Raw genomic sequence first — 57,671 nt, 5'->3', positions numbered from 1 at the left:
CTCTTTTCTTCGTCACGCCGGGCTCCCCCAAACGCGGCATCAAATCCGTAAAGCTGGAGCGCCTGCTTCAGGGCATCGGTCTTCATAACTTGGGTATAAAGCGCCGATCCGGAGTCGATCGGATTGAGTCCGCGCGCAATGCCCTCCTTGTTGACATGCACGATCAGCTCGAGGCCGAGCCGTTTGGCCGTCGCCTCCCGGAAACTGGTCATCTCGCGGAACTTCCATGTCGTATCGACGTGAAGCAAGGGGAAAGGCAATTTTGCCGGACAGAACCGCAGTATGCAGCAGCACGCTGGAGTCTTTTCCGATCGAGTAAAGCATGACCGGCTTTTTGAACTCGGCAACTACCTCACGCATGATTTCGATCGATTCAGATTCGAGACGGCGCAGATGTTTTGGCAGCATGTAAGTTCTTTGGATGCTGGATTTCGGTTCTTCGCCGCTCTGCGGCGCCGGCCCAGAGGAGTAATGCTGGCGGCGGACGGGCCCGGCGCTGCGCGTGGCTATTCAGAAGGTCGAGCGCGCGTTGGGCAGAAGACCGACACAGCCTGAGACCTGTCGCATTCCGCCGCAATGCTGGGGCATCAGCCTCACACCTATTACGTAGATCAGCTCGTTATAGGCTAAGGGCTAAATCAGCCAGCAGGTTTTGATCGCAAGCATGCAGATCACCTAAGCTATATTGATGATCTGCTCAAGCCGCGCAACCTGACCTCGCAAGATCTCGATAGCCGCATCGCGAGTTCGAATAGCATCCAGCCTTGCAGCTCGATCAGCTTCTGACGCCAACAGTGCCTGTTGCAACTGCGTCCTCGGTGAATTGGCCAGCTGCAAATTCTCCTCAAGCTCGGCAGACGACGGATCTTGCGCCTGCACCACGGAGGAGTCGGACGCGGAGCAAAAGTTCTGCGCAACCTGTCGAGCAATGTGGACTTGCCCACCAGATTGAGATGGCCCGGACGATGCCCCCTTGCCAACTCGCAAATCCCACCAGGTTCGGAATACCTGTCGATAGAGCTCAGTTAGCTGAGGTCCTCTATCGACGACCCCGGCTTGCTGTGCACGGAGCAGTTCCGCCTCATATCCGAGTTCTGTCAAGAGCTCGGTGCCAACCAGATCGGTCACGGTTTGCATCTCTTCAATGCTTAGTTGGGATTGCCATGCATCGACAGAGCTTTGGTCGACCGCGTTTCGTTCCAGGATTTTTCGATCTCCGAAGCGGCTGGATCGAAGATAGTCTACTTGTCCAAAGCCTGCCGATGCGTTCGCCGCCGGATCACAGCCGAGTCCAGTCAGCAGGCGTCGAACCTCTTCGTCCGGATGGGCCACAAGCAGTTCGTATCGCACCAGCTGTGTGTGCGGGCGCGTGCGCTGCGCCGCCAATCTGGGAAGGCCTAGAACCAAATCGGAAAGTGCAGATATCAAGACATCTGGCACGCGGAGCACGAGATCGGCGAGACTGGACACGCTGAGCGAATAGGAGCTTTCCGCCCGAAGCGGGATTCCCCACGTGGATTTCAGTGAAGCCGCGATGGCATAGGGATTGCGCATCAGAAGGATGTGTGGCGCTCGCGGATAGACACGTTCAAGAAATTCAAGCGCTGCCCAATAGCGTGGCGTTTTGTCTATGATGATCCGCTTGCCTGCTGCTGCCAGATACTGACCATATGCTGCGTCGGCGAAAGCGCGATCGGCAATCGTCCGATCGATACGCGCTAGGAATTCGGAGTTTGCGCCCTCAATCAAGGAGGGTCCTGCCGGGTGGCCTTGGTCCACCCTGCCAAAAGCCTCGAGCGCCAGCATCAACCAGGGTTCAGGCGGAGCCGCAATTTCTGGGTGTTGCTGGAGCAGATGCGCCAGGAGCGTCGTCCCCGATCGTGGAAGTCCAAGCAGAAAGCAGACCGCGGGCGGACGGTTAAAAGTACCATTCATAATTCAGACCTCATGCTTCAGCAGCGAATTCATAGCGCTCGTTCGACTGAGCGAACCCAGCCGCGGGGCTGGGGCGCGTACTCATAAAGTTACGACAATACCGGGCGTCAGGTCAGTTGTCCGCGCAGTTCCGGTTCAGGTGATCAAGCGGGATTGCGGCGCAACCATCCTTCATTTTGAGACCGTCCCGCATGTTGAGAGCAAGAAGTGTAATGTTTGTTGCGCCCGCGACGAGCTCGATCGCCTGCACAGCATAGAACGTGGCATCGAATTCTGCCGCCTGAGCCTTGGACGCAAGGAAGAGCGCAGAGGGAATAAGAATCAGGATGCCGTTTCCTGTAACAAATGGCATGCGCTTGAATTTGGCCGCGATCAGTCCGGCCCGGCGCCCCTTTGCCAAGATGACACCTGTACCACCGGTCGCAGCGAGCGCCGGAATCAGCAACAAGAAACCCCACGGTATGGTGCTCTTAACCGCTGCAACTGTGGCATGGAACGCGAACAGCTCACTGAGTACCGTCGATAGCCAAAATGTGCCGATCGTTGCGATAGCCAAGGCGCCAGCGACAGGATGGATCAACTTGATCATGAGTATCTTCACTTCCTAAAAACAGCAGGGCTAGGCAACGCAGATGCCGGGCACGGCAACTTTCTGGAACAGATGAGGGGAAGCTATCGCCGAGGCCGGATAGCTGGCGATTTTTGCTAGAAAGTCAGGATGGGTGAAGGCCGCGCGGAAGTGTGCGGTGGATTCCCAGACGGCGTAGTTCAGATAGGTCGAGCTGTCGCCGAGAGCCCTGTGCAGCTGAGTGGAAATGAAGCCCGGCTGTCGCTTCATGAACGCTGCGTCATCCTGCCAGGTCTTGAGAAAAGCCGCCTCATCGGCCTTGTCGAGAGTGAATGGGTTCACCAGGACGACAGAATTTGCCTCAATAGCGATCTGGCGGTCGATCGGGAAGGAAGGGTCGAGTGGGCGTAGCAGCGACATGAGTGCCTCCATGGCTATTTAATCTGTGATGCCTAATTGGTATTATGACTACGTAACAAATTGACGTCATGATGTCAATATAACGCAATGGTGACAAATGAAAAGAGCCAAGCGAACCCCCGAGGGTGACGCCCTGACCGACCTTGTTCTCGATCTGTTCAGGCTCGACAGCCTACTTCTGACGGCCGGCGACCGTCTAGTCGCTCCGCTTGGCCTAACAAGCGCACGCTGGCAGGTGCTTGGCGCCATTGTGTCCGCCGAACGTCCCCAACCAGTCGCTTGGCTCGCTCGCGACCTCGGCGGCAATCGTCAAAACGTGCAGCGGATTATCAATGATCTGCACAGGGAGGGCCTCGTATCTTTTGAGGTCAACCCGCATCACCGACGGGCGCAGCTCGTCGTGCTCAATGATAATGGACAGCGCGCCTTCGAAGCCGCAATGGAATTGCAGGCTCCCTGGATCAACGATCTTTCAGAAGGGCTGTCGGTCAAGGATATACGGATCGTCCATCGCGTGATCACGGCCTTGCGAGATAAACTTGAGGGCAGCCGTGAGGACAAGTCGGGCTGACATGGCTAAAGCATTGTGCTCGGCCCGTCGCCCGCGATTCATTCCATGCGGACCAATGCTCATAACGACAGGTTTGCCGTCCCGTGACTTCGCCTGAACAACGAACAACCTCGCAACGACTCTGACGTCTGTAAAGCCGGCGTTCTGGAGGTCTTGTCGAATACGACGGCTTCATCCCACGCCGACCTGGCGCACCGAGAGCCTCGACTCTCCATCAGAGCCGAGGTTCGCAAATGAAGCCTATGACCGCCTGCACCTAAGATGCGGATGAACTCTTCTTTTGTAGATCAAGCCACCTTGTCAGCTAGCGTCTTCAGCGCGTGGCCGAGAGGACGCGCAAGCTCCCTGAATACGCGGCCTGGCTGTAACACTTCGCCGATGGTAGCCGTGCGTCCGGATGTCTTCGCGGATTTGCTCGCTCACCGACCGTACGACGCGTTTCTTCCGCCAGTTCCTGTTGAAATGGAGCGGAATGGAATCGCCCCGAGGAACGACGAGAAGGTCGTTCCGTTCGTTCACGTAGATATCGTACATGGATCCTCGCTCCCCGACGAACATAGGCCGATGCTCAAGCGGTTTGGTGACTTTGACGACACAGTCGCGAGAAAGCCACATGAGCCGCTTTGCTCATCGAGAGGGTGACAATCATGCCGCCGCCTCCACGGCAATGCGGCGCCGAGCGTGAACTAACCAAGTCGCCGGGAGAATCCCGCACGCGGACATCGAAAGACGCCTCGGCGTCTTCCTCAAGTTCAATTTCCACGTCGGTCTTCAAATTACTCAGCATGCTGCGGCAATAACCTGCAACGTAGTGAGCGAGAGGAAGGCCTCGGGGTCTACAAGCAGCTTGCCGACCACCCTTTTGACGTCCCCTGGAAAGCGGCCCCAGCACCTCTGGGGGCCAAGGGCCGGTACGGGGGCCGCCATCTCGCCTGACTCAGGGATAAGAGACGGGCAGCCTGAAAATAAAGAGCGGGCCAAACTGGGCAATCAGCATATGTGAATCTCAGCCACGTTTTCCAACGAGAAGCGATCGTAGCAGACCTTGCACCCCGCACCAAAGCGGCGGCTGACTCGCTTCTGAACGTTGGGCCCCTCTGTCGCGAGGTCGGCGCAGCGTCTCGGTTCGAAATCGCTCCGACATCGATCGGGCCGGACTTCGTAAGGCTCGATGTGGGGAATCACCGGTGCCCGTCGGCGGGACGGTCCGGGTCGCCGCGTGGCAGACCGCAAGTCTGATCAAGACTCTTCCGCTTCGCAGAACTCTGCTGAGAGCGCGGTGCCACGAGCCTGCACCACGTTGTTCGCTCATCGGGGAAGCGGACAACGCCAGGCGCCACGTTCTAATGCGGAGTAACCTGCTCCTCAGAACCTGCGGTGCGCTCTGACCGGGCGTCCTGTTGCCTAGCGTCCCCCGCACAAATTCTGGGGGCTCTGGCGAGCGAGCTATACCAATGTGTATTCGGGCCAGCCGCAGGGATAATTGGCATAAAGCGCAGAGGCAATCATTCTGGCGGCATGGCTATGTCCTCTCAAGTTTGCGCCCTTTTCGAGGAGGCACCGGAACGCTCAGCCGGAGTTCGGGCTTCCAGCCTATACTCCAGTCTGATCGATGACCTCAGTCAGTTAAATTTCGCAGACGCGGATGACCGTCGAGCATTCCCTCCGACCCTACATAGCATGCTGACGAGGCATGGACTGTTCGGGCTCACCATACCCGCAGATCGCGGCGGATTGGCTCTTTCCTTGCAAAAGGCCATCGAGCTCATCTCTGCCACTGCATCTTTCGATGTCTCCGCTGCCTCTACCCTCGTCATTCATAACTTCCTAGCCTTGCCCTGCATCGAAGCGGCACCGCATCTCCCCAACCAAGAGCAGGTCATACGGGGTGCAACACGCGGCGATCTTTGCGCTTTCGCTTTGACGGAGCCTGGAGCAGGTTCTGCCCCGAGGCACATAGAAGCTTCGGCTTTCATGCATGAAGATAAGGTTCGCATCTGCGGTCGTAAAATTTGGATTGGCCTCGCTGACTGGGCCCGGTGGATCGTTTGCTTTGCGCGAGCTTCCGGTCATGATGCTAAAGGTCGCCTCGTTGGTGTACTGGTTGATAGGCAGGCTCCCGGCCTTAAAGTCACGCACGAGCATCGCACCCTGGGTTTGCGTGGAATTATACAGAATACTCTCGAGTTCCAGGATGTCGAGGTGCCACGTGCTTACGTGCTTTCTCGCGACCAAGACGGTTGGGGCGCCGCGGCATCCAGTATGAACCGCGGCCGGATAGGTGTGGCTGCGATGGGCCTTGGCGCCCTTGAGCGCGCGATCCAGGTCGCGGCTTCATATGCAAATCATCGTCGCCTAGGTAAGCTGCGCATGATTGAGAACAGCTATATAGAGCAGCTGTTTGGGCAGATGGTACTTCGCCGCGAAGTCGTGAAGGCGATGCTTACGGCATCCTGCCGACTCGTCTCTGGGCAGGGCTCTCCCAATATCCACCTTGCGTCGGCAACGAAGGTACTGTCGTCCGAGTGGTGCGGCCTTGTCGCCGATCAATGCGTCCAACTGTTGGGTGGCCGCGGGTACGACGAGGGGACGCCCTTAGCCAAAATCTATCGTGACACTCGTATTCTCCGCATCTTCGAAGGTCCGACGGAGACGCTTTTATCCCATCTTGGCCGCTGTCTTCTTTCCAGAGCCACACGCGACGAAATAGCCGATCTTTTTGTCTCTCTGGGCGCGGTGTCAGTCCATGCGCACGCCGTTGAGGAGCTCCGCGGCCTCAATGAGACAGACGGTGCCGTGCTAATCTATGCAGGTTGGCTCACCACATTGGGATTAGCGCAAGCTGTCATGACTGCTGGCACTTTCACTGCCTCGGACTGTGCCACAGCGGCGGCTGATCTGGTCAGCACCGAACTAGCTGCTGTGCGTTCTCGCGCGCCGACACGCCTAAGTGTCGAACGCCGCACTCGTGCCAGCCAGACGCTGGACAATTTTCTTCAAGACGTGGCCTGCTCCATCCGTTCCCCTGTTCTCACAGACGATTACCTTAAATTGGTACAATATGTCTAACGTTCAGCCACGAGGTGGAGTGGAGGCGATGTGCCACACAGGCATTGCGGATGCGCCGAGTCTCACCTCGACCATGACCTGACCTTGTCAGCGACAACAAGCCGCTGACCACGCAAAGCTGCCAGTTCATGATGGCGCGACGCGTCAGCCTTGAGCGCACTCCATCACCGACCCGCCGGACGAAGGATCCACGATCGCGCGGCGGGGGACTTTCCGTTGAAAACGATCGGGTGGCTCCCGCAGCATTTTCGCTCTGGACCGTTGCTTGCTCTCGGTGTCCGCATTTGAGACGACATTGAACGGCATACGCTTGCTAAGGCTCGCATCCGCGTAACAATCCCTACTTCACTGAATCGATGCTCAAAACTGACTTGCATTTCATCTTTTCTGCTGATGCCTACGACGAAGCAAGCGTCGTCCCCCTCTCCCCGCTCAGCATGTCTCGCAAGACGAACGCGAATAACCTTCACACCCGCTCGTTACTGAAATGAAGGAAGTTACAGACGTCAAAGTACTTCGCCTCATTCAAGCGGAATCCAAATGCCGATATTCGGCTCGTCAGAACACATGGATCGAAAGCAAACGCCTGGAAGCCGTTCGAGCAATCTAATCGGACGTAGTCATCTGTCCGCACGACAGCCTGAACGTTTATCCCGCAAAGATCATAATATTCTAGCCGCGCCGCGGTCGCTGTCTCGCTGATTGAAAAGAGCGACAACGCGAGATCAAAGGGCGTCTGGCACATTAGCGTGAGAAATTCCATTGGACGATCCATGGTGCCAAGAAAATTGAACGGCAGAATGCAAAGCACTCTTCCGTCGTATCGCCGCATGATCTCAACGACCAGACGCGTCCTTTTAAAGAATTTGTTGGCCTCACAGCGGACAACAGCCCCGTTGTCCTCCTTCAATCTTCGTGCACGAGGTGGATTGATATCGATACCAAGGTAATGACTGTCATCGTTCTTGATACCGATAAGGCGGTAGCCACTGCAACCTACCTCAATAATTAGCCGGTATGTGGTCGAACGCAGGAGCTCAAGACAGAAGGCTCTCTCACGTTCATGGAACTGACGCACCCGAGCGGTGAAGTAGCCCGGACGCATGAGACGTATGCCTTCGTCGCCCAGATAGATCGCTCGATTCACTTGGCGCGATCGGAATGCAGAGGAGTTCACTGGCACCTCATCTGATTCCGCTTGCCCGAAACATAAAGTCTGCGACATCGGCGTCCGATCGCTGTAGTCAGTTCATCGCTCAGCATGTTCGCGGCCAAAGCCACATCTGCGACCGTCTGCTCGGGGCAGATCAGGTCGACCATTGTACCCGGCGCAGTCGAACTCTCGGGCAGATCCGTCACATCGATGCTGATGAGATCCATCGAAACGAAGCCGACGATTGGCGCGCGAGCACCATATATGAAGACATGACCTCGATTGCCGAGGCTGCGGGGGAACCCATCTGCATAACCAATAGAAGCGGTCGCGACACGCATCCGTCTCTTCACTGGGTATGACCTGTGGTATCCGATCGCTTCCCCGACCTTTACCCTGCGACATTGAATGATTCGCGTTCGCAGACGGACGACTTGCGATGGCCTGAAGTCGGGATCACCGGATATGGAAAGGCCGAGAATTCCTCCACCCGACCGTATGAGGTCGAAATGAAATTCACATCCGGCAAATAGTCCCGCGGAGTTCGATAGCGAAAGGATGGCTTTGGGAAACAGATAGGTGAGTTTACGGAACTGATACAACTGTTGCCGACTGATTTCGTCGCGCCACTCCGCGCAGGCGAGTTGGCTCATGAACAGGACGACAGGCAGATCCGACAGTACCCTTTCATTCTCGGCGGCTTTTTGCAGCTCATCTATGGGAAACCCCAGTCGAGACAAGCCCGTGTCGACATGGATACCTGCGGGCAACAGCCGGTTGCGAAGGCGGCAATGCCGAAGCCATGCATCCAGCTGTTCCCTGCTGTTCAGGATCGGCAGCAAATCATGGTGCTCAATAGCCGCCTCCAAACCGGGCATAGCTCCGTGAAGCAGGTAGATCTTCGCAGATAGTGGCAGTACCTTGCGCAAGGCCGCGCCTTCTTCCACATCGGCCACGAAGAAATGCCCGCAGCCAAGCCGCGCAAGAAACGGCGCTATGCGCAGCGCGCCAAGGCCGTAGGCGTCTGCCTTGAGAACTGCGCCGCAAGCGCTTTGGGGCGCCAGCATCCGAAACTTCCGGTAGTTAGATTCTATCGCGCCGAGATCAACAACCATGGTCGATCTCGATGTGTTGGCATAATCGGCATCTGACGGATTATCAGAGAGATTGGAATTGAGACCAATCACATCCGGCATATGCCACCCTCATGTGCCCGTACTGGCGTGTTTATCCGCACAATATAGGGATCGTACCGCCTCTTGCGCACATGCTGGCCCAAAGCGAAACCCATTACCCGAGCCACCGCCGATCACATGCAAACCTGCGATATCTTTCGCAGGACGGGAAAACGGGACACCATCCACCGAATAGCAGTCGCAAAACACACGTGCTGACGCCACCGCTGGCACCTCGGAGGAGAACCACTTGGCCAGAATTGCGTTGGCACGCGCGAGATCATCCGAACTGAGCCGCAGTTCATCGGTGACCGGCTTTACATCCCATTCCTGCGAGGTAAAGCTAAACAGCCAGTATCCTTGCTCGATCATGGGAATGAGGAACGCGTAGTCATCGAACAGCCCGATCATTGGACAGTTCGCCGTGGGCCGTGCGGCCAAATGGAGCGCGACGACCTTCTTAACTCGCAATCCCGATTCGTCCGTTAGGTGCTGACGCAACGGTGACCCAGGTAACCAGGGCCCGATTGCGAGAATGGCCCGCTTCGTCGCGAGTTCGCTGTTATCAGAGGTCTGGAGAAGAATATTGCGCGGCCCCTTCCGTATTCTTGTAATCGATGTACGCTCGCTTATTGAAACCCCTTCGATCTTGAGCCTTTGAGTCAGATCCTGAACAATGGAATCGACTTGACAATACGAACCACGATCTAACACGACGGCCACATCGCCGGGGACCGAGAACTGCGGCAGCGATAATAGCCTCTCGACAAGAACGAAGGATGTTGATGGAGTCAGGTGGCCCACGCTGCTCTGTCGCGCGAGTTCGCCGGGATTGCGCGTCAACCAAAACACATCACAGTCTCGTCCCTTGGGCCATTGTCCGTCGGGATAGATCCCGCGCCAGAATTTCGAACCACAGTCGATGAGGCTCCTTTCCTTCTGGTTACGACAGATGTTGATCTGGATCCCAGGCGCAAACCGGCTCGTACCAGATCCAACGATATCTCGTTCGGCGATGACTATTCTTTTTTCCGGGCGATCGCTCGCTGCGATGAAGGCAGCACTGAGGCCCATAACGCCAGCCCCGATGACTACGAGGTCATAGATATTGTCAGTCATTGACCTTGTTTCCAGGATATGGAGAAGGCGCTCAGAACTTCGCTGCCACTATTCCGCAAATGATGGGTCTGATTTGGTCGCAGAAGCACCAGATCGCCGGCCTTCACGGCCAACTCACCATCGTCGGTCACTACGTGACCGCGCCCGCTCGTGATTCGCCAGATCTCGGTGGAAGGATGAGAATGAGGTGCCGACACCGCAAGTGGATCGAGGCGGAATTCGATGAATTCGACCGGAACGGTGATATCCGGATCATCTATCCCTTTGACGTCCTGTACCAGTACGCCGGGGCTATATACCGTTACGTCCCCCAAAGTCATCAGCTGAGCATTCTTCATGGTGTATCTCCGATCATGCAGCTGGATCGCGGCATGCTACCCATTGTGATCCTCAACGGGCGCTCTCGGGCACCGCACCATTCCACTTGAGAGCCCCTGTTGCAGGTCCGCAATCGTAAGCCACCCGACCAATGATCGAGTTGAGCACCGTTGAGGCCCGCCAAGGAACCAAACTCAGATTTGTGTCGGCGATGCCATGTTGAAATCGTGCGCCATTCTGGACGTATAAGCGGCAGCTTTCGGGGCCATCAAACCGGGCCCTGAACTCCTTGCCGACCACGATCTCCCGAGAGCCACCAGGCGCATTCACAATCGAAAGCCGGTTTGCGACCGGCTCCAGAAAGGGAGGGATCTCGGTACGATAGCCCGTGGCCAGCACAATAATGTCAGCGACGTGTTCTGCGCGAACGCCGGTGGCCTGCTGACGCACCCCCAAGCGAAATGGAGATATGGCACGCAGCTCATCAGCCATTGTGTCGACGCGTATTTCGACCCGAGCGGGATACGAACCTCGACAAACTTCGCGATCGTAAAGTGCGTTGTAGATCGCGCGCAGTGTCGATGGGTTGACGCCATCGCTCGCCAAAGCTTGCTGTTCAAGGGTTTGCCTTCTGGCGGCTTCGCTTTGCTCAAGGAACCATCCCCCATACTGTGGAAAGAACCACTCATTGACGAAGGGACTATCTTCCAAAGCAAATATGCTTGCGCGGCGCGTGACCCAGGCCAGAGCTTCCAGCGCGCCGCATGCACCAGTTAGCAGATGAAGAAATATTTCTGCTCCGCTTTGGCCACCACCTACCACAACAACACGCTTGCTGGAGAACTCGCGGCGCCGCAGGAGGAAGGTACTCGCGTGAAACACCTGATTCTCCGGTGCATTTCTGCTCCAGTCAGGAACAGAGGGCACCCGGCCTACGCCAACCACTGTCGTACGGGTCTGATAATTGCGGCGATTGGTAGCGATACTGAACGCCTCGCCGCGTAGTTCGACTGAAATAACCTGTTCGCCGAATTGAACGTTCGCTAACTTTTCTGCTGCCCATTTCAAATAATCTTCAAATTCATCCCGGCCAACCGAAGCGATTCCTCGAACAATGGCTTGATAAAGCCGTCTTTTCTCGTGCAGGTAGGCGAGAAAACTATATGCACTGGTGGGATCTGCCGGTGTTACCAGGTCCTTTAGGGGGCTGGTTTGCATGAAAGCCCCATCTAGAAGCAAACCTGGATGCCAATTTAGCGTCTCCGATCTTTCCAGGATGTGTAAGGAAATTTCCGGAATCGGGGCCGCGAGCGCTGCCAGGCTCAGATTCGCCGGGCCTGCGCCGATTGCCGTTACCTGATGGCCGCCGCCCTTCTTTGACATCACGCTATCCGCAAGATGAGGCACTTAACGCTCCCGGCTGGTCGAAAACACTTGAATTGCGAGAACGATTCCATTGCCACCGACAAGCATCATCATGCTCTTCAGCAGATCATCGAAGCTGTGGGCGCCCACGATCTGCCCGGCGATATACGGAAATCCGAAAAGGCCAACGAAGTAGGAAAGCGTGAAGACCTGAGACGCAACCGCCAATGATGTCCCGTCTGTACCTGCAATGAGCACAACCATACCGTTCAGAGTCGAATAGCTAAGTCCGTATCCAAGGGCGAACAACGCTGTACCGAGGATGTAGATCTCCGCACTCCTTGCATTCATCAAAAGCAAGAATAGTCCCGCCATGGTGCACACGATGAGAAGCGCAGCGACCCACTCAAGCCGGACCTTTCCGATGACCGGCGCCACCGCGAAGCGCAAGAAAACGGCTGTCAACGTGAAGACTAGAAAGAATGTATCGGCGGATTGCCCCCGCGATGAAGCGTAAAGCGTCTGGAACGTGGACAGACCGGAAAACACGCATGCGCCGATTCCGATCATGACGATCGGATAACGAGTATTCGACTTGAAAGCCTCCCGCACGCCCTCAACCGTGAGTCGAACAGCCGCCATTTTGATCTGGGGAGCCCGCGCCAGTGCCCTGCCGGCCAACTCCAGCAGCATCGCGCCAACGAGACATGCAGCCGCGAATAAAGAGTACGCTGCGATATAGGATCCGAAAAGCTCCACGAGGGTGCGCGCCAGGGGAACAGCAAGTCCGATCCCCAGCATCTGGGATCCGGAAAGCAAGGTGAGATACTTGACACGGGCCGCAGGCCGCACGCGTTCCAGGATTTGAAGCGGCGCCAGCATATAGAAGATTGACCATCCAATGCCGAGCGAGAGCCCGCCGAAATAAGCGAGGAACATAAAAATTGGAGCCGCTGCAAAACAGATCATTGCAATTGCCATCACCACGGCAGCAAGGATGATCGTTCGCATCACCCCACATAGATCGGCGATCCGGCCAGCCACAAGCGAACATAGTATTGTCGCGACCGTACCGGTCGAAATAACTGTCCCTGCTATGGATGCGCTCTGTGGAGCCGAGCGCAGAGCATCTACGAGAAAGAAGCTCGCCCCATAGGACGCGGCCACATTGATGCTACCAAGCATGAATGGAATCGAGACCTCGAGCGGCACTTCATCGGGCAATTTCTCGGCGGCGACAATGTTCGCTGCGGCTCTCATTGGGCAACTTTTCCCGGAAGGCACCGATCAATGTCTGCGGCCGTCAAGCTGCGCCCATCGATTCTTGGTGCGCTTCCGCTTCGTTCGGATGAGGGTCGCGTAGCGTAGGCTGCGATGGGATGTCCTTGATGGCCGAGCCAGTGCCACAGAGCTTCTGTTATCCTGGGCATCAGCGGCCAACCCAGTATGCTGAAGCCCATCAGCCATGTGTAAGCGATCTGATGGTTCGGATTGGAATCAAGACAATCGAGCCATTCGGTCACCGATCTGGACGCGTGCGACACGCGCAGATGATCTAGCGAGAGAGCTGCGCTCTGTTGGTTGTACAGTCGGTTCAGCGTGATCATCATCGCATTATCTACGTGACACGCGGCAGAAGCGGGCATCGCGTTGATGATGTCCGCACAACGATTGATGACCACAGCGCTCTTGTCGAGAATCGCATTATAGCGATCAATCAGTTGCTTCGGGATCAGATCGGTCTCCGCTTCTTCGGGGCAGATTTCCGACAGACACACTCTGAGAATATCGATACATATATCCGGCACTTGAGCGATTTCACCCGCCCAAATCACGTGGCCGCGACTGGTAGAGAACTTCGATCCGTTCAGCCGAATGAAATGATTAAAGAAAATTCGGTCAAATTGACGAAATGACTCCTGACCCAATGCACATCCGGTAACTCCCACGAGCATCGGGATCGTATTGTCGATGCCGGTCGCGCCGATCAAGAAAGTATCGGAATTGCGCGCAAAGGCACTTGGCGTGCCGGATGCCTCCGCATCTTTATGCCCACAATAGAGGGAATGAGCGTAGAGCAACGAGGAGTAGCTAAACAGGATCTGACGTGTGTTGAACTGCTGCGAATTCCAGGCCAATCCATGCAGGCCAGGAACGGTCAACCGCATTTGTTGCCCTTTGCGTGCGATATAGCGCCTCCCTATCTCCACAAAGCCAGGTTCGATAGCCGCATCGTCCCACGCCCGGACGAGTTGTTCGTTTCGTGTGATTGAGAGAAAGGCAGAGATGTTATCTGTCCATTCTACGATCCGTCCTCGCCTCGACACCGGATTTCGCGCTTCATCTGGCTCGAAATGATCTCCACACTGTTCGCAGAAGAAGCTCCCTGCGGATGCTTCGCATACGGGGCAGGTTGCGCCAAACCAGGCTCCAATGCAGAAACGCTCTTCCGTTGGCGTCAGAGCAGAGCCCGCATCGTCGACGGGTAGCCGCGCTGCGCGAAACTCCAGCGATCCTGCTGCAGATAACGCATCCATGAGCGCGTTGCTGACATTGGAAAACCGCCGAAGATTTTTGCCATGGGCTGGATCATCGAAATGATCGAAAACGATCCCTAGTGAGGCGAGATCATGAGCAATCCCGACATGGAAGCCATGAGCCAAGTCCGACGGGTCGATGTTCTCGCGCGCTGCTCGGACTAGAACATGGTTCTCGAAACCGTCGGTCGTCAGACCGGAGCGAACATGATGCCCTGCCCTCTTCAGGTGCCTTTGTACGACGTCCATTCTGAGAAATGGCCCGGCAGCGTGGCCAAGATGTGCTCTGCCATTAGCCGTCAAGTTGACGGGCGAGATATATACGTCGGCGGGATTCGTGTTCGCTACGTTTAGCGGCGTGATGATTGGGCTTCTTCTCATATCTGCACAAATGACATCCAGGAACAGATCCTGAAAACACCCGAATAGACATCCAGATAATTCGCCACGACAACGGGAATACGCGCGCGGCTTGACAGGTTACGGATCCCATCGGATTGCGGATTTCGAGCCCGGGAGTTCAAAGCGTGTCACACACTCTTTGAATACCTCTAGACCCTCTCCTAGCTGGTCGCGTCACGTGTCGATTCACCTCAGCTCGCAACCTTGCCACCCTCTCCACCTCTGCTCAGTCAATCTCGCGGATCGCCCCTGGAGCGATCGAGATGACGCCGTGAAGAAGCAAGCGGCGCGCCAATTCAAAATCGTTGATTTTGCCCATGCCGCGGCCTGCATTTAGGTCGACTACCAACATTTGGTCACGAACCTGACAGGCGGTTCGGCAGGGCCGGCAGGAGTCCGCCACAGGATGTTTTCCCTTCACTCCCTCATGAGCAACGGCGACTCGTGGGAGGGGTAACCGGCCCCGGCCAGGGCGACTGCGAACTCACGATCTACACCGGGCGACCATTCCGGCCATTGCAAGGTTTCAGATGATGCCGCCCAAGCGGACGACCGCGCAGCGATCAAATAGGCCCGCGCGAAAGGGATGCATGCGCTCTCATTGGACGAGATCCGATAGCTTGCTGCGAAACACGGACCTTACCGACCACCCGACTGCGCTTCGGAGCAGGTCGTTTCCGCGCGTCGCCGAGAACCGGCCGGCGAACATGCCGACGTCCACAGGTCGACAAGGCCATTGAAGCCAGCACCAGGAGCTTAACCCTGTTTTTAGAAGGTTGAGACGGCTTCAACCTTGCGCCTCAAGGAGTCGAGTGGTCGCCCCAACTCAACCGAGACCATTCAACAGACACCGTTATTACGCCTTCCCGCGGCGCACAATCCTGGCGTAGGGCGACTCAGCCCCCTTAAGTTTGAGGCAGGCGTCCTCTGTCGTGCGTGAGCTGTCGGTCTTTTCCAAGCAAGCAAGGCAATCTCGCGAACGTACAGCACCTCATGCGCAACCATCGTGACTCTCGGCGCCAAGCTGCTATACCTTCAGGGCACTGCCGGGGCGTGGGCAGCAAATTCGATCTTCGATGGCTTCGGAGTTGGCACCTCAAACCAATGCGGTTTCCGATCTCGATCGTTGCCGTCAGGCAAAACAATTCGCGCGAGGACGTCGGACCGACCTCCGGAGCCCAGATATGTTGCTCACGTCATTCTTTGCGTGACGACCGTGGATATTCGAAGCCTGTTCGGGGGGGTCCTGTATCGGTCGCCGAGGCTTTTGAACAACTCGCCCATCTGGTCTGACCGAACGGTAAATTCTCCATAATTTGGATCAAACAGGGTCGTCATTCCATTCGATGTCGAGGTCGCAATTGTATGCGCGCCACGCGGTTTAAAACGCAGGCTGATCAGATGGACCGATGGATAGTGGGTAACTTCATTCACTATCCGGGCAATTTCGGAGGACGTTCCAAACTCATATCGAGTCTGATTGTTCGCAGGCTCTAATCCCGCCTCACGCAACATTGCGGTTTTTGCCTGAAGGTTGGTAGACTCCACCGCCCTGTCACCTCGCAACAAGGCCTTGAGATCTTCATACCGTTGCTGCCGCACTGCCGCCGAGGCATGGTTTTCAGCGCCCGGTGCCAGCGCGCTCATTCGAGACGATGGACTACTGGCGAGATTGAGGAGCCACTCAGCTGCCAAGCCCACGCAGATGCCATTGACATTGGCGCCAGATAATTCTGCAGTTCTGTATCGGAACAAAGGCTGGCTCGGCTCCGCTGGAGAGGCTGAACTTGAACCGGAAGACAGAGAAGAGGTGGTGAGGTCCGATGAGACCGAGGTGTGAATGTTCGCATCCGAGGTATGAGGCCTGCTGCAGCAGAGCCCCATTTTATCCGACAGCTCTTCGGGAGGCAGGCTGTCTTCCTGCGCGAGATCCGTAAGCACTTGCTCGAAGTTGCTGTTGTCCGCCGACTGACTCAGTTCATCAGCTTGATCGGCGCGCGTGGCTTGGCCAATTACCGGGTTGAACATGGCGTTCCCGTGCCTCCAGCGTATGCTTGCCAGGACCGAGTGGGGCTGGCTGGGCGAGCTCTACCTGCGAATCGTATTGCGGCAAGCTGACGACGAGCTGACGAGCAAGAACAGGTCGAGAAGCCGCCGCATGGCGTCTCTTGGATGGCCACCTTTTCCGCTTACCCAATCCCGGCCGAAATGCCGGCGCCCTGGTCGACGACTTCAAGGATATGGAGTGGTCGGGCACAATCGTCGGAGGATGTAATTTTATCCCGAGCTCGAGTTTGGCGCGGCTCTCCACGCAGATTTGACGCGGAGATGGCCCGATTCTGACGCTGTCGTTCCGTCAATTCGCCAGCACGGATTCGCCGGGCCGGTGCGTTATCATCACCTCCTGCTTCGCTGGGCTGGCAAGCCCGCGATGTCAGGCAAACGGAAGAGCCGACCCCTTCCGTTGCGGTGTGGGCTGACAACAGCGCCGAACCACTGCTTTTGATCGGCCACGCAGACAACTTTAGGCTACCTCATAATGCGGTCGCGCTCATGCGGGCAAACCACATTGCCGCCTCCGATGGGCCGAGCCCAACGACGCCTACAAAGCCCGGTGGCGGCATTGGGATGTCCCGATGAGTTGGCCTCCACAGATGCAGGCAATACCGACTGTTATTTACATATTGCGAATGTGGGGGATGCAGCTGCATCACGCATTCCTCTTCATCCCAGAACAGGTCTTTGACGAAGCACATCTCTTCCCAATTCGGACAACGTCGCGGCGTTGAGACAGCGACATGCTCCCAGCCAGGACGAATTAATCCGCTGATCCTCAGTTCACAGCCGCAAGGTCCCTGTACAACGAACATGCCGCAAGGACCTGATCCTGGAAGGCTGGCAAACTGGCCATATTGTACGCGACCGGCCTCCAGCCTCTCTATTACTTGCGTCCGCACGTTTCCTCCTTTGCTTCGTGGACCGCCTTGAAGTCGATGTAGATGACGTTGTTGTTTTGCAACTCACAACTTGGCGCATGTTCCGTCCTCTTTGGGACGGCGCTCCAATACCATTCTTCAGCGAACCACCTGCTGAGAAAGCCGCAGATGTCCATTACTTGTTCTCCTGTCTTTTTGGACGCTGACGCCCTGCCCAGGCGCTTGCCAGTCCTTGCGGGGCCTTTGTTGCCCGAATGCAAACCGTGCGAGATCCACTCGATAATGACCCGGCGCATAGGTTGAGCATTGCTCCACTCTGGGAAGCTCGGCGGCTATGGGAGCCGACATCTCGATCACCGCACGAGGCCCATGCAGAGCGCCTTGCTCATTGACTGCAGCGTACACCGCTGAACAACGTGCGCATCAGCATACGATGTGGCCTTGAGCTCTCGCGGTTTAGCGCACAATGTTTCGTTGTGCGCGCCGCGTCGATGTTACGCGGAGATGTGCTTGATCCTACGGAGGCGTCGAGGGCCACCACCTCGTCGCCGCCGGATCGACCGTCATGCTTGGCATGCACTCCGAAATGGCCTGACATCTACATTCCATCATCGCTCGCAATACCACAGCATAATTCGCCTATCCTCGCTCAATGCTTCGCAAGGGCGATTGCTGCCTCACCAACTGTCCTGCGATCATTCGCCGCTTTCTGCTCGCCGACTCTGAAACAGGGCCAATGCGTCATCTATGTGACCATGATTGATTCGTCCGGGAGCAAAATCGAAACGGGCTAGCCTCACGCCGCGATGGTTAGGCATAACGTGTCCCTACACCGATAACATCCATGGGTTGATGAGGTCTCGTAAGCTAATGGTCAGAGAAGCTGATTAGTCTATCTTGAGGGACTGCAATCGCGCTGCCATTGGCAGCCCCCTTTGCCGCGTCCCTACAATGCAACTCCCGACCCCTGTTTGCCAAATGTCGCTAGCGAGCTCTTGCCTTCTTTCGATGCCGATGTCGCCTTCCGGACACCAAGGTCGCAACTCCGCCCAAGTGCAGCGAGTTCGTGTCGCCAAACCGAGCGGGTGGCTTGCTTCGCATCAAGGCTGCGCCGGCACTATTCCGCTCGTGGCATGTTGATTGCTGCAGTGAGTCCAGACGTCACTCATCTGGCTATTTCTTTAGTTCCGAGCGATGCACTGCCCGGTGCCCCTCAGCTTTGGTAGCACCTCGTCTAACCGCCCACTGCATGAGAAGGCCATCACGTGGATGCATGCCGGTCGCACCGCAAACAAGAATCCGATAACCCGTGCCATGAAGGAAGACTGTGAGCTTATGAACGATACGATGCATCCGGAGACCAGCCGTTTCCCGCGGACCAGTGCGGCACGTGGTCAATGACTCACTGGCGCGCACCAAAGGACCCGACTGTCAGGCCTTACGACGCCGATTGCCGTTGTTTGCAGGCGCAACGGCGATGGAATCTATGGCCGCTGGCCGCGCTCCTCCTGGGTGCGCTGCTCTGGGCCAGCATTTACTGGATCGTCGCAGCGGTCTTCTTATGAGCCAAAGAAGCTCGCGGAACTGACAAATCACAAGTAAAGCTACGTCGGATGGCACGCGCGTGCACCTCCCGACCTCGGCGATCCGATTGTAGGCCAGGAATATCCCTACCGTCAGTTGGAAGCGGACACTTCTTTCACAGGTCAGCTTTATGCTCCGGCGCGGCTAGCAGGATATGAATTCGCAATTGAGGCAGTAAGACGCCTCCAGCATACCATGCCGAACCAGTTTCGAGGCCACTCAATGTGCCTCGAAGCCGCAAGGCCTATCGTGGACCAAAACGCCAAATCCAGCGCTACTTGCTTGGATGCGCCGATTGCCGAGTGACATTTGCTCCGCGATCGGCGCTGCGGCCGTCCAGCTGAGGCGCGGCTTATCGAGGCCCCGGCAGAGCCCTACAGCTCTCGCTCTGACCATGTTTCGTCCTCACTTCGGCGCGTCTGCCACTCTTGGGCACGCCGTGCCAGCTTATCGTACTCGATCGCAACGTTAAGAAGCCTGTCTCTGGGTTTACCATAAGCGAGTCCTTCCGCCTTTTTTCGCGTTGCTTCCGCGCGGCTTCGCCAGTGGTCGGGCTGGTAGAGTTTACTTTTCGGATTCATGCCGTGAGCATGCAATTTGGACATCAAAGAAATGCGACACCGGCGCTCCGTATAATCACCTAAGGGCTCGCGGCCACCAAAGCGTCATTTGACACCGTAAGAGGATACTCGGTCGATTTGATCCAAGAAGGGACTTGAATCGCACGGAGCGTCAGATTGTACGATCCTGGACAGGTCGGAACCGCCTCCGACAATCCAGACGCTTCCTGCAGGCAATGAGAATAGCGAATGTGTCAAACATCTAAACTCAGCTGGCGAGAGTCGCTTGAGATCTTACGCTTCTGCAGATACGTGCCTGTTCACACGTTATCCGAGGCTACCTCGGCCAGCAGCGGAAGAGATTGGGCCCTTCGATATTTCTACAGAAGGCGCTCTCATCCCAATCGCCGTCTCCACATTAATGTGGAGCGCAGGCCGACTACACTGAACATGACCTGGAGGCGTCTCATCAGGGCTCGTTACGCAGGATCAATTGCGTCATCAGCTATGGCTTGAGCGCACCTGGCTTTTGCTCATCTCTCTGCCTCGATAAGCCCGGCACTAGGCCGCAGGTCATGTTCGATCCCGTATCGCGCCAGCCATGGCAGCAACTATTGGCCGTGAGGTCGGCTGTGCGCAACACCTCAAGACGTGCCACGCCGAATACTTCAGGACATCCAGGCATACAAGAGTCGGCGAAACGAAACTCGCAGGCATTGCACCTGGCGCTACACGTCGACCGGCCGACGGACAGACCATTTTGCGCTTCGCTCAAGACATCGCAGCCCTACCAACCTTAAGGAATGACATGACTCAAGACCAAGGGGCCGGTTTGGCTTCGCTCCTCAAATCCTGCCGCGCCATCGCTCTAGCTGCCACAGTGACTGCTGTAATCCCGTGGCAGGCAAACGCGCGAGATCAAGCTCCGACTCCCGAGGAGAGACAGGCGTGTATGGAGGACGTGTTCCGCCTTTGCAGCAATCACATACCGAGCCACGTCGCTATCCTTGCTTGCCTCAGATCCAAGCACGCCAACCTCAGCCAGCAATGCCGTTACGTGATCTCCTCACGAGATACGGGCAAGAACGGCGGCAACTCGAAGTAGAGGATCGGGTGGCCTGTTCGCCCGCCTCACGTTCCGAGGTAGCCCACCTAGCACGCAGGACGTTCACGCGACGTCGGCTGGAGGCAACGAGCCCGGCCACTCACGACGGTTTGGTCCCTTCATGCATAATTGGATAGGCAAATGCAACAATTGCCCTTCGATACCGTACTGATCGCCAACAGGGGCGAGATAGCCGCCCGCATCGTCAAAACGTTACGTAAACTTGGACTCCGTTCTGCAATTGCCTACCACGAAATAGACGCGAGAACACCCGCCGTCTCCATGGCCGACCTGGCCATTCAGATCAGCGGCAGCACGCCGATCGCAAGTTATCTCGATACTGGGCAAATCATCGCGGCCGCCGAGCAGGCGCGCGCCGGCGCGCTGCATCCCGGTTATGGGCTGCTTTCCGAAAATGCGGAGTTCGCCAGAGCCGTGACAAACGCCGGCGTTGTGTTCATCGGTCCTCTTCCTGACACTATCGAACTGATGGGGGACAAGATCCGCGCACGCAATTTCGTTCACTCCAACGGCTTTCCGGTCGCCCCCTGCGTCATCGAAGAAGATGATCCGGCGACGTTTGCCTCCAGAGCGCGGGCCATGGGAGTTCCTCTGCTCGTGAAGCCATCGGCTGGTGGCGGCGGTAAGGGCATGCGGATTGTACGCGACCTTAATACCTTGGAGGCAGCCATCGAGCAGGCGCGCAGTGAGGCGGGCCGTTACTTTGGAGATGCCCGCCTCTATGCCGAACGATATCTCGAATGCCCGCGACACATCGAAGTACAGGTACTCGGTGACTGCTTAGGGAACCTCGTGCATCTGTTCGAGCGCGAGTGTTCCGTGCAGCGCCGGTTCCAGAAGATTATCGAGGAAGCGCCCTCGCCTGGGCTATCCCAAGAATTGCGGGCTCGAATTTGCGATACGGCGGTTCGCATCGCTCGTGCAGCGAACTACCGGAATGCAGGAACAGTCGAATTCATCTTCAGCGGAGACGATTTCTACTTCCTCGAAATGAATACACGACTTCAGGTCGAGCATCCGGTCACCGAGATGATTACTGGCCTCGATCTGGTGGCGGAACAGATCTATGCGGCAGCGGGCCGCGAACTTGCATTCTCCCAGTCCGATGTCGTTTCGAACGGCCATGCAATCGAGCTCCGGCTGTACGCGGAGGCTCCTGAACGCGGATACGTTCCGACCACCGGAAAAGTACTTCTTCTCGAGTATCCCAATGACGTACGGATCGACAGCGGCATCATGCAAGGCCAGCACATCACGCCGGCGTTTGATCCGATGCTCGCCAAGATCATCGTGCATTCACCAAGTCGCATGGAATCTGCTCTGAAAGCCCATCGTGCAGCTGGCGAATTGGTTTTACTGGGATGCGAGACCAATGCGAACTTGCTCGCCCGGATCGTTTCCGACGAGGCATTTCTCGGCGGTCACTTCCATGTCGGATACCTTGAACAAAACCCGCATCTCGCAGCGGGCAATTTTGCTGCCGGAATGTCTGCGTTCCTAGCATCCGCCGCTCTCCTGACGAGGCCGGTCCGCGACTCGGCAGATGCCGTGCCAGAGCTTCATTCAGCGCTCGGCAATTGGAGAAACTGAAGTGTATCACTCGTTCGAGGTTGACGGCGTAGATCATACATTGTGGCTTTCGGCCAGCCGGCATGGCTACCGCCTTCATTTGCGAGACGAGGTGATTGCCCCCGTCGCATTCACCCAGAGCAGCGACAGCAGCGGTATCCTGACCATTGCCGGGCAGAGCGAACCAGTCAGGTTCGTGATCGACGGGGAGTTCATTCACCTCCATATCCGCGGCAGAACGCGTACTTTGCGCTACATCGATCCGCTACGGACCCACGCGGCTGGGAATAGCGGGACTTGTCCCCTCGTAGCCCGGGCGCCAATGGCCGGGATGGTTGTCGCGATCACAGTTTCGCCTGGTGACTCAGTCTCGGCGGGGACGGCGCTAATGATGATTGAAAGCATGAAGCTGGAAACGATCATACGATCACCCCAGGACGGCATCGTCGAGCGGATTCACGTCAAGGAGAACGAGAGCTTCGAGCACGACGCCGTACTCGTAACGCTGTCTAAAGAGGGGTTCTGAAATGCAGCGGATCGGTTCTGCGGCGGATGTCGATTCGCAGGAGTTTCGTCGCAACGACCTCCACAACAGACAACTGGCTGCCGAATTGAAGGAGCGCCAACGCTTGGCCCGGTTCGACAGACCTGGGAAAGACTTCGAGCGGCTGCGTCGGCAGAACAAGCTATTTGTTCGCAACCGCATCGCAGCCTTGCTGGATCCGGAAACTCCTTTCCTGGAGCTTTCCACGCTAGCCGCCAACAAGGCCTACAACGGTGAGGTTCCGGGCGCCGCGCAAGTGGTCGGCATCGGCATCGTTGCGGGGCGAGAAGTGATTATTCACGCTGACGATTCCAGCGTGAAGAGCGGCGCATGGTATCCACTCTCGGTCAAGAAGATCGTGCGGGCCTTGGACATAGCCATCGAAAACCGCTTGCCGGTAGTTCATCTATGCGACTGCGCCGGCGGTTTCCTGCCTTTGCAGGCGGAGTTCTTTGCTGATCGATACCATGCGGGTCGAATTCTGCGCAATCAGTCGATTCTCTCGAAGATGGGAGTACCGCAGGTCGCCATCGTCATGGGCCACTGCACCGCGGCAGGGGCCTATGTCCCGGCGCTTAGCGAATACAACATTATGGTCGAAGGCACGGGAGCGATTTTTCTTGGCGGCCCTCCGGTCGTGAAGGCTGCCACTGGCGAACAAGTTTCCGCCGAAGAGCTTGGCGGTGCCCTTATGCATACGAGCGTGTCGGGTACCAGTGACTATTTCGCAACTTCTGAGATCCACGCAATCGCGATTGCGCGCAACGTTGTCGCGCGCTTCCACCAACCGGCGAAAACCTGCATCGATCGCGTAGCCCCCGAGCCGCCCGCCTATGATGCATCCGAACTCTACGGCATCATTCCAAAGGACGCGCGAGCGCCGTTCGACATGCGGGACATCATCGCCCGCCTGGTCGATGGCAGTCGATTTGATGAGTACCAGCCGCGTTATGCGACATCACTCGTGTGCGGCTTTGCCCGGCTCTACGGATATCAAGTCGGGATCGTTGCCAATAACGGCGTTTTGTTCGGCGATAGTGCGCTAAAGGGTGCTCATTTCATCCAAATATGCGACAAGAACCGGACGCCCCTGCTCTTCCTGCAGAACGTCACTGGCTTTATGGTTGGTCGCGAATATGAGCGCCGTGGGATCACCAAAGACGGCGCCAAGCTGATCATGGCTGTGTCCGGCGCGTCTGTCCCGAAGTTTACGATCATTTGCAATAACTCTCATGGCGCAGGAACTTACGCCATGTCGGGACGCGCGTTTGATCCTCGATTCGTGTTCAGCTGGCCGAACTCTCAGATTTCCGCGATGGGCGCCGAGCAGGCCGCCGGCGTTCTCACCCACGTCAAGGCGAGACAATTGGCTCGCACCGGAGGGCGCCTCACTGAGCAGGAACTGGCAGGCATTCGCGAACCGGTTCTTGAAGAATATCGCGAACGATCAAGCGCCTATTATGCAACGTCCGAACTCTGGGACGATGGCATTCTTGATCCTGTCGATACCAGGACTGCCCTTGCAATTGCATTGAGTGCCTCACTCAACGCACCGATCGACGCGCCGCAATACGGCGTGTTCCGACTGTAAAGCAGGACCGCACACCGACGGCTCGGCCCTGACGCGAGCCGGACCGACAGCTCTCCATTGCTGTATGATCGCTTCCGGTTTCGCCTAATGCACCCTGATTTGCAGCCGGGATGGTTTGCAGAGGAGATCAGCACTGCTCCGCCCAAAGCACGTGAGAAGCGACTTCAACCGACAGGATAACGGTGCTGGCAAGCCGCACGATTTTCCAAGTTCCGGCCGCTTCGGCTGAATCATCGTGATCAAGAAGCCGCTGCTAAGGCACATGCGCGGCAATAGAGCCCGCCATCTTTGCTGGCCCAGCGACTGCACTGTCCTCATCGGCCGGCGATTTCTTGACGGCGTCCCGACATGGAGCGCTTGCCCCTCACGTAGCGTCAGGTTGTAGCCTTTCCGGAATGACGGTGCCAAACCAACCGATACCTCAAACGTCGACGACGTTCGGCCGTGCGCCAATGGGCCGGACAGCTTCATCATGGCGGCCAGTGCCATGCTGTTCAACAAAGCCCTCCGTTGAAGCGAACCGCTTCGGATCCCGACAAAGAGCGTGTAAAGTCGATGGAAGCGCTTAAATCAATTATCGGTAAAGTTGCCGCCGGCGCCACTCTGACGCGTGACGAAGCTGCGTCAGCATTCGACGGCCTGATGTCGGGTCATGCGACTCCGTCGCAGATCGGCGGCTTGTTAATGGGATTGCGAGTCAGGGGCGAAACGGTCGAAGAAGTCACCGGTGCGGTCTCCGCGGTACGCGAGCGAATGCCGCGGGTCGAGGTGGCATGCGATCCCATCGGTATCGCTAGTACGAGCAATACCGCCACGCACTCGGCCAACCTGATGACGTGCGCCTCTTTTATCGTGGCCGGAACCGACGTTCCTGTTGCCAGGCATGCCAACAGCGATAGATATTCAGGTGCAAGCACTGCAGACCTATTGGCGCATCTCGGTGTCAACGTTGACCTCAAGCCTGAGGCCGTTGCGCGCTGTGTGCAAGAAGCCGGAATCGGCTTCTCATTTGCGTCAGCCCATTATCCGGCGATGCAGCGCGTCGGCCAGATCCGCACCGCACTTGGGACCCACACCATCCTTAACCTCATCGGGCCCCTGTCCAATCCGACCAGGGTCAAGCGGCAGATCGTTGGGATATTCGCTCGCGAATGGGTTCAGCCTCTGGCTTACGTGCTGAAGAACCTCGGCGCCGAATCGGCATGGGTAGTTCATGGCTCTAACGGGCTGGGCGAGGTTACCCTCTCCGGGCCGACCTTTGTTGCCGCGCTTGAGGCCGGCACAGTGCGCACCTTCGAAGTGACGCCGGAACAAGCCGGGCTTGCCCGCTGCGACAAGGAGACGCTCGAGAGCGGCGACACCAAGGCCAATGCCGTCGCCTTGCAAAACGTGCTCGACGGCGTTCCAGGTCGATTTCGCGACGCTGCACTTTTGAATGCGGCGGCGGCATTGATCGTGGCCGGCCGCGTCGAGACACTGCAGGAGGGTGTCGCACTCGCACAACATGCGCTTGACGGTGGCGCCGCAGCCGCTCGACTGAAACGCTTGATTGCAGTCTCCAACGCTTAACAGCCGGGTTGGAAGATGGTTCCGACAGAGTCCCGTTATGACAAGCGGCTATGCGAATGGGCGTCTATTCCTTCGAGATTTCGATGAGTATGTGCTGGCCTGCCTTGCGCCGATCAAAGCAATCGGCGTTAAAGACGTGTGCGAGAGCCATCCCTGTTCATCGGCGAGAGACTGCTCCAGCCCCTGTTGCCGAAGTAGAGACCCGCGGCACGCGCTGCGTTCCAAAGGAGATAGTCAGATGATGTCATCACAGAAGTTGGAAGCACTCGGATCCATCGCAATGATTGAACACATCATTCGAAAGTTTCGTGAATTGATCGATACGGATTGCTCGATCCCGCCCGAACTGCGGGGTTCTCTGCACGCGACGCTCGATGTGCATCTTCTAGATGCAAAAAAGCGCGTTCTCTTACGCGTACATTGAGCGCGCTAACCTGGGCGGCACTCTGGTCGGCAAGCAGAGGACATCAATGTCATGTTCGGTCTCATCATTGCCCTCTGGACACGCGGTTTTCCGAGACTGCGCGCCCAATTGCGGCCGCGAGATGAATCCGAGCCTGCCCAAGCTAACGGAGCATCAGAAGTGGGTATAACTTTAAAGGCAGATCATGACGCACCGGTCATCCCCCGTGGTTGGGACATGCCGTCGATCCAGCCGGCAGATTTCCGTCAGGCTATGCGACATCTGGCAAGCGGTGTCGCCATCGTGACGACCGGAACGGCCGGCGGACGACGTGGACTGACGGTGAGTTCTGTGACGTCCATCTGCATGGAACCGCCGTGCTTGCTCGTTGGCATCAACGCAAAATCTGAAGCGCATGACGCGATACTCGCTAGCGGCAGTTTTGCAATCAATCTTCTCCACAGTGACCAGGAGGACCTTGCCCAGCGCTTTGGCGGTCAGGAGGGAGCGAAAGGTATTGATCGCTTCGGCACGGCTTCCTGGACTCAGGGCGTGGTCGACGTTCCGCTATTGTCGAACGCACTTTGCACGCTCGAATGCGTTTTGTATGACCACAAGATCATTGGCACACATAGGATCTTTATCGGACGAATTGTCGCAGCTCGGGCTGGCCATGGCGATCCATTGATCAACTTCCAGGGCGCGCTTCGAACCTTGTCCCTTGCCAAGTACTGCGCAGAATGCCGCTAGAAGAATGGAATACGCGTTGACCGGACGACCGGTACTGGAGCGATCCTTATCGAACAATCATCCGGGCAACTCGTGGACGATTTTGGTTCTTACGGGCTCACCTCGCGTTGAAAAGCGCGCGTACCTCGCGACTGATCAAACCATCCTACCGCACGCTGGACCGGCATAGCCCCGACGTAAACTACCAGCTTTGGTAGCTCAGTTCTCCTCGGCAGGCGCGTAGCATCAGTGTCGCGGCAGGATCATGGTTTAAAGGCGCACTGCGTCACAATCTTCGTGCTCGATCCTGAAGCGAGCAAGTGGGTCGTACCATGACCTTGCGCGAGTGATGAAAGTCGAGATTCGAGGGGCATCAGACAACTATGTCCAGTTACCCGTTTGAAACCTCCGCGATCCTCGATGGCATCCGTCGCTGGGTCGAGATCGAGTCCCCGACGGAACAGCCGGATCAGCTCAACAAGCTGGCTGACGTCGTCGCGGCCGGCTATCGCGACCTGCCGGCCACCATCGAGCGCATTGCGGGACGTGAGGGTTGCGGCGATCACCTGGTCACGCGCTCGTCCTGGGGACAGGGCGTGCCGGGCATTCTGGTGTTGAGCCATCTCGACACAGTTCATCCGATGGGATTCATAAGACGACTACCGTTCAAGATCAACGGTGACAGCGCGTTCGGCCCCGGCATCTACGACATGAAGGGCGGCGCCTATCTCGCCTATCATGCATTTCGGCAGATCTGCGCCGACGACGCGCGCCCGCCGCTCGGCATCACCCAGCTCTACGTGTCGGACGAGGAGATCGGCAGTCCGACCTCGCGGGCGCTGATCGAGGCCGAGGGCCGCAAGGCAAAATACGTGCTGGTGACCGAACCAGCGCGCGACGGCGGCAAGATCGTCACCGGGCGGAAGGGTGTTGGCCGCTTCGACGTGTTCATCAAGGGCGCGCCGGCGCACGCCGGCACGCGCCCCGAGGACGGCCGCAGCGCGATCCGGGAGCTCGGCAATGTGATCCAGACGCTCGAGGCGATGAACGATCTTTCGCGCGGCATCACCGTCAACGTTGGCGTCGTCCGCGGCGGCACCAAGCCGAACGTAATTGCCGAACAGGCCTATGCGGAAGTCGACCTGCGCGTGCCGACTATGGCTCACGCAGACGAGTTGGTGCCGAGAATTCTCCGAATGACCTCGCGCACCGATGGCGTTCGCCTGAAAGTATCGGGCGGCTTGAACCGTCCTCCCTATGAGAAGAGCAAGGCCGGCGCTACGCTCTACGAACATGCCAGGCAACTTGCCGCTGAGATTGGTTTCGAGCTGCTCGACGCGTTCAGCGGCGGCGGCTCCGACGCCAATTTCACCGCGCCGCATACCGCAACCCTCGATGGCCTCGGCGTAGACGGCAAGGGCGCGCACACGCATTACGAGCAACTCTATATTTCATCGATCGAACCTCGCGCGCGGCTGCTGTATCGCCTCTATCAGACACTGCGATAATCCACGCATCGGTAGGCGAGCGAACTTAAGCGGAGGGTGTCGCGCAATCGGCTCCTGGTGGCGAGCGCTCGATCGCTGGATGTGCGAGCCTTTTCGACAAGGGCCCTGCCAGCCGCAGGACCATTCTCATGGGAGCGCGACTTTCTGACGCAGATCGCGCGCTAGAAGCTCTCCACCCGTCGCGGAGGTCCGTCCCGACATACCCTTTGGCATGTTCACGCGAGGTTGTCAGAAAGGGCTTGAACCGGACGTAACGTTAAGTTGTACGATCTTGCGGTCGGCACGCATCTTCATCCGCCGCCGGGACTGGAAGGATTAACGAATGTCTGAGCTGGTCAGAACAACCCCGCACTGGTTGGTCATGATCTTCATTTCTGACGGCCTTTTGGTCGAAACAGTGACGCAGCGCGTCTTGACCGCAGCCTTACGGCTCGCGGCTAGTTGCAAATGGTTGGGCATTGCAGAACCGCAACACTGTGGCTGCCGCAAGCCGGGCCTGCAGCGAGCAGGTGACGTCGGACGAGATCAATGCAGGGTTCGGTGCAGCGCCACTGCAGGGCGCGGCCTCTTCACGATATTGAACCCGCCCCCCTCTTCTGGCGGGACACAGCCCCAGAAGCAGTCCGCCGAACCGGCTCTTCGCTCCGCTCATGCCGGCCTGTCGGCACATTCTCGTCGCGCAGATGTGCGACAGGCCGTGAGCCTCCAGAGGTTTTCAAAGGGCCCCAGCTGCAAGTGTCACTCGGCGTGACCGGAACGGCACCGAAGAGATTGCTTCGTATCCTGGAGCAGCAAGTTGAAAGAGCCTGACGGCGTCAACAAGGTCTTGTTGATCGACCATATTGAAGGCCAATGCCGGGCCATCATCGGCTTCAAGGATGGAGATACCAGAGCTGCCTATATGTGCGGCGAGCCTGTCTGTCAAAGACCGGGCAAGAAACAGTCGTCATGGTGCGCCTACCACTACCGGCAGATGCACACGACCGCCGCCGAGCCGAACAGAATGAGTAATCAGTCGCCAGCGATTCGCCAGGCAATATCCGTTGATCGCAACCGTGACAATAATCCGTAGCTGCGTTGTCCTGCCGAAGGGTGTGATTGTCGCTTGTGCAACGGGCACCGAACCATCCGGTGGGACTCGCGACCGCGTTGCGAGGCCTGTGCGAACCGTTGCGCGGAGCTGGATCATATGGAGATTTAGTTGGACCTCTGCACACTAGTTGAACGCAACGCAGCGTATGCTCCTGATAAAGCCGCCATCCGTTTCGAGGGGCAGACTCTAAGCTACGCGAGCCTCAATCGCCGGATAGGACGGGCGGCTTGCGCCCTCAAGAGCCAGTTCGGGGTAGAGCGAGGAGACCGGATCGCGATCCTTAGCCTGAACCGACCAGACTATCTCGTGCTGCTGTATGCGTGCGCGCGGCTCGGCGCAATTCTCGTACCTTTAAATTGGCGCCTCGCGCCCGCCGAGCAGCTGTTTATTCTGTCCGACTCAGGAGCAAACGTGTTGCTAGTTGAGCGGTCCTTCGACGCAGTCTTGCCTGTTGTCGCGAGGCAACTGCCTTCTGTTTCTGTTGTCGGGCTAGACTTCGCACCTATCGGCGGAAACAAACTGGACGATCTTCTGGACGCAGACTGTGGTGACGGACGCAATCCAGGTGTGGACCTGTCTTGCCCGCTTTTGATCGTCTACACTTCGGGCACGACAGGACGGCCGAAGGGCGCCGTACTGCGTCAGGAAGCGCTACTCTGGAACGGCGTCATGAGTCAGCACATGCATGACCTCACCTCGGCCGATCACGCCTTGACTGTCCTGCCACTGTTCCACGTCGGTGGACTAAACATCCATACGACGCCCAGTTTGCATCACGGCGCGACGGTTACTATCCACAGCCGCTTTACACCGGAGACCACTCTCGACGCGTTCGAGCGCGATCGACCCACGCTGGCAGTTTTGGTGCCCGCCATGATGCGAGGCCTGACCGAGAATGCCCGATGGGATAGCACCGACCTCTCCGCGCTCAGGGCAATCTGTACCGGATCTACTATGGTGCCCCACGATCTTGTCGAGCTCTTTGTCGCGCGCGGGGTGCCGGTCCTGCAGGTTTACGGTTCGACGGAGACCTGCCCGATCGCTGTGTATACTAAGCTCGGCGGGGGTCTCGTGCCAGAGGGATCGAGCGGCCTCGCAGGTCTGTGTTGCGAAGCTGCGATCATAGATGATGCTGGGCACACGCTGCCGGCCGGTGGCGCAGGCGAGATCGCAGTACGTGGGCCCAACGTCTTCTGCGGATACTGGGAGGATCAAGAGGCAACCCGCAAGGCTCTGAACGGTGGCTGGTATCGCACCGGCGACATTGGTAGTCGCGACGCCGACGGGTATTTTTGGGTGCATGACCGCAAGAAGAACCTGATCATTTCCGGTGGAGAGAACATCTATCCGGCCGAAGTTGAACGTGTGCTTGTTGGTCATCCGGATGTTGCAGATTGCGCCGTCATCGGTCGACCGCATCCGCGTTGGGAAGAAGTACCGGTCGCCTATGTAATCAGGCGACCGGGCGCCCGAATCGAAGCAGAAGCGCTGATGGCGCATGTCCGGTCGCAGCTCGCCCGTTTCAAGGTACCGCACGAGATCATTTTCACGCCAGAGCTGCCGAAAACCGCGTTGGGCAAGGTCCAGCATTTCATGCTGAAGAAGGCTGGCGCGGGATCAAGCTGCAAAGGGAATGGCAATTGAGTTCGGCGGATTGCACGCAAGCTGTACTTCTCAGCGACCCCGCAGGTGACATCGTGACGGCGCAAGATGAGATTTTCCGCCTGGTCATCTACAGGCTGTGCTGCAGCGACTTCGCCATTGTTGACCGTCTCTCGCTCTGATCACATCCCAATGCGCAAAGGTCACTGATGCCGCGGATCATAATCATGAATGCCGGCACGGCGCAAATGTCGGGCTCCGATCTGGTAGCAGCTCAACTTTCGCTTGCCGGCAACTCGGTTTACCGTTCGGCGTGGTTTGCTCAGGAGGGCGATCTGATAGTGTCCCCCCTATCTATCCCGACGGATCTGCTCTCCTACGTTGGCGCGACGCTTAATTTCGACGCCTCCAGTCTTTCATTGCTTGTACCTGGAGGCGGCCGCGAAGCGCCGATCCTCAACGATTACGCACTGCTGTCCAACAGCATGGTTGAGCAAATCAACAGGCATATTCGTCAGAAATCATCCTGGAGCATGTATCCCTGCTACTCCAGCGAAGGCGTGGCGCGGCTGGCGTCCGTGCTGGGTATACAGCAGACTGGCGACGAATTCGCTCTGCAGCGTGGGCCTGATCTATTGAACCGCAAGAGCCACTTCCGTCAACTGTCGACAAGTGTCGCACTTCCGTTGCCCAATGGTTCCATAACGACGAATTCGAACGAACTGTTCCGAGCGGTCAACTCGCTCCGGCACGAAACCGGCAGGGTCATTGTGAAGCTGGACAATGGGGCCGGCGGGGTCGGAAATGTCATTCTGAGCAGCAATGAAGACGGTCCGCTACCCGGGGCGAGAGAGACCCGACAGATTGCCTGGCCGTCGTTCGATCCGGACGCACTTTGGTCTGAGATGACAACTGCGTCATGCAAGACGCTGGTGGTCGAATCGTACCACTTGGCGCGAACTCCGTTCTATCTCGAGTATGAAATCGAGCGTGATGGCTCAATCACTTTCATCAACAGTGGGAATATTCGACTACGCCGGAGCACCGATCGATCTGAACGGGCTCTGATCTGGACAGGACTTGAGCTTCCAAGCGATCTGGGGAATGAGCAATGGTTGACTGCGCAGGCGCATGCCTACCGATTCGTATCCCTTGTCCGCAATCTAGGATATCGCGGACCAATTAACATTGACGCCATTTTCGCGAACGACGGACGGCTGCTATTCAATGAAGCGAACGGCCGCTGGGGTGGCGGCTCAGTGTTGCACAGCATTGCCGTCCGGCTCCTGGGCTTCGACTACTCCGGCTCCTACGTTATTTCATCCGTGAGGAACGTTCGATCGAGTTCGCTCCGGGCTGCACATGAACGTTTCGCCAAGGAGGGTTTTCTATTCGATGGCACACGCAAGCAGGGCGTGATCCCGCTTGCCGTTGACGAGGAGGCTGGCACGGTGGAGTGCCTCGTGATTGCGTACGACCGGCCCGCCGCCGGCGATCTGAAGCAACGGCTCCTCACACTGGTTTGATTGGAATCACAGTAACCACATCTATCCTGCCACTCCATTCATTCGAACTTGCCCCTGCTTCCGGTAGCGTGCTGGAGAACGGTACCTGGAAGGTGATCCGAAATCCGCGTCCGTCTCGCCTGATGCGGATATCCGTTGCCGGCTGCGCTGTTCAACCGAGAGGCTGATCCGGGCGAAAACCGGCGGTCCGATGGAGTCCGTCAGCGCAAGCCGCGATCAGTCCTGAGGCGATCCCGAAGTGCCGGTCGATCGGCGATGAGGCGCTCGAGGTGCAGCGGCTCACGGTCCGGCCGCTCTCCTTGCGCCAATCGTCCGACAGCGCTCGCGTCGCGTGCTCCACGAAGACTCCGCATTCATAACCGTTCTGCTGCTGGGCCATCCGGGCCGCTTGAAAACGGGAGCCGAGACGTGCTGCGAGCTGTTCTGCAACGGCACTGTTGCGAAGCCCGGCAGAGTCATAGTGATAGGACCAGCTCGAGGTGGATCCAGCTGTTGCCGGCCGTGCTACTTGCTCTGCCTCCGGCGCGCGCTCGGGGCTGGCTAACCCGGACCACGCCGGAAGGCCTTCCAACGCCCCCAAAGCTGATCCTGATCGTAAGCCGTCGGCAGAAGCAATGGCCAGCTGACAGGTCCCTGCGGTGGTCCTTGCTGCGAAGCGGCGTCCACAACGTCCCCCGAGGCAGCTTGTGGCGCCGTCCCGTAGCCTTGTCCACTCTGTTCCTGTGAGACGGAAGCATCCGGCTGATTGGCTGGAGGCTGCGCCAACGCTTCGGCTTCTGAAACGCTGATCTGGCTCGACTGCTGCTCGAACGCGCCGTTTTGCGGAGCATTGTCGATCCTCTGCCTCTTCGCCGGTCTGGCGCCCGCCACCTCGTGCACATCATCACCAAGAACGTGCTCGGGTGGAGAGGAAATCGCCCCAATCAGGTGCATTGACCAGCCCGTCTGCGGCAATCGCATTCACGTAGTTCTCGCTCAAGGGGTCCAGGTGCTCACCGGGATCTGGAGCCTCGTGAGGGTGCGGACTCCGCGCGAGCAGCGAGAGGGTGCTGGCTGCAGGCGGTACCGCCGAGAGATGATCGTACTCTTCCGTGGCAACATCCACAGGCGAATTGGCGGCTCCTAGTGGTGCATTGTCCGGCGCAGCTTATCAGATGTGCGCCTTGAGTTCCATGGCGCGAACACCTGCGGCCGATTTGGCCAGATGTGCCAGTGCCGCACTGGTCTTTGCATGACCGCCGGACCTCTTGTAGGCCTCGACATCCTCATCCAGCGACTCGTCGGATAGTCGGGCGGCAATGCTCTGCTTGCGGTTTTGGCGCAAGTAATTGCTGAAACCGATAAGGAAAGATGCATAGTTTCTGGCAGTCGGCCGGGATTCTGCGGCTTTGTAGTCTTTGATCAAGTCCGCATCTTCGGGATAAGGGCTGAGCTCAGCACGGGGCTTCCTCGGCGCAATCCCGGCAGCCGACTGAGAGGCCCGCAGATGAGCCAGTGACGCCGCGATCTGCCGCTCGCCTCCATTCGCCTTAAATGACGCGGCATCTTTATCAAGCGACTCCTCGCCGGTCCGGGCGGCAATCGCCGGTTTGTTATTTGCTAACAGCCACTGGCTCAATTTGCGAATATGACGGGCGATCGCCTGGGCGCTTGCCTCTTCGTACCTGGCTGCGACGAGTGCCTTCTCGAGCGCCGAAACAAGCTGCGCGTCTTCGGGATGGAAGAGGTTCGCGACCGTTTTGGCGCGACTTGCATTGGGCGCAATTCCGTCTGCCGACCGCGAGGCCCGCAGATGTCCCAGTGCCGTGAGAGCGCGCCGTTTGCCACTCTTGTCAAAAGCTGCTGCATCCTCATCCAGCGACTTATCGTAAAGCCTGGCAGCAATGGCCAGCTTTTCGTTTGCAACAAGCCATCGGCTGAATCTTCGGAGAATCCGTACATTGGTTTGGGCGGTGATCTTCTCGAACTTCGCCTTGATGAGTGAGTTCTCAAGCCCGGAAATGAGCGGCGCATCCTCAGCATGCAGAGATGCAGGTTTTCTCGCACCGGTCCGCAAATGCTTTAGCGCGGCACGGATCGCCTTGGAGCCACCGGACTGCCTATAGAGATCCATATCTTCGATGAGCGACTCATCCTTATCCCGCCCATCCTCGTCAAGGCGAGCGATAATGCTCTGCCTGTTGTTTTCGCGCAGGTAGTGACTGAAATCGGTCACAACAATTGCATAGGTCCTGGCAATCTTTGATGAGCCGGCGGCCGCCGCGTCTTCCTTGTACTGCTTGATGAGTGCTGCGTCGCCCAGATAGGCTTGTAGGTCAGGTTTGCCTGCGACCGGCACAACTCCGCCCGCTGCCTGAGAGGTCCGCAGATGAGCCAGTGCCGTACGCACGTTCGTGGCACCGCCCGTTGCTATGAATTCCTCGATCTCTTCATCCAGCATCTCGTGGTCGAGCCGTTCAGCTATTCCCGACCTGTCGTTGGCAAAGAGCCAGCGGTCGAAGCCTAAAAGATAATCGACACTGCTCCTGGCTGTGCTTTCGGCGGCCCCGCCCCTGAGGAGTGCTTCCCTGACCCCGAGAATGAGGGGAATATCCTCAGAATAAAGAAGATCGGCGCTGTGCCCGACCTGGCCTGCTTGCCGCGCCAGGTAAGCCGAGGGGCTCGGTTGATCCATGACGCTCGAGGACGTATCCTGCTCGTGACCTTGCGCAGGCAGCATCTCTGGCCAGCTGACCGTTCGCTGCCACACGCTGTCGGGTGCAACGGCGTCTGCCGACCGCATTTCACCCGTTACGGCCAAGGCTTCCGAATCGGGACGACTACCGCCATCAAGCTCGACCGCGTCATCACCAGCCAGTGTCTTTCGCAAGTCGGCCAGTGCAGCTCGAACCTTGGGGTGATAACCAGGGGTGGCCTCATAGCGCATGAGGTCTTCATCCAGCGACATGTCGTGAAGCCGGGCAGCGATGGCGGGCTTGGCATTGTTACGCAGGTACTTACTGAATCTGCCTAGGGCAGTTCCATACTTGTATGCCGTCGCCACTTCTTTCTTGCGCTCGTTAATGACAGTCGATTTGTACTCCTTGATGAGCTCGGCGTCCTGAGCAAAAGGGCTAGCCCGCGACGGGATCAGCTCCACTCCGCCCGCCACCTGAGAGGTCCGCAGATGGCCGAGCGCAGTTAGGATACCTCGCTCGCCACTCTCTTTGAAAGCCGCTGCATCGCTGTTCAGCGTACTGTCGTGAAGACGCTCGGCAATTCCCCGCTTGCTGTGTTTGACGAGCCAGCGTCCAAATCTGAGAAGCGAATCGACGTGCCCCCTAGCCGTTCGCACCTTGAATCTGCGCTTGATGAGTGCCTCTCTCAGTCCCTCTACGAGATGCACATCTTCAGAATAAAGGGGCTCACTGCTACGGCCTGCGAAAGCCCACACTGCCTGGCTCGGCTGCTGCACGGAGGGCACCAGCATCGGCCGCGAGCTTCCGCCATGCGATAGCGTCGAATATTCATGCTCATCGCTCTCCGTGAGGGGCAGCTCCTCGCGTCGCGATGCGCCGACCCGCTGGGCGGAGGTCTGCTCCGGCACGCCACTACCCGCATTGGCGATCTCTCTCAGCTGTTGTTCGAACGCCGCCGCGTCCGCCGAGGGGGAGATCGAGGAGTTGTCTTGCGCGCCCGCGCTACCCGACTGCTGACGCGCGCGACCAGGAGAGGGAAAGTTCATACGCGTTGTCACTTTCGACGGTGAAATATCCGAGCCTCGGCTACAGCATGGGACAATCGGGCAATCGAGCGAGTGCGAATAGAGCATCAGCTAAACGCTTTTATTCGTCTGCCCTTTGCAATAAACTCTGGTTTCGCATACACGGTCCCAAAGGGTCCCAGCGTCCAGCTGTTTTGCTAGGTCGGATAGCTGTCGAGAACCTGACGACCCCGTAACTTTCTACGAGCGGCGCGGCAACACCATCGCGCACGCGCCGGCCCCCCCGTTCGAAAACAGTGACGAGGTCCTGCCGCAATGTTGTCCCCGCTATTTTTATGAGACAGGTTGCGCGATTCCGTCGATCGTGGCTTCCATGGCTCCAATCAGCATTTTGGCGGCCGCGGCGAAAGGCAGCCTGTCGCGCGGATGTTTGCGCCGATTCCCTTAAGCCAGCGCAATTTCGGTCGCCAAATTCCACCATCCGCCGCCACGCTCATTCCAGCAAGCGGATCAGGTGACGATGAGCGCCAGCGAACGCATCTCCGCGCTGGCCCTCCAAACAAATGGACCCAGCAAAAACGTGTTTACTGCTCGAAGAACCTGGTTTCCGCTTTGACCAACGTCTTGGCGCACCTCGCAGCGATGGACCACCTCGCAGGACAGATTTTCTGCAAGATGGGTGCGATCTGTCGATCTCACCGTCTGAAAGCTCTTCCGCCACTAGACTTATTCGCAAGTATTCGAGTTAACTTGCTTCATGGCCGCTGGTAGAGCTTTCGATGACGCGCCGGTTTGTGCCGCTGCGCTTCGAACAGAAGTAGACCAGCGACCGGCGCTCCCCGGCGGATACAGGCTTCACCTCATGGCGCAGCCTACATGTTGTGACAAGCACCGCACCAAACGGTGGTCGAAACACCTGCTGCTCGTACGCGCTCGGATATACGACGAATTCGCCACCCTCAAAATCTTGCGCGAGCTGCACAATTACGGAGTACTCAAAGTCTGGATCGCTCTCGGCATCCAGATGGATGCCAACAAACGAACCAGGAGGCATACGATGCAACTGACATCTGCGAATCACATATTCCGACGATGCTCCCAAGATCGTTTTTAATGCGAAGCCGCGGTCCTTCCTTTCAAGCAGATCGATAATTTGCCCCGGCGCCGCACCATCCACATTGCTGGGATTGCGGCCGGGCGGGTCCACCCTCACGCGTTTGACAAATACGTTGTGCGAGTCGCCAGCATCTCCCAACCGCACCTCTTCTTCGGGAATCTCAGCCTGCAGCTGATTGATCCTCGCCAGTTCATCTTGTGTAAATAACGTCTGGGGGCCGATCACGATCGTACCCTTCACCAGCAGCTCTATGCGGAATTTCGTCAGAGCCTCTTCTGAAAGTAGGCCCTTTCTGTTATTTGCTGAACGCGCCATTGGGTTCACTCCGGGGTTTGTTCTTCAATGCAGAGCCTCGGTCCTGTTTGCATCGAGCGGAATGCTTGTTCCCAATGCTCGCCATCGAACTCGTCTATTCTGATGCCTTCGATCGTTCTTTTATCCAGGCATCGAACATTGATGCTGAATCCGGAGGGGTTCGACCGCGGCCGATAGAATGGCTTGACGCCGCAAACCCGACAAAACGTATGCCGGGCGATGTTCTTGTTAAACTGGTAAGTGGTGAGGAACTCTTCGCCACATTCAATCGTGAGCCTATCGCCAGGTACCAGCAAGTGCGTAAATCCAGACATCTGACAGATCGAGCAATTGCATCGAACTGCCGAGAGCTGCCGCGGCGCCCGGACGCGGAATTTGACAGAACCACAGTGACAATGGCCGCGGTGTTCGATTTCAGCTCGGTCATTCTGCTCAAGTGAGACAATTCGGAGCAGATCGTGGCACCACTGCAAGTTCAGTCGATAGGCTCGATCGAACTCGTCCAGAAAGGAACCATTGCGATCAGCCGGGACAAGTTCGCCAATGAGGCGGCCTGTCATTTCTCCATGATACTGCTCGGCTGGATCGTTTCCACCGACGTGGCTGCGGAAGTACTCAAGATCGTCGGGCCTCGCATCAAAGGTTTTGACCGTGGTGGTCCACAGCGCCTGGATCATCTCCGCAGCGTGCAACTCAAAGGCGACCATGTAGGCGCAACGCACCACGGGGTCTCTTGCTGATAATCCGTCATAGAGGGAATGCAGGTACCGGTTCGTCGTCGTGCTATAGTTGGGACGTATTGCTCTGCCGAGCAGTCGCGATGCATCCCTTCTGAACAGGTTTGAGTGAAACTTTTCGGTCAGCAGAATGTCGGGTAGCGCCGCCTTGCCACCCTGGAGAATTCGGCCATAGCCGCCCGTCTCATCCCAGCAAATGAAGTTTGCGACGACGCTGGTCAGCTCAATATCCCTGGGAAGATCCCGATTATGATGCATTGCATCGAATATGAGATCCTTTTGCGATCCTGCCTGCAGGTAGGGAAACGCCTGCGACATCGCCAGGTATTCAGGTAGCAGGCTAGCAAACTGCTCTTCGGACAGCTCCTCAGCAAAGGGATGTGCGCCAAACAGAGCTCGCGCGCGCTCGGTCAAATGCGCGCAGAGGATCTGCGCAGGCTGATCCGGCGAAAATCGAGAAGCTTGAGAAGACGTCAATTGGACGATAGCCATGAGGGGAGACAAAGCCTTGAAGAAACGAATTCTCGTCGTGACCAACTATTGGCCAGTCGAGACAGAAGAACTCGTTGGCGTGATGGCGCTTGTGATTGCCGTCGCCCTCCAGGCGAACTCTACTCTTTGTGTCCTCGCGGCCACCCTTAGCCGGGTGTCTTGGGCCCAATCCTGTTCACACATGGAGCACGCCCAGTGATTGAAGCGGCGATAACCCTGTCGGATTACGATCCAGATCGGTCCAATTCCACGCATGGTTGGCGCCTCCAGGTATCACGCGCAGAATCATGGTGAGTTATTGGCCCGCGCAAACGCATCGGGATTTTTCGTACAGGAAGGGGCGTCCGCTTGCGCGTTCGTGCCTCGCTTGACGTCGGTCGTAAGATGCATCGAATCCTCGCGGTTTCTGCACATTGCTATTTCTGGCTGGCTACGCGCTTGGGACAGCGCTGCCGGAAAGAGGCGCACCTACCGCGCTCTTGAGAGCTTCGGCCGCGATCTGCACGAGACGTCGGCAGTTTGGTCGCCACGAGCATCTGAGGAAACACCGCCGCTGGTTCTTACCCGTTCCGCCTGCACTCGTCCGCTCCCGTTGTCTTGCACGTTTTCAGCAATCGCCGTGCCAAACCTGGTCTCACGCCATAAGTTTCGGAATTGTTTGGGAAAACGTTCATACCGGCTCGTCAGGGCAGGTGTCTTGAGTCTGACACGGTTTGCATGGCTGTCGGAAATCGAGCAGCGAACAAGTGCCAGCCTCTGCCCGCGAGGGGCATGCGTCCTTGACCGCCGAGATCGCCCCGACAAGCCTCATGGCTGCCGTGAGCCGGCAAACGAAATACTTTATGTATTTGTCAATTTTGGTTTGAAATGAAGTTAGCTTCGGCAATCGACGTTGAGATCTGCTGGTGCTCCGCGAACCGGCGGCGAAATATGTGCACTAACTAATCTAATTATCGCCGAAAATACGCCGAAAAGATCAGGCGCCTTCCGCGCGGCCGGTAATGTCACCAATGACAAAGTCACGGCCTGATGCAATTGGGCTGGCGTGAGGTTTTCCGAACCGGCCATTTTTGACGGGAAGGAAACTCGCGTGTCACAAACACTTATTCAGCACGGGACGGTTAAATCGCGCGTCAATGCGATCCTGCGCGCAACCAGCGGCAATTTCCTCGAGCAATTCGACTTTTTCCTGTTTGGCTTTTACGCCAGCGCTATCGGACGAGCCTTCTTCCCATCCGAAAGTGAAACAGCCTCGCTGCTCAACACCTTCGGCGTGTTCTGGCTGGGTGCCTTAATGCGTCCAGTAGGCGCAATCGTCCTCGGCGCCTATATCGACCAGATCGGTCGTCGAAAAGGCCTGGTCATCACGCTATCGATCATGGCGATCGGCACTGTCATCATCGCCTTCTGTCCTAGTTACGCGACCATTGGCATTGCTGCCCCGATTATCGTTTTGGCCGGACGGCTGCTCCAGGGTTTTTCCGCCGGCGTCGAGGTCGGCGGTGTTTCAGTCTACCTGGCGGAGATCGCAACCCCAGGCAATCGCGGCTTCTATACATCCTTTCAATCATCCAGCCAGCAGGTCGCGATCTTTGTCGCGGCGAGCGTGGGCTACCTGCTGAACGAGTCGATGCCGGCCGAAACCGTCGCCTCCTGGGGGTGGCGCATTCCGTTTTTTCTCGGCTGCCTTATCATCCCGCTTATCTTCCTTCTTCGTCGAACACTGGAGGAAACGCCGGAATTTCTGGCGATGAAGAAGCATCCGAAAGCCCGCGAGATCTTTGCCTCGGCGCTGGTCGGCTGGCGCATAGTCGTTCTCGGAATGATGATGGCGATCCTGAGTACAACGACCTTCTATTTCGTCACCGTTTACACGCCCACTTTCGGCAAGGCAGTCTTGAAGCTGTCCGCTCAGGACGCTCTCCTGGTGACGCTCCTGGTCGCCATGACCAATTTCATCTGGAATCCAATTGGCGGCGCCGTCTCCGACCGTATCGGCCGAAAGCCAGTTCTGCTCGCCATCGCCGGCCTTGCATTGATGACAGCGTATCCGGCTTTGCACTGGCTGGTAAGCGCTCCCACCTTCGGCAAGATGTTGGCGGTCGCGATGATGTTCTCGTTCTATTTTGGCACCTACAGCGGAACTATGTTGGGCGCGCTCGTTGAGATCGTGCCCGCGCATGTGCGCACAACTTGCTTTTCTCTGGCCTTTGCACTCGCGGCCGCCTTGTTTGGCACCTTCACACCATTGGCCTCGACCTGGCTCATTGAGCAAACCAACGACAAGGCTTCACCTGGGTATTGGCTGATGTTTTCAGCCGCGCTCGGCATCATCGCCGCACTGACGATCTATCGGGGTACCTCCAAACCGTCGAGAATCGCCGACCATTCACACCCTGAACCAAATGACAGCACTTTGAGCGTGCAGACGGCATCGCCCTAGCATGATGCTCCTGGATGCAGACGAGTTTCGTCGTCGCCACCGCCACGTCGAAGCTCGCCTTGTGTTATGGTCTGGCTGGCCTTCTATCCAGATCAAGCATCGCGGGCTGATGCCGCAAGGTCGACTTCGAGTTTCGGCTGACGCTTGAAAATGGCTTCTATCAGCGCCTGCGCCGGTTGCTCTGCGGCCTCAACCAAGGCCGCCTTCTCAGCGCGTGCAGATGGCGCGAATACTCGCTTGACGACGGTCGGCGAGCCCTTGAGACCGCATTTGGAGATGTCCTCGACGCCGGCGTCGTGCGCGCTCCATCTCACGATCGGCGCCCGTGCGGCACGTAGAGCATCCGCCATCGCGCCACGCCGAATCTGGTTTGTCGCCTCCAGCATGGTGACGAGACAGGGAAGCCGAGTGTGCAGCACCTGGACGCCACCTTCGGAACGTCGTTCCGCTTCGATTGTGTGTGCGGCGAGATCCAGGGATCTGACTTTGGCGACGTAGGTAAGCTGCAGCACGCCCAACCGTTTTGCGATGCCGGGCCCAACCTGCGCGGTATCACCGTCGATGGTCTGCTTGCCCGTGAAGATGAGGTTTACCGGGCCATATTCCTTACCAATCTTCCGGATGGCTGTTGCCAGCGCATACGTCGTGGCAAGGGTGTCGGAGCCCGCAAAGCATCGATCGGTGAGCAGTACGGCGCGATCGGCGCCATAGGTCAGCGCCTTCCTCAAAGAGTCTTCCGCCGACGGCGGGCCCATTGTAAGCACGGTTATTTCGCCGCCGAACCGATCGCGCAGTTCCAGCGCGGCCTCAAGCGCAAAGAGGTCATATGGGTTGATGATTGTCGGCACGCCCTGACGCATGATTGTATTGGTAACGGGGTGCACACGGATCTGCGCAGAGTCAGGAACCTGTTTGATGCAGACGACATTGTGCACGGAGTTGCTCCAAAAGTTGCGACAGCTGCGAAGAGGACAGCAAGTCTCGTACCATCACGACACTCCTTGGACTTTGCTCGCTATTTCAAAGGCCTGGACCGAACCGATCGAGCGATCTGGCCCGCCTTTGCGAGGGAATACCGACATGCGTCCAGGCCGCGACATCCCCGTGCCGCCGCCGGGCACGTCAGGTAAATGACGCCAAGATCCTTGCGGTCAAAACCGCTTGATCTCGATTCCGTATTTCCTCAACGCGTAACCAATCTGACGCGGCGTTAGCCCCAGCAAGCGCGCTGCTTTTGCCTGCACCCATCCAGATTTCTCCATGGCTGCAATGACTCGCTCGCGATCGGCGATCTTCGCGCCGCTTACGAGGACAGTGCCGGGAGGGGCAGCCAGCGAGACCAACTCGCTGCCGCCCGGCGGAGCCGGCGCGGTCGCTTCCGATAGCGGAGCGATCGACTTAGCCAGCACCGGCGTGCTCGGCACCGGTGGCATGATCATCTGCTCCGATGTACTTTTCCACAGCATCGCGGAAAGACATTGGCCGTGGCAACAAGCGAAATCATTTCTGACGATCGCTGGCCCAGCGGACAGCGTCGCCGTGCGCCGAATGCAGTTTTCGAGCTCTCGGACATTTCCGGGAAATCCGCAGTTCATGAGGACATCAATCGCGCTCGCCTCCAAGGTCAGCGTACGCCCGTTCTCGTTGTTGAAGTTCCTGAGAAACTCGCTGGCCAGCAAAGGAATATCACTGCGCCGCTCGCGCAGCGGTGGCAGGAGCAAGGGAACGACGCTGATCCGATAGTATAGGTCAGCACGGAACTCGCTCTTTGCCACGGCCTCTTCCAAATTCCTGTTGGTCGCTGCTATGACACGAACATCGACCTTAATGGTCTGGTTGCTGCCGACGCGTTCGAACTCTTGCTCTTGCAGAACTCGCAGCAACTTCGCCTGGAACGGCGCCGAGATCTCGCCGATCTCGTCAAGAAATAGTGTCCCTTTGTCAGCAAGCTCGAAGCGCCCCTTGCGCGAGCTGAACGCGCCGGTGAAGGCACCTTTTTCATGGCCAAACAGTTCGGACTCCAGGACCGTCTCGGGCAGCGCCGCGCAATTCAGTTTGACAAAGGGCCGCTTGGCGCGAGATGACGACTCATGAATGGCTTTGGCTACCAGCTCCTTTCCGGTCCCGGATTCACCGCGCAGTAGAACCGTGCTGTTCGATTTGGCTACAATCGCGATCTTCTCGAGAAGCCCACGGAGCGCCGGGCTGTCGCCAATGATGCCATGGACATTGACCTTCTTACGATCCCGTGCGGGTTGCTTCAGCTCAAACAATTGCTTTTGTAGCCGGTCCTTCTCAACCATCAGCCGTTCGCGATCGCACGCGAACAAGCGATGCAGCTTAACTGTCTGTCCCACCAAGTTGGCGATCATGGCGAGTAGCTGTGTATCGTGATCGAGCCGCAGACTCGATCTGTCGTCCCGGATACGGTCAACTGTCAGCGTACCCACGACCTTGGGGTCGATGCGAATTGGAACCCCGATGAACGACACGGGCGTACCATCCGACGCGCCCAGCACCTCGATATCGGCGGCGCTGAATGCCGGATCGGCTGCCACATTTTCGGCGACAAGAGGCCGGTCCGCCGCGACGATTTGGTCGATCGCCTTTCGGGGCAAGCGCATCCGGTAGCGCTCGTCGCTGCCTTCGCTCCAACCGGCGCCCACGGTGATGTCTGGCATCCCGTCATCGTCGAACAGTGAGACGATACCGTGTCGCATCTGCACAAACGATTGCAGAAGATCGAGGACGTTGGCCAATGTGACTTCAAGCCGGCAAGGAGCGTTCAGTATCTTCGATATTTCGAAAATGCCGGTCAGTGCGCTCTCGCGCAACGGCTCGAAGGAGAGCTCGCGTTCCGGCTCCACTTGTGAGGCAGGTCTTTCGCGTGCGGTAGCGATATGCAGCATGAGACGGTCTCCGATGTTTTGATCATCCTCCCTGGCGCCTTGTTCTGGTTTGCGAGCTTCGTTCTGCATGTCATTCTCGATCTAGCGCCAACTGGTAACGAGATGACATAGAAACGTAACAGCTTTTCGTGGCACGACGATAAACTTTCAGTGCGTTTGCTTTTGCGGAATGGGTGACCGACGCCAGCGTAGAAAGCACGTTCCACTGCTGCAGCTCGCGTCAGCTGCGTTGCCAGACGAGGCCAATCACAGATGTTGCCCACCGTTGATTGGCAGCTCGGCTCCCGTGACGTAGCTCGCAGCATCTGAGCACAGGAAGAAGATGACCTTGGCCACCTCATCGGGGGTTCCCACTCTGCGCAGCGGGATCGTTGGCACAAGACGCGATTCGGTGTCGGGCGACAACATGTCCGTCCCGATTTCGCCGGGAGCGATCGCATTCACACGAATGCCGTGCGGCGCATAATCATGCGCCATTTCGCGTGTGAGACTTGCAAGCGCCGCCTTCGACGTCGCATAGGCACTTCCAGCAAACGGATGCACCTTCGATCCGGCTATCGAAGTCACATTGACGATCGATCCTGACCCAGCTTTCAACTCGTCAAACAAGCCCTGCGCCAGCAGGATCGGAGCCACGAGATTGAGGTGGAAGACCCTCATCCATGTCTCGGTGGATGTCGTCAAGGACGTTAGCCGGTCCCCATTAGGTGTTTTGGGCGAAATCCCGGCATTATTCACCAGCGCATGCAAAACTCCGCCGCTCAGGCGTTTCTTCACTTCGCTCACCGCGCGCGGCAGCATTCGATGGTCGCTTAGGTCGATCTGGACATGATCCTCGTTCCCTGATTCCCACGGGCAGCGCTCGCCGTCAAACGGCCGGCGCGCGCAAGAAATGATACGCCAGCCAGCTTCTGAAAATAGCTTGGCGGTAGCGTGACCAATTCCGCGCGATGCTCCTGTTAGCAGCATCGCCTTCCGTTCTCCTCGATGCACGCCAGCTTTATCGACATGAAAAGGACAAGTCGAGTGCATCGCCGATGGTGCGGCTGGGATCAGATCGTCATTTGGCAGATCGAGACCCACGCCCACCTCCTCTCCTGTTGCGTGCTCGCGCACTCCAAGCAGGAATTGGGCCACCATAACCGAGGCGACGCCGCTCCGGCTTTGCGGCCTGATGTCGCGCACGCAGAACGATCTGGCGGGGGCTGTGAGGCGTCGCGTTGTCTTTGCGACAATGGTGGCGCGCTAGCGACAAAATGTCAGGAGTCAGCTCTCGTCTGTGTCGCGAGCAAGACAGATCGCGAGGCGTACGCTGAATCCTGACGGCACAATCGAAGGCGCTAACCGTGGGCAGAGTTTGCGCAGCGCAACGATCGGTCAATGGAGGCAGGCCCGTCGCCGTAGCTCGATCGATCCAAAGCTAACGTAATCATCATCGCACGTCCGATTTTCCTGCGCGTGACTCTGACTTGCAGTTCACCGCCAATGATGGTCAGATTAGCCCCACCTCCGGGCTGGACAAGCATGCTCCCTGGCTACGCCGGAACACCTTCAGAAGATCGCCGCAGCGAAGCACGGAAGACGAACCGACTGAGTGGATCTTTGCCCGGGACGTCCTTCGTCTGCATGGTCTGCGTTCCGTCCACGATCTCACCCAGATGAAGCCCATTTTTTCGCTGAAGGGGACGTTGCGGCCCGCGAATAAAATTTGGGGCATCGGAGCCTAAAGGATCATGTCGGCTCCAGTGAACTGGACCCGCAGAGCATGACCAATTGAACCGGCTTGTTAAACTCACCGCTCCTGATCCCTCTCTTCACGCTGCCAACGTCTCGCTCTGCTGGAGTTACTGTGGGCATGTGGTCAACGCATCGGCGTTGCCCTCGACCATGTCCACAGCCCTAGCGGCCTGCATCCGTTCGCGCCAGACCGCCATTGGCGTACGATAGCCGTGCGCCCGATGAAGGCGACGAGATCGTTGTAGAAGGCGATCCAGCTCGCGACCCCTGCCTTGGCATCGTGGCAGCCGGCATAGCCCTTGAGATAGATGTCCTCATGCCGCATGCTTGAGCGACCGCCACAACCGCTCGCTGAAGACCTTATCTATCCAACGACAGCGGCCATCCATGGAGATCTTGACCTCTGCGTTCGCTAACGCGCCGGTGAAGGCCGGACTGGTGAATTGGCTGCCCTGATCGGTGTTGAAGATCTCCGGAGTGCCATACTTCGCCAGCGCCTCGTCCAGAGCCGCTCCGACGAACGAGACGTCCTTCATGTTTGACAACCGCCACGCCAGAACTGCACGGCTTGCCCAGTCGATGATGGCAACGAGATAAAGAAAGCCGCGGCCGATGGGCAGATACGTGATGTCGGCCGCCCATAGCTGGTTTGACCGTCGATCGTCATGTTGCGGAAAAGATAGGGATATGTCTTGTGGCCCGCGCCGACCTCGTCGTGATCGGACTTGGTCCCAGTGCTGAGATGCCGGGCCGCCTGGTCCAGCAGTTGCTTCTTCCAGGCATCGATCTGGTTCGGTGAACCTCTTAGCGCTGGGCCAGATCGGCCACCGTCGCCTGCTCCCGCCTCGCTTCCAGCGCGATCTTTGCCTTTAGTACCGCGTCGATCTTGCGTCTCGTCTTCGTCGTCATCGTGCCTCCGTCTATCAAACGGAGCAGCCTCTTCCAACCAAGCATGCGGTCCCAAAAATCGGGGTCCATTTCACGACCATGCCGCGACGAATTTCGGAAACGGTGAGCGAGGTGATGGACAAAGGGTCTTCGAGCTGCGCTGCCATCCAAGCCGGGGGCGATTCCGACAGGTGCCGCTTGAGGACATGGCTGATGATGTTGTTGGCGAGAGCAAAGCCCATCCCGGTCACCATTGCTCCCTCCTTCGCGATGCTGTCCCGTCCAGATCAGCGGCACCGGATGCCCGGCTTCCAACCCTTCCTCGTTCCACTTACGCGCAAGCGCTGTGGCGAGGTCGTGCTCCGTCTCCAGGCCTTGAGGCTCGAACTGCACGGCGTCCGCTTTGGTTAGCGTGGGTCAGCAGTTTTCGATTCCCCGCTTCGCAGCGTAATAGCGCCGACTGTGTCGACTGTCCCCAGTAACGCCGGCGGCGAGAATATGGGTGGCCCTTCTCCGATGCCAGGATCAACGAGATTGACGAGGCTCGCGCGAGGCGATGACGAAGACTGGTTGCACCTTTTTGAGCGCAGCGGAGCAACTCTTCACGGATTTCGAGTGCCGCGGTCGCCATTTAGCTGTTGGCGAGTGGCGTCCTTTGACGGAACCTCGCCGCCAGGAGCTGCTTTGGCAACAATTCTGCGCGCGGAGAAAAAGTGACAGAACTTCTCGATGCAAAGAGCGGCCAACAGATCAATTAGGCGAACAACGACTTTCATAGATTCACAAGCTCTTGGGACGCTTCTTCAATCAAGATTAGCCGGCCCGGATCGTTCAGGTCGAATTCTACCACGCGTGGCGCAAACAGGCGCGCATAGCGCGTGAATGCGCTCGTCGGGGGAAAACGAATTGCGGTGTCGCACCTCGCAAGGAGATACATTTCGATCAAGGCGGAAAAGCCGCCCGCGGCTCCGAGCGCGCCACTATGCAATGGTCCGGCTTGAGGCGCCTGGAAACTCTTTGGCACCGTGAAGACATCAGGAAATGTCGCCGAAATCTTTTCGAGGACGAGCGCACTGTCCGTGCAAAGGAACAGCCTCGCAGGTTTTGCGTGTGGCAACGCTTTGGCCATCTCGACGGCATCACAGACCTGTCGCAGGGCCCGCTCCGGATCGGTCCAATACGGGGTATGCCCCATAATGTCCTCGCCGTTGCCATGTCGAACATGAACGCCGATCATGCTGTAGGGCTCAAAGTGCTCGCGGTGGATCGCATCAATCCGGGCCTGAATCTCAGATCGTGGTTTGATGGTCCGAAAAATTTCCCGTTCTGCTTCTTGATCGCAGCGCCACATCAGGCAGGCGTCACACACAACAGTGTTCGCATCACTGTCTTGCTGGCTTTGAAACAATTGATCGAGTTCGTCGCGCTCTTTGAAAATTTGCTCGTCCGGCCGATAGACGCAGTCGATCGATGGCTTATTCCACCAACTCGGGAAGAATGGTCCTGGAAACGAGCGCTGATTGATCTGGTCGTCGCAAATCACCCGTACGCCGGCAATGTCCTGAACTGGTTCAAAGAACACTGGAAAGGCATTGATGAACGGTTCGTCGAGATAACAGGATCCCCGCCAATCGATGACCAGGTCTCGCCCGGTCCGCTGTGCAAAACGCCAAGCTGCCGCCAGCGACCACAGGCAGTCACCGAATCCCGTACGTCGTCGGGAAACTACGAACCTATCATTCCTCGAACCGCTCTGCATGGCCTCCTGCCGGGCTCCTGGTTGGACAAGAGACGCCATTGCGGACATCTCATGTATCATCTCGTCTGACGTCACAGTCTGAAATCGCGGTGCCGGCGAGCTGCGTCGGTAGAACTTCATAGCAGTGCTATCCGTGATGGGCCGCGTTCTCGCAACACTTTCCGTCTTTTCTTGAGCGGTGTTGCGGCGACGTGCCGATTTCGGCCGGATGCCCGATGCCCCCCGTGCGTCGGATGGCCTGGCCTCCTCCATGCAGGCATCGACATGGCCATGCTCATGAGTTCCGGCTATGTTTCGCTTTACACTGTGTTGCGGCCGCAAGCCGCGCGCGGCGGATGCAGACGAATGCCTCGCAGCTCCCACACGAGCCGCAATTCCTTCACGAGATCTTCACGCTTGGCCTGGCCCGGCATGGTTGCGTCGAGCAGCCCGCCGAGCGACGCCTCGCCCTCGACCCGCATCAAGATCTCGAAAAGCTCATGTGAGATACGCATACTATCGCGGGCGGAATGTCCCGTGCGGATCTCGCAGACCGTCTCCTGACGATCTACCGCTACGTGAGAGCGGACACGATGAAGCGATGCATAGGGTGGCAATGAAACGCCCAGTGCACTCCAATCCTGCAATGTTGCCGTCCGCTTCTTGACCAGGAACGGCCCGACCACAAGTCCGTCCAAATCGGTCGTCAAGAACGTAACGATCGCGTCTGACACCGAATCAACGATCGGCTCGGCATTGTTGTTAAACGACGTGTTTAGAAGAATCGGTATTCCAGTTCGCTTCTTGAACGCGTTGATTAAATCCCAATAAGCGGGGTTGGTCTCGCGCGACACCGTTTGCAGCCGAGCGGTCCCGTCAACGTGCGTGATAGCACCGAGCACGCTACGCTGGGCTTCATGCACGCGAACCACAAAGTTCATGAACGGCAGCTCCCTCGTGCCGCCTGGAAGCTCGAAGAACTCCCTCGCATCCTCAACCAGCACAGACGGCGCAAACGGACGATAACTCTCGCGCTTTTTGACCATCTCGTTAATTCGTTTCTTGTTATCGGCTGGCCGCGGGTCCGCAAGAATGCTGCGGTTACCAAGCGCGCGTGGGCCGAACTCAGAGCGGCCCTGAACCCAGCCGATTACAGCGCCATTTGCCATCCAGTCTGCCGCACTGGATGCTATGTCATCACTTCGTTGAATGTCGAGGTGGCCTGACCATGCGTTGAGCTCACGCTCTATGGCTTGCTCGTTGCCGAGATCGGGACCCCAATAGACGTCCGGCAGTCGCTCACGCGGCGCCGGCCTGCCCAGCTCGTTTGACACGATCAATGCAGCGCCCAGCGCACAACCGGCGTCGTGCGCCGCGGGTTGAACAAAGATGTCATCAAATAGCCCGGAATAAAGCAGCTTACCGTTCAGCGTGCAATTATGGGCTACTCCTCCAGCCAGGCACAAGCGTGTCATGCCCGTCGCTTCACGATGGTGCCGCAGGATGTGAAACACGATCCGCTCCAGCACCTCCTGCAGCGAAGCGCTGACATCTCGATGCTGTTGGGTGAATGGCATTTCTTTTCGCCGAACCTCGATGTGGCGGACCAGGGCCGGAGCGATTCGATCCAGGTGAACGCGATAGCCACCGTTGTCCAACAACTCGTAGAGCTGCGCGAAGAGCTCGCGATAGGGAGCGGGATCACCATACGGGGCAAGCCCCATCACTTTGTACTCGTCGAACAACCCGTAGCCGAGATATCGGATCGTCTTGAGATAGAAGAGCCCCAAGGAGTTATGTTCCGGGAAGCTTGCAAGTTGCGCAATTTCGGTGCCAGACCCCACCGCCAATAAGCCGGAGAGAAAGTCGCCACTACCGTCGATCGCAAAAACGAGACTTTGTTCGAACCCGGACATGGCAAACGCGCTCACGGCGTGCGCTTCGTGGTGATTCACGAAGGAAAGCCGCGACGGATCGATCTCGGCGTCGAACTCCCGTGCCAGCAGCTGGCGCATCAACAGTTTGGCGTCCAACGGAACGGGCTGGGAAACAGAAAGGCGCTCGAGCATGGTATTGCAGTAGGCTTCAGTGGCGTAGAACGCGATACGGTCGATCTCGCCGAGCTCAACTCCTGCGGTAGAAAGGCAGTATCGGATGGAATTGCTCGGCAACTTGTTGGAGTGCTTGACGCGGTTGAGGCGCTCCTCTTCGACAGCAGCAATCACGCGGCCATCCTGCACAAGAACCGCAGCGCCGTCGTGAAGAAATGTACTCGGCAGCTCCGACGAGTTTTCATAGATTCTGTCAAGACCGCCACTCAATCCCAGGCACAACATCCCGTTCTCCATTTGATCATGACGGGAACGCCAACTGCGTCCCACCTATCTAATCTGTGCGGTCACGCTCCGTCGGGTGCGCGAGCCAGACAGCACAATACTACCTTGCAAAATCCGTCTCGGCGCCTAGCGACAGGCGCTTAGAAAGTAACGGTGCTGGCGTCCGCACCGATCGACCGGACAGATGGCCGTAGACCTTGCTCGATCGCTTAAGTCCATTGCAGTGGCTGCTGCGACAGACCAGGTCATCCCGAGCTAGCGCAGAACGCATCGTGACATTGCATCGCAGTGAATTTCTCCATTCTCGCTGAACTCACGTCAACGCAGCAGACGGCGCCGAAATAGTGCTGTCGACGCAAAAAAGGGCAAGACCGTGTAAACGCAGAGCGCAGCGACATGCAGGGCAGCACTGTCGACACCGCGCTCAAGCATCGTTGGGCGAATAAGGTCGACCGAATGTGCGAGAGGCAACAAGCCGACGAAATGCTGAAATGAGCCGGGCAGTTGGCTCGTCGGAAAGACGACGCCACACAAAAACACCATAGGAGTGAGGACAAGTGTCTGGTAAAAAACGAAGTAATCGTAACTTGGCGCAAGAGATATGACGACCATTGCCAGGCTGGCGAAGACAAGGCCAGTAAGGGCGATTGTTGGCATCGCATACAGAATGGATAGCCATGATGCATAACCCAGCGTGACGGCGACGATCCCGATCGCTGTTCCGGCCAGAACGGACTTACTGGCCGCCCACACCAATTCACCCAAAACGATATCGCCAAGCGTGAGCTCAGTGGAGAGGATTGCTTCCCAAGTACGGTTGGCGTCCATGCGTGCAAAGGCTGCATACATGGTTTCAAAGGTCGCGGACGTCATGGCGCTGGTCGCGACCATGCCTGCCGCCAGGAACGCGATGTACGACGTCCCCTCAACACGCCCCACGACCAGTCCAAGGCCAAAGCCGAGGCCAAACAGATTGGTCAAGGGATCTGCGAGGTTGCCGAGAATCGATGCAAGCGCAACTTTCTTCCATGCTAGGAAGTTCCGACGCCATACCGCGATCCAGTTATACGCGTTAGCAGGCATCACCGCCGCATAACTTTCACCCATCACTCACTTCTCCATCTCGCGTCCGGTCAGCCGCAAAAATACGTCTTCGAGATTCGGCGGTCGCTGCAGAATGCGAAGACCCGCTCGCCCCCGCAGTTGCACGCGGACCTGCTCCGGAGATGGCGCATAACAGAAGAGGGTCTCTCCACTCACTTCGATGTGCCGCGCATGGGGCCTGATCAGCTCGCAGAGCTGACGTGGATCACCTCCATAGATTTCGACCACGTTGCAGCCGATATGCTCGTCGATTAGCGCATCTGGCTTGCCTTCGGCGATCTTGCGTCCACCCTCGAGGACACACAGCCGATCGCACAGGCGTTCGGCCTCTTCCATAAAGTGAGTGGTCAAGAGAATTGTCTTGCCCCGCGCAAGTAGAACTCGCAGACGCTCCCAAATCAGGTGGCGGGCGTGCGGATCCAAACCAGTCGTCGGCTCGTCCATTACGAGCAGATGCGGGTCATTTATTAGCGCGCGTGCCAAGGTCAATCGCCGCTTCATGCCACCCGACAGTTCTGAGACCCGTGCGTCCGCCTTGGTTTCGAGCCGCGCGAACTCGAGCAGCGATGGTACGACGGCTTCGATCTTGCGGGCGCTCATGCCGAAATAACGACCAAACACCAGCAGATTCTCGCGTACGGTAAACTCAAGCTCAAGATTGTCGAACTGTGGTACGACACCGACCCGCATGCGCGCGACACGCGCGCGCGCCGGTACTGGTTCATTGAGTACCATTATCTTGCCTGCATCCGGCGAGATCATGCCGAGGAGCATACGGGCGATCGTACTCTTGCCGGCTCCATTTGGCCCGAGTAGACCAAAGCACTCTCCGCGGGCAACCGAGAACGACAGTTCATCGACGATAGTTCTGCCGCCAAATGACTTTCTGACGCCGGCAAGGTCGATTGCTACCGTGGACATGCTCATCTTAGGCCGACTGGAGCCGTTTAGCCGGCGGTTGCTTCCTTACGACCGGCTTGGTCCAGAGCTGGCCATCACACCACACATGCTCAACGCGCCCCCATTGACAGGCCGCCGCGGCGTCCGGAAAGAATCCACGCCCGTTCAGGTTCGCGCTCGTGTTGCAGAGCAACGGAAGCCCCGTAAGGCGCTCGAATTCGACGAGAAGCTCAGCGACTTTATGTGGAGAGCTGCGGGAGATTGTCTGCAGCCGCGCCGAACCGTCCAGATGGATGACAGCGGGGATCTTGTCGCACCATTCCTCCCTGGTCTGATGATCGAACAGCATGTAGGGGTCCGGCGTACCTGGGTTGAATATCTCTGGCGCGCGATCCTCCAAGCAGATCGGCGCCACCGGTCGGAAGTGCTCACGACACTTAATGTCGTTGAGATGATCCTTCATCGCCGGTGACGTCGGAGCCGCCAGAATACTTCTGCCGCCCAACGCTCGCGGACCCAGCTCGGCGCGCCCGGACAGGAACACTACCGGCTTGTTGTCGGCGAGAATGGCGGCAAGCTCGCGCAGACTGCACGGCTCGGCCTCCCATTCCGACAACCCATCGGAGGCCTGCAGAGCCGGACCGCTGTAAACAGACCATTCCAACGGTCCAAACCCATTTCGCGCCGCCATCGCCGCGCAAGCAGCACCTATTGCCGAGCCGCTGTCATTCGGGAAAGGCGGCACCCACACCTCATCGAACAGGCCCGTCGCGCGAAGCGCACTATTCCACTTGATGTTGAGACCGCACCCACCTGCCACACATAGATTGCGCGCGCCCGGAAGAGAGGAGTGCTGCAACAGAGCCATCGCGATTTCCCGAACCAGAAGACGTTCCAGGAACATATGGAACGAGGCAAGGATGTCCTCCGCTCGTTTGCCCGTAAGGCGCAATGCGCTTGCCTCGAAAAACTCGTGCGTGGCTGCAAGTAATGCTTCCGGATTATGGATGTCCGCGCGGTAGCGACGAGCCTGCTCCGTGTCCGCGGCGAAGCGCTTCTCGTAGAGTTCTTGAAAAACTGCGGCAACGCCTTCGTCGACAGAGCCGAGCGCGATGTACGCCATCAGCTTGCCGGCGATGCCCAAATCCCAGCTGGTGCGGTTCGGCTGCCTGTATGGCCCGAAGTGAAGGCCGGCGGCAGCATAGAGCTGACCAATCATGGGAAACAGGGATCCCACGAGCCGCGCGCCGCGAGGTTCGACATAGTAAAGGCGGGGAAAGATGGAGCCGTCCCATACCAGACAGAACGCGGGTTTTCCGGTGCTGGCAAAGGGGCTGGTGCTATAGGCCGACGCAACGTGGCCCGTGACGTGCGGGTAACTTTTATAGGGAAAGACCTTGTCGCCGAGGATCAGGCCAAAGCCTTCGACGGAATCAAGAAGGCCCTCAGCATGACGCTCGACATATGGCCCCCCTTTCAGCGTGATCGGCACCGCCCCACTAAGGACCTGGAACCGCGACTCGATCTCTCCATCCCAGCCATCGATGACGAACTGATCAATGTCTCGCGGATCAAGACCATGCTCCGCCAACGCACGCACGACCTCATCGAGGTTGTCGATGGATTGATAGCGTGGGTTGTTGCCGCGCTTTTCCTGCTCGGTGCAAAAGACGAGCCGCCCGTCCTCGACGAGAGCAATTGCGCCGTCATGTGTTAATTTGATGCCGCAGATGCGCATACGACCCCCTGATCTAATGACCGACAATTGAGTGTTTTAACGACTGCCCCGACTTCCGGAACAGGACGAGCAAGCAGTCTTCGTTGACCGACGTGGATTGGCAGTGCAGACGCTCCACCTCCACCAGGCTCTCCTTGAAGAGAGAGATCACCGTCTCGGCACCAGCGGCATGACCCCAGTGTCGACAGGTGGCATCACGCGCGGACCCGAACACCAGAGCGCCGTCTGGGGCAAGCATGCTCACCAGGTTGCGGACCGCCGCGTGCATCTCGGAAACGTCATTGAGATAGTAGAGAACCTCGGCGACGACGATCAGATCGAACTTCTCTGTGGTCGAAAACTGCTGAATATTGCACGTTATCCAATTTATATGTGACCGATGCCCGGTCCGCAGGCGCGCTCGTTCGATCGCCTGCGGCATGACATCGACCACCGTTAGGCGTTGGCAACGCGGTGCAAGCATTTCCGTGAATGCCCCGGCTGCGCATCCGACTTCGAGGGCATGCTCGACAGCCCCATTGCATGACGACATCCGGAGCATTTGCGCGTACCGTTCCTGCTCGAACGCACTGCTGTCGAGATGCCATGGATCATCCACAGCGAGTTCGCGTTCCAGTAATTGATGGTTCTTGTACACAGTCATGCGCCGATCGACCTACTTATACGCGCGCGATCGTTTCCGACCGCAAATGCTCTCCGGCGCCGCCAAGCGCGATGGACGGTGAGAAACCGCCGGCTTCGGAATTGTGCCAGAAGCCACCCCTGTAGCCACAGGACCTGCTGCACTGTTCGGCACCGGCATGACCGCCTGCTCATCTCCTTCAGTTGGCTCGTTGACGATCGTGCGCGACAGCCAATCGCTGTTGCTCAATGTACAAAGGGCATACGCTTTGAGTGGCAGTAGAAGAAAGATGTTTATCGGTGTGTGGAGCGAGAAGCCGAGAAATCGCAACTCCCCCGCCCGAAGTGCAGCTACACTGCACCGAACCATCGTCATCGCCGCGATGGTCAGGCCTGTCCACCAGGGTACAGATCCGTCGACTGCAAGCTCGGCAAGCGCAGCCAGTGCTGAAAGGGCGAGTAGCAGTGGGCCAAGATTCTGTCCGACAACGTCCAGTGTGAGGTAGCCGTCGAGTTCCGGCAGCAGACGCAATGCGAGAAACGTGTCGCGAAAGGTGCTGCGCGCCCAGCGCAGCTGCTGACGCAAGTATGGCCCGAGAGTGTCAGGGACAACCGTTGCCGCAATCGCGTCCGGAACATACTCGGTTCGAAACCCCGCCTTGAGCATGAGGATCGTCAGATGGCGATCTTCGCCGAAATCACTCGGCTTGCCGCGAAAGAATTGCGTTTCGTATTGATCAAGCAGCAGGGCAAGAGCAGAGCGACGATACATCGCACATGGACCGCAGCAGCACATGACCGCACCGAACCGAGCTTGCGCCGCGCGCTCTTCGTTGCACGCCAACCAGTATTCCATGTCGATCAGACTGGTCAGCCATGTATCGTTGCGATTGCTCGCTACCAACTGGCCCATCGCGGCACCAATGTCGGGGTCCCGCATCTTCGCCGCAAGCTTGGTGACGACGTCGGCGGCCAGTATCGTATCCGAATCGACGTTAAGCACCAAGTCACCGGACGAGCCGCGTATTGCGGCGATCTGCGCTTTGCGCTTGCCAACATTCCTGGCAAGCAAGATGATGCTGAAGCGCGCATCGTTGGCATAAATCTTATGTACAGGCCCCACAACGTCGCGATTTGCCGAGCCATCGTCGACCACATAGACCCGTAGCTCTCCTTCGTAGTCTTGACTGGCGAGCGACTCCAAACACTGGCCGAGTGTGTCCGGCTTCTCGTTGAAGCAAGGCACGATAATATCCACACTTGGCAGAGCCTGCGCGGATTGTCCCAGATCGTTCCGCAACGATGGGGCATTCCCCCGCCGCGCATACAGCGCCTGCGTACTTTTGTAGATGGTCGAGAGCAGCGCGTAAGACGAAACCGCGACGGCGCTGGTTGTAGCGAGCAGGTCCATAGGGTGCCAGTTGTTGTTCAGTGAAGCTGAGGGAGCGGGCGGATCACGAAGCCGCGGCGTTGTAGTGCTGGAACCAGGTAAGAGAGCGCTCTAACCGTCTGATCTCGCCGAGTTGCATCAGCGCACGGCCCGTCCTCATCAGGAGGATATCCGTCGTGCAGGAGAACAATTGAACCCGGTCGAACGGCTCCGAGTACCGAAGTCACAATTCTGTCCACCCCGGGCTGGGACCAATCTCTCGGATCGACCGACCAGTGCACAGCCGTAAGGCCAGCCTGTGCCGACGTAGCGAGCACCTCTTCGGTCCATTTACCGTAGGGGGCCCGCATGTGCCTGGGCGCGGCCTGCCGACATGCCGAACGAATCGCCTCGCTGGCCATTAGCACCTCGCCGCGCACCTGAGCCGGCCCGCATCTGGACAGATCCGGATGCGTCATCGTGTGGTTCGCCACCTCGTGGCCTTGCGCGATCATCCGCCGAATGAGCTCGGGCTGCTCGGCTGCGTAGGTA

The 57,671-nt window shown here is 57.8% G+C and carries 42 protein-coding genes and 1 pseudogene (2 of these 43 cut by a window edge); 13 read left to right on the top strand and 30 right to left on the bottom strand.

The window, feature by feature from the left end:
* From cysD to ACZBJS_RS23515, 4 genes and pseudogenes are all read right to left on the bottom strand, one after another.
* Window positions 1-408 (bottom strand): annotated as a pseudogene (cysD, locus tag ACZBJS_RS23530) (sulfate adenylyltransferase subunit CysD); it reaches 478 nt to the left of the window's first position.
* Window positions 409-675: 267 nt separating this feature from the next.
* Window positions 676-1,935, bottom strand: a complete 1,260-nt coding sequence (gene noeE, locus ACZBJS_RS23525) for a nodulation protein NoeE (protein WP_229163098.1) — start codon at window positions 1,933-1,935, stop codon at window positions 676-678.
* Window positions 1,936-2,047: 112 nt separating this feature from the next.
* On the bottom strand, window positions 2,048-2,524 hold the full coding sequence (locus tag ACZBJS_RS23520) for a hypothetical protein (protein WP_463439280.1): 477 nt from the start codon (window positions 2,522-2,524) through the stop codon (window positions 2,048-2,050).
* 30 nt (window positions 2,525-2,554) lie between these two features.
* Window positions 2,555-2,923 (bottom strand): antibiotic biosynthesis monooxygenase family protein, encoded by a 369-nt coding sequence (locus ACZBJS_RS23515; protein WP_244558879.1) that lies wholly within the window; start codon window positions 2,921-2,923, stop codon window positions 2,555-2,557.
* Window positions 2,924-3,020: 97 nt separating this feature from the next.
* Between ACZBJS_RS23515 and ACZBJS_RS23510 the strand changes: the two genes are divergently transcribed.
* Together ACZBJS_RS23510 and ACZBJS_RS23505 are read left to right on the top strand one after the other, a co-directional pair.
* Complete coding sequence (locus ACZBJS_RS23510) at window positions 3,021-3,494, top strand: MarR family winged helix-turn-helix transcriptional regulator (RefSeq protein WP_463439279.1); 474 nt, start codon at window positions 3,021-3,023, stop codon at window positions 3,492-3,494.
* Window positions 3,495-5,012: 1,518 nt separating this feature from the next.
* On the top strand, window positions 5,013-6,563 hold the full coding sequence (locus tag ACZBJS_RS23505; RefSeq protein ID WP_463439278.1) for an acyl-CoA dehydrogenase family protein: 1,551 nt from the start codon (window positions 5,013-5,015) through the stop codon (window positions 6,561-6,563).
* Window positions 6,564-7,029: 466 nt separating this feature from the next.
* On the opposite strand, the gene ACZBJS_RS23500 is transcribed toward ACZBJS_RS23505, so the two are convergent.
* The 10 genes from ACZBJS_RS23500 to ACZBJS_RS23455 form a co-directional block, all read right to left on the bottom strand.
* On the bottom strand, window positions 7,030-7,740 hold the full coding sequence (locus ACZBJS_RS23500) for a hypothetical protein (RefSeq protein ID WP_463439277.1): 711 nt from the start codon (window positions 7,738-7,740) through the stop codon (window positions 7,030-7,032).
* The gene (gene alr / locus ACZBJS_RS23495) at window positions 7,737-8,912 is read right to left on the bottom strand and encodes an alanine racemase (protein WP_463439276.1); all 1,176 of its coding nucleotides are present in this window, start codon (window positions 8,910-8,912) and stop codon (window positions 7,737-7,739) included. Before alr ends, ACZBJS_RS23500 begins: the two co-directional genes overlap by 4 nt.
* A 9-nt stretch (window positions 8,913-8,921) precedes the next feature.
* The gene (locus tag ACZBJS_RS23490; protein WP_463439275.1) at window positions 8,922-10,010 is read right to left on the bottom strand and encodes an NAD(P)/FAD-dependent oxidoreductase; all 1,089 of its coding nucleotides are present in this window, start codon (window positions 10,008-10,010) and stop codon (window positions 8,922-8,924) included.
* Window positions 10,007-10,348: a cupin domain-containing protein gene (locus tag ACZBJS_RS23485; protein WP_463439274.1), complete on the bottom strand. Its 342-nt coding sequence runs from the start codon at window positions 10,346-10,348 to the stop codon at window positions 10,007-10,009. The genes ACZBJS_RS23490 and ACZBJS_RS23485 overlap by 4 nt, the downstream gene beginning before the upstream one ends.
* A 52-nt stretch (window positions 10,349-10,400) precedes the next feature.
* Entirely contained in the window at window positions 10,401-11,711 is a 1,311-nt protein-coding gene (locus ACZBJS_RS23480; protein ID WP_463439273.1) for a lysine N(6)-hydroxylase/L-ornithine N(5)-oxygenase family protein, read from the bottom strand.
* A 24-nt stretch (window positions 11,712-11,735) separates the two neighbouring features.
* Window positions 11,736-12,953 (bottom strand): MFS transporter, encoded by a 1,218-nt coding sequence (locus ACZBJS_RS23475; protein ID WP_463439272.1) that lies wholly within the window; start codon window positions 12,951-12,953, stop codon window positions 11,736-11,738.
* On the bottom strand, window positions 12,950-14,611 hold the full coding sequence (locus tag ACZBJS_RS23470; protein WP_463439271.1) for a class I tRNA ligase family protein: 1,662 nt from the start codon (window positions 14,609-14,611) through the stop codon (window positions 12,950-12,952). Before ACZBJS_RS23470 ends, ACZBJS_RS23475 begins: the two co-directional genes overlap by 4 nt.
* A 247-nt stretch (window positions 14,612-14,858) precedes the next feature.
* On the bottom strand, window positions 14,859-14,984 hold the full coding sequence (locus ACZBJS_RS23465) for a hypothetical protein (RefSeq protein ID WP_463439270.1): 126 nt from the start codon (window positions 14,982-14,984) through the stop codon (window positions 14,859-14,861).
* 839 nt (window positions 14,985-15,823) lie between these two features.
* Window positions 15,824-16,660 (bottom strand): YopT-type cysteine protease domain-containing protein, encoded by an 837-nt coding sequence (locus tag ACZBJS_RS23460; RefSeq protein WP_463439269.1) that lies wholly within the window; start codon window positions 16,658-16,660, stop codon window positions 15,824-15,826.
* Window positions 16,661-17,166: 506 nt separating this feature from the next.
* Entirely contained in the window at window positions 17,167-17,502 is a 336-nt protein-coding gene (locus ACZBJS_RS23455) for a DUF7694 domain-containing protein (RefSeq protein ID WP_463439268.1), read from the bottom strand.
* A gap of 3,456 nt (window positions 17,503-20,958) precedes the next feature.
* Here ACZBJS_RS23455 and ACZBJS_RS23450 point away from each other — a divergent pair.
* The 10 genes from ACZBJS_RS23450 to ACZBJS_RS23405 all read left to right on the top strand — a co-directional run bounded on the left by ACZBJS_RS23450 (window position 20,959) and on the right by ACZBJS_RS23405 (window position 32,972).
* Window positions 20,959-22,428, top strand: coding sequence for an acetyl-CoA carboxylase biotin carboxylase subunit (locus tag ACZBJS_RS23450; protein ID WP_463439267.1), 1,470 nt, complete (start codon window positions 20,959-20,961; stop codon window positions 22,426-22,428).
* 1 nt (window position 22,429) lies between these two features.
* Window positions 22,430-22,933, top strand: coding sequence for a DUF2118 domain-containing protein (locus tag ACZBJS_RS23445; protein ID WP_463439266.1), 504 nt, complete (start codon window positions 22,430-22,432; stop codon window positions 22,931-22,933).
* Window position 22,934: 1 nt separating this feature from the next.
* Window positions 22,935-24,542: an acyl-CoA carboxylase subunit beta gene (locus ACZBJS_RS23440; protein WP_463439265.1), complete on the top strand. Its 1,608-nt coding sequence runs from the start codon at window positions 22,935-22,937 to the stop codon at window positions 24,540-24,542.
* Between the two features lie 555 nt (window positions 24,543-25,097).
* Window positions 25,098-26,111: an anthranilate phosphoribosyltransferase gene (trpD, locus tag ACZBJS_RS23435; RefSeq protein WP_463439264.1), complete on the top strand. Its 1,014-nt coding sequence runs from the start codon at window positions 25,098-25,100 to the stop codon at window positions 26,109-26,111.
* 238 nt (window positions 26,112-26,349) lie between these two features.
* Window positions 26,350-26,535 (top strand): hypothetical protein, encoded by a 186-nt coding sequence (locus ACZBJS_RS23430; RefSeq protein WP_050404901.1) that lies wholly within the window; start codon window positions 26,350-26,352, stop codon window positions 26,533-26,535.
* A 51-nt stretch (window positions 26,536-26,586) separates the two neighbouring features.
* Window positions 26,587-27,264 carry a flavin reductase family protein gene (locus tag ACZBJS_RS23425; RefSeq protein ID WP_463439263.1) on the top strand — a complete coding sequence of 226 codons (678 nt, stop codon included), beginning with the start codon at window positions 26,587-26,589 and terminating at the stop codon, window positions 27,262-27,264.
* A 362-nt stretch (window positions 27,265-27,626) separates the two neighbouring features.
* The gene (locus ACZBJS_RS23420) at window positions 27,627-28,751 is read left to right on the top strand and encodes a M20 family metallopeptidase (protein WP_463439262.1); all 1,125 of its coding nucleotides are present in this window, start codon (window positions 27,627-27,629) and stop codon (window positions 28,749-28,751) included.
* A gap of 796 nt (window positions 28,752-29,547) precedes the next feature.
* Window positions 29,548-29,823, top strand: a complete 276-nt coding sequence (locus ACZBJS_RS23415; protein WP_229157688.1) for a hypothetical protein — start codon at window positions 29,548-29,550, stop codon at window positions 29,821-29,823.
* A gap of 129 nt (window positions 29,824-29,952) precedes the next feature.
* Complete coding sequence (locus ACZBJS_RS23410; RefSeq protein ID WP_463439261.1) at window positions 29,953-31,488, top strand: class I adenylate-forming enzyme family protein; 1,536 nt, start codon at window positions 29,953-29,955, stop codon at window positions 31,486-31,488.
* A 185-nt stretch (window positions 31,489-31,673) separates the two neighbouring features.
* Window positions 31,674-32,972, top strand: coding sequence for a preATP grasp domain-containing protein (locus ACZBJS_RS23405; RefSeq protein ID WP_463439260.1), 1,299 nt, complete (start codon window positions 31,674-31,676; stop codon window positions 32,970-32,972).
* Window positions 32,973-34,122: 1,150 nt separating this feature from the next.
* On the opposite strand, the gene ACZBJS_RS23400 is transcribed toward ACZBJS_RS23405, so the two are convergent.
* From ACZBJS_RS23400 to ACZBJS_RS23390, 3 genes are all read right to left on the bottom strand, one after another.
* On the bottom strand, window positions 34,123-36,696 hold the full coding sequence (locus ACZBJS_RS23400; protein ID WP_463439259.1) for a hypothetical protein: 2,574 nt from the start codon (window positions 36,694-36,696) through the stop codon (window positions 34,123-34,125).
* A 724-nt stretch (window positions 36,697-37,420) separates the two neighbouring features.
* Window positions 37,421-38,107, bottom strand: a complete 687-nt coding sequence (locus tag ACZBJS_RS23395) for a 2OG-Fe(II) oxygenase (RefSeq protein ID WP_463439258.1) — start codon at window positions 38,105-38,107, stop codon at window positions 37,421-37,423.
* Window positions 38,108-38,112: 5 nt separating this feature from the next.
* Window positions 38,113-39,336, bottom strand: a complete 1,224-nt coding sequence (locus ACZBJS_RS23390) for a GFA family protein (protein ID WP_463439257.1) — start codon at window positions 39,334-39,336, stop codon at window positions 38,113-38,115.
* 1,090 nt (window positions 39,337-40,426) lie between these two features.
* Here ACZBJS_RS23390 and tcuC point away from each other — a divergent pair.
* A complete protein-coding gene (tcuC, locus tag ACZBJS_RS23385; protein ID WP_463439256.1) occupies window positions 40,427-41,779 on the top strand; it encodes an MFS transporter in 1,353 nt (450 codons plus the stop codon).
* 92 nt (window positions 41,780-41,871) lie between these two features.
* Here the strand turns inward: tcuC and ACZBJS_RS23380 are convergent, their stop codons facing one another.
* From ACZBJS_RS23380 to nodB, 13 genes are all read right to left on the bottom strand, one after another.
* Complete coding sequence (locus tag ACZBJS_RS23380; RefSeq protein WP_463439255.1) at window positions 41,872-42,714, bottom strand: electron transfer flavoprotein subunit beta/FixA family protein; 843 nt, start codon at window positions 42,712-42,714, stop codon at window positions 41,872-41,874.
* Window positions 42,715-42,930: 216 nt separating this feature from the next.
* Window positions 42,931-44,757: a nif-specific transcriptional activator NifA gene (nifA, locus tag ACZBJS_RS23375; protein ID WP_463439254.1), complete on the bottom strand. Its 1,827-nt coding sequence runs from the start codon at window positions 44,755-44,757 to the stop codon at window positions 42,931-42,933.
* A gap of 177 nt (window positions 44,758-44,934) precedes the next feature.
* Window positions 44,935-45,771, bottom strand: a complete 837-nt coding sequence (locus tag ACZBJS_RS23370) for an SDR family NAD(P)-dependent oxidoreductase (RefSeq protein ID WP_463439253.1) — start codon at window positions 45,769-45,771, stop codon at window positions 44,935-44,937.
* Window positions 45,772-46,739: 968 nt separating this feature from the next.
* Window positions 46,740-47,114, bottom strand: a complete 375-nt coding sequence (locus ACZBJS_RS23365; RefSeq protein ID WP_463439285.1) for a transposase — start codon at window positions 47,112-47,114, stop codon at window positions 46,740-46,742.
* Window positions 47,115-47,348: 234 nt separating this feature from the next.
* A complete protein-coding gene (locus ACZBJS_RS23360; RefSeq protein WP_463439252.1) occupies window positions 47,349-47,567 on the bottom strand; it encodes a PIN domain-containing protein in 219 nt (72 codons plus the stop codon).
* Between the two features lie 518 nt (window positions 47,568-48,085).
* The gene (locus tag ACZBJS_RS23355) at window positions 48,086-49,192 is read right to left on the bottom strand and encodes a nodulation protein NodZ (RefSeq protein ID WP_463439251.1); all 1,107 of its coding nucleotides are present in this window, start codon (window positions 49,190-49,192) and stop codon (window positions 48,086-48,088) included.
* A gap of 179 nt (window positions 49,193-49,371) precedes the next feature.
* On the bottom strand, window positions 49,372-51,387 hold the full coding sequence (locus ACZBJS_RS23350; RefSeq protein ID WP_463439250.1) for a carbamoyltransferase family protein: 2,016 nt from the start codon (window positions 51,385-51,387) through the stop codon (window positions 49,372-49,374).
* Window positions 51,388-51,705: 318 nt separating this feature from the next.
* Window positions 51,706-52,494: an ABC transporter permease gene (locus tag ACZBJS_RS23345; protein WP_463439249.1), complete on the bottom strand. Its 789-nt coding sequence runs from the start codon at window positions 52,492-52,494 to the stop codon at window positions 51,706-51,708.
* 3 nt (window positions 52,495-52,497) lie between these two features.
* On the bottom strand, window positions 52,498-53,418 hold the full coding sequence (nodI, locus tag ACZBJS_RS23340) for a nodulation factor ABC transporter ATP-binding protein NodI (protein WP_463439248.1): 921 nt from the start codon (window positions 53,416-53,418) through the stop codon (window positions 52,498-52,500).
* A 1-nt stretch (window position 53,419) separates the two neighbouring features.
* The gene (nodU, locus tag ACZBJS_RS23335) at window positions 53,420-55,129 is read right to left on the bottom strand and encodes a nodulation protein NodU (RefSeq protein ID WP_463439247.1); all 1,710 of its coding nucleotides are present in this window, start codon (window positions 55,127-55,129) and stop codon (window positions 53,420-53,422) included.
* Between the two features lie 13 nt (window positions 55,130-55,142).
* On the bottom strand, window positions 55,143-55,772 hold the full coding sequence (nodS, locus tag ACZBJS_RS23330) for a nodulation methyltransferase NodS (RefSeq protein ID WP_463439246.1): 630 nt from the start codon (window positions 55,770-55,772) through the stop codon (window positions 55,143-55,145).
* Window positions 55,773-55,784: 12 nt separating this feature from the next.
* Window positions 55,785-57,161, bottom strand: a complete 1,377-nt coding sequence (gene nodC / locus ACZBJS_RS23325; RefSeq protein WP_463439245.1) for a chitooligosaccharide synthase NodC — start codon at window positions 57,159-57,161, stop codon at window positions 55,785-55,787.
* Window positions 57,162-57,178: 17 nt separating this feature from the next.
* A protein-coding gene (gene nodB / locus ACZBJS_RS23320) for a chitooligosaccharide deacetylase NodB (RefSeq protein ID WP_456817186.1) crosses the window boundary here: on the bottom strand, window positions 57,179-57,671 show its 3' portion. The gene runs 167 nt beyond the window's last position; the window shows 493 of its 660 coding nt (coding positions 168-660); its start codon lies off the right edge, out of view; it ends in the stop codon at window positions 57,179-57,181.

The organism is Bradyrhizobium sp. KZN70725 (assembly GCF_055264925.1).
Note: the sequence above shows the minus strand (reverse complement) of the source record. Positions and strands in the feature narration are given on the sequence as shown.

Coding starts and splice junctions, on each gene's coding strand:
- nodC (WP_463439245.1), bottom strand. CDS start 57,161: ATGGACCTGCTCGCTACAACCAGCGCCGTCGCGGTTTCGTCTTACGCG.
- ACZBJS_RS23360 (WP_463439252.1), bottom strand. CDS start 47,567: ATGGTGACCGGGATGGGCTTTGCTCTCGCCAACAACATCATCAGCCAT.
- nodS (WP_463439246.1), bottom strand. CDS start 55,772: ATGACTGTGTACAAGAACCATCAATTACTGGAACGCGAACTCGCTGTG.
- ACZBJS_RS23420 (WP_463439262.1), top strand. CDS start 27,627: ATGTCCAGTTACCCGTTTGAAACCTCCGCGATCCTCGATGGCATCCGT.
- nodU (WP_463439247.1), bottom strand. CDS start 55,129: ATGCGCATCTGCGGCATCAAATTAACACATGACGGCGCAATTGCTCTC.
- ACZBJS_RS23450 (WP_463439267.1), top strand. CDS start 20,959: ATGCAACAATTGCCCTTCGATACCGTACTGATCGCCAACAGGGGCGAG.
- ACZBJS_RS23460 (WP_463439269.1), bottom strand. CDS start 16,660: ATGTTCAACCCGGTAATTGGCCAAGCCACGCGCGCCGATCAAGCTGAT.
- ACZBJS_RS23400 (WP_463439259.1), bottom strand. CDS start 36,696: ATGAACTTTCCCTCTCCTGGTCGCGCGCGTCAGCAGTCGGGTAGCGCG.
- ACZBJS_RS23440 (WP_463439265.1), top strand. CDS start 22,935: ATGCAGCGGATCGGTTCTGCGGCGGATGTCGATTCGCAGGAGTTTCGT.
- ACZBJS_RS23405 (WP_463439260.1), top strand. CDS start 31,674: ATGAATGCCGGCACGGCGCAAATGTCGGGCTCCGATCTGGTAGCAGCT.
- ACZBJS_RS23480 (WP_463439273.1), bottom strand. CDS start 11,711: ATGTCAAAGAAGGGCGGCGGCCATCAGGTAACGGCAATCGGCGCAGGC.
- noeE (WP_229163098.1), bottom strand. CDS start 1,935: ATGAATGGTACTTTTAACCGTCCGCCCGCGGTCTGCTTTCTGCTTGGA.
- ACZBJS_RS23430 (WP_050404901.1), top strand. CDS start 26,350: ATGATGTCATCACAGAAGTTGGAAGCACTCGGATCCATCGCAATGATT.
- ACZBJS_RS23425 (WP_463439263.1), top strand. CDS start 26,587: ATGTTCGGTCTCATCATTGCCCTCTGGACACGCGGTTTTCCGAGACTG.
- ACZBJS_RS23465 (WP_463439270.1), bottom strand. CDS start 14,984: ATGTTGGTAGTCGACCTAAATGCAGGCCGCGGCATGGGCAAAATCAAC.
- ACZBJS_RS23490 (WP_463439275.1), bottom strand. CDS start 10,010: ATGACTGACAATATCTATGACCTCGTAGTCATCGGGGCTGGCGTTATG.
- nodI (WP_463439248.1), bottom strand. CDS start 53,418: ATGAGCATGTCCACGGTAGCAATCGACCTTGCCGGCGTCAGAAAGTCA.
- ACZBJS_RS23505 (WP_463439278.1), top strand. CDS start 5,013: ATGGCTATGTCCTCTCAAGTTTGCGCCCTTTTCGAGGAGGCACCGGAA.
- ACZBJS_RS23475 (WP_463439272.1), bottom strand. CDS start 12,953: ATGAGAGCCGCAGCGAACATTGTCGCCGCCGAGAAATTGCCCGATGAA.
- ACZBJS_RS23515 (WP_244558879.1), bottom strand. CDS start 2,923: ATGTCGCTGCTACGCCCACTCGACCCTTCCTTCCCGATCGACCGCCAG.
- alr (WP_463439276.1), bottom strand. CDS start 8,912: ATGCCGGATGTGATTGGTCTCAATTCCAATCTCTCTGATAATCCGTCA.
- trpD (WP_463439264.1), top strand. CDS start 25,098: ATGGAAGCGCTTAAATCAATTATCGGTAAAGTTGCCGCCGGCGCCACT.
- ACZBJS_RS23520 (WP_463439280.1), bottom strand. CDS start 2,524: ATGATCAAGTTGATCCATCCTGTCGCTGGCGCCTTGGCTATCGCAACG.
- ACZBJS_RS23485 (WP_463439274.1), bottom strand. CDS start 10,348: ATGAAGAATGCTCAGCTGATGACTTTGGGGGACGTAACGGTATATAGC.
- ACZBJS_RS23350 (WP_463439250.1), bottom strand. CDS start 51,387: ATGTTGTGCCTGGGATTGAGTGGCGGTCTTGACAGAATCTATGAAAAC.
- ACZBJS_RS23470 (WP_463439271.1), bottom strand. CDS start 14,611: ATGAGAAGAAGCCCAATCATCACGCCGCTAAACGTAGCGAACACGAAT.
- ACZBJS_RS23395 (WP_463439258.1), bottom strand. CDS start 38,107: ATGGCGCGTTCAGCAAATAACAGAAAGGGCCTACTTTCAGAAGAGGCT.
- ACZBJS_RS23345 (WP_463439249.1), bottom strand. CDS start 52,494: ATGGGTGAAAGTTATGCGGCGGTGATGCCTGCTAACGCGTATAACTGG.
- nifA (WP_463439254.1), bottom strand. CDS start 44,757: ATGCAGAACGAAGCTCGCAAACCAGAACAAGGCGCCAGGGAGGATGAT.
- ACZBJS_RS23355 (WP_463439251.1), bottom strand. CDS start 49,192: ATGAAGTTCTACCGACGCAGCTCGCCGGCACCGCGATTTCAGACTGTG.
- ACZBJS_RS23390 (WP_463439257.1), bottom strand. CDS start 39,336: ATGGCTATCGTCCAATTGACGTCTTCTCAAGCTTCTCGATTTTCGCCG.
- ACZBJS_RS23510 (WP_463439279.1), top strand. CDS start 3,021: ATGAAAAGAGCCAAGCGAACCCCCGAGGGTGACGCCCTGACCGACCTT.
- ACZBJS_RS23455 (WP_463439268.1), bottom strand. CDS start 17,502: ATGTTCGTTGTACAGGGACCTTGCGGCTGTGAACTGAGGATCAGCGGA.